Genomic DNA, 57,267 nt, shown 5'->3' with positions numbered 1-57,267 from the left:
TTAACCCGACCGTCGGTAAGATCATCATGGCGTTGATGGTGATGTCATGTTGTGGCTCGTTGTTGGGCTGGCAGTTCACCATCGCCCAGGTGTTCAAGTCCTCTGCCGATGAGGGTTACTTCCCGGGGATCTTCCGTAAGATCACCCAGTCTGGCGCGCCGGTGAAGGGGATGCTGACCATCGTGACGATCCAGACGATCCTGTCGCTGATGACCATCAGCCCATCGTTGAATGCGCAGTTCAACGTGCTGGTCAACTTGGCGGTGGTGACCAATCTGATCCCTTATATCTTGTCGATGGCGGCGTTGATGATCATTCAGCGTATCGCGGGGATCGATCCGGCCAAGGCACGCTTGCCCAACATCTTGGCGCTGGTCGGTGCCTTATATAGCTTCTACGCGCTCTACGCCTCCGGCGAGCAGGCGATGATGTGGGGGGCGATCGCCACCTTCCTCGGTTGGACGCTGTATGGCTTTGTCTCGCCGCGCTTCGAGATGCGTGATAAGCAGGCATAATCGGCGCGATTGGCTCCATCGTACCCTGTGGAGAACGAACAACCGGCGTCACGCACTGTGCGCCGGTTTTTTCATGGTCGAATCTTTGTCATACTGCACCCCATTAACCCGTGACAGGAGCAGAATGATGCAACGCGTAACCCTCTCTCTCGACGACGATCTGATGGCAGAGATCGACGCCATCATCAAGGCGCGTAACTACCAGAATCGCTCTGAGGCGATCCGCGATCTGGCACGCGCCGGGCTACAGAGTATGACGGATGTGCCGACGCAGAGCGCCAATTGCGTGGCGGCGTTGTTCTATGTCTACGATCATGAATCGCGCGAGCTCTCGAAACGCTTAACGCGTACCTTCCATGATCACCACGATCTTTCCCTGGCTAGCCTGCATGTCCATCTGGATCACGGTAGTTGTCTGGAGGTCTCGCTGTTAAAAGGGGCGGGTACCGAGGTCACGCGTTTCGCCGAGCAGGTGATCGCCGAGCGCGGGGTGCGCCACGGCAAACTGGTGGTGGTGCCGGGGGATGAGGGCGAGGGGCATGACCACGCTCACCCTCACCACCACGCGCATGAGTGACGTCGTTTCCTCAGCGGATACGGCGGTAGTTCTTCTGTGTGTTGTTGACCTTGTATAGATAACGGCGCGACTCCGCTGAGGGGTGGCGCTGGGTCAACGCCTCATATACGTCACCGGGCGACATCTGGTTGATGATGTTGACCGCCTGCCCCTTGTCACTGGAGAAGATACGCAGCACGCTGCCCGCCCCGCCGTTGTAGGCGGTGATCACCGCATAGCGACGCGAGGTCGGATTCTGAATGCCGCCCAGGTAGTTATTCTGCAAGATCGCCAGGTAGGCGGTACCGGTGTCGATGTTTTTCTCCGGATCGAACAGGTAGCTGCGACTTGGCGTGCCCCATTTGCCTTTCGAGACGAAGACATCCTTACCGGCGGTATGTTGCATCACCTGCATCAATCCCAGTGCGTCGGAGCGGCTGACGGCGTAGGGGTTGAAGCTAGATTCGGTCTGCATGATCGCCAAGATCAGCGATTCGTCGACGCCATAACGTTCGGAGGCGCGGCGTATCATGCCCAGGTACTTGTGCGCACGTTTATCCAGGTGGTTAGGCACCAGCTGAATGGTCACTGAGTAGATCACATGCAGCCCAGAGCTGCGTTTCATCAGCTTGTTCTGCAGCAGGTAGTTGGCAAAGTTATTGGCCCGCCCAGACCAGCGAATCGGCTGCCCGGTATTGTCCAGCACCTGGCCGTAGAGGAACGGTTCGCGGCTTGGCTTGATGTCGTTCGCATCAGAATAGAGGTCGATGGCGCTAGGATCATCGCCCATCAACAGGGTGGTGACGATGGCCTGGCGCAGGCTTTCCGTTGGATCGAGGGTGGCGATGGTCTCGATGGTGATCTGACCGGTCTCAAAGTTGATGTGGCTACGGGTCAGATACTGATCGCTATACTTCACATAGTCCTTGGGACCGGCGATCAACACCTCGTTAATCCCCCAGATATTCTCGATGTTGTGGGCGAACTGCCCCATCAGAATATCAAACCCGTTGGTATCTTTAATATATTCTTCGGTGTCGCGCTCGGGCTTCTTGCTGGAGCACGAGATCAGCAACGGGGCGATTAACGCCAGCGCAAGGACTTTCTTCATGGTAACAGCCATATCTGAATGACATCAGGGCGCATCTGCGCCCGGTTTTACTGACTCGGCGGCGTATAGCCTTCGATGTGGACGTCGTGGCCTTCGAACAGGAACTTCTCCATTTCCCGCGCCAATAGACTGCGGTCGTCCGGGTTCATCATATTCAATTTTTTCTCATTGATCAGCATGGTCTGTTTGGCCATCCACTGCCCCCACGCCTCCTTGGAGATATGGTCATAGATGCGCTTACCCAGATCGCCGGGATAGCTCTGAAAATCTAGCCCCTCGGCTTCACGATTCAAGAAAGTACAAAACACGGTTCTACTCATGCTTACTCCTCATGCTGCGTATCAGCGTCACGGTCCTTGACCGTCGGCTGTAGCGGTAGTTGCTGTAAAAGGCGCTCGGTAGGTGCCGCCAGCCCTACGGAGGGTGGCTGCGCTAAGTTATACCAGAGTCCCGCACCGTCATCCATGCAGGCCGCTGCCGGAGCATAGTGCGACCATACCGGGATGATATCCAAATGAAAATGGCTAAACGTGTGGCGAAATGCGGTCAGGACTTGCGCCGCCGCGGGGTCCTGCCCTAATTGGCGCAGGTGCGCGTGCAGCGCCGCCGCGTTATCGAACTGGGGAAAGCAGAATAGCCCTCCCCACAGCCCGCTGGCTGGACGCTGCTGTAACCAGACCTGACCTTCGTGTTGCAGCAGCAACAGATAGGCTTGGCGTTCCGGTAGGGTCTGTTTGGGTTTTTTCCCCGGGTAGGCGGCCCAATCGCCGTTGGCGTAGGCTAGACAGCCGCTGCTAAGCGGACACAACTCGCATTTGGGACGGCTACGGGTACAGACCAGGGCGCCCAGATCCATCATCGCCTGGTTAAATTGACTGACACCGTCGGCCGGTGTCACCTGAGCGCTCAGTTGCCATAGGCGCTTTTCGACCTCTTTCTTCCCCGGCCAACCGGCGACGGCATAGCAGCGTGCCAGCACCCGCTTGACGTTGCCGTCCAAGATCGGATGATGCTGGCCGAGCGACAAAGAGAGGATCGCCCCGGCGGTGGAACGACCAATCCCCGGCAGGGCGGCTACCTGATCGAACTCACGAGGAAACTCGCCGCCGTACTGGGCGACAATGGTTTGGGCCGCCTTGTGCAGGTTGCGTGCGCGGGCATAGTAGCCCAGCCCGGTCCACAGGTGTAGCACCTCGTCTAACGGCGCTTCGGCCAAGGCCTGCACGTCGGGGAAGCGTTGAATAAAGCGTTGGAAATAGGGGAGAACCGTTGCGACCTGGGTCTGTTGTAGCATCACCTCGGAGAGCCATACCCGATAGGGCGTCTTAGGATTTTGCCACGGCAGGGTCTTACGCCCGAAGCGTGCATACCAGGCTAGAACGGCCTGGGCGAAGGGTTGCGCCTGCATCATAAACCAGTCATGTCCTCACTCTATTCGGTTGCGCCGCAGCGCGGGACTGGATTGCAGCACAGCCGGAGCAAGCTGTAAACCGGATCTTGGCGAGCGGCCGCACGCGATGGGCGCGTTAGATGAACGAGGCGTATTATAAAATTTTACTATAGATAGCGCGATTTTCCCCGTAGTCTGTGGGTTGCTGGTAAAATCAGCGCTTGTGTAAATGGGGTAACTTTGCATAATGCCCTGACTTTGACTATCCAGGTAGATGAAACACGACATGAATGAAGTGATCACAGCGGAATTTGATGAAAACGGCCGTGCCATACGCCGGATTCGTAGCTTTGTACGCCGTCAGGGGCGCCTGACCAAAGGGCAGCAACTGGCGTTAGAACAGTACTGGCCGCTGATGGGTGTCGAGTTTACGCCCGAAGCGCTGGATCTGCCGACACTGTTCGGCCGTCAGGCGCCGGTGGTGTTGGAGATCGGTTTCGGCATGGGGGCCTCGCTGGTCACCATGGCAGAGCAACACCCGGAGCGCGACTTCCTCGGTATTGAGGTGCATTCGCCGGGCGTGGGCGCCTGCCTGGCGTCGGCGCATGAGGCGGGGGTGAATAACCTGCGCGTGATGTGTCACGATGCCGTCGAGGTGTTAGAGCGGATGATCCCCGACGCCTCGCTGGATATGGTGCAGCTGTTTTTCCCCGATCCGTGGCATAAGGCGCGCCATCATAAGCGCCGTATCGTGCAGCCCGCTTTCGCCGAGCGCATCCGTGGCAAGCTGAAGGTCGGTGGCGTGTTCCACATGGCGACCGACTGGGAAAACTATGCCGAGCATATGCTGGAAGTAATGAATCATGCGCCGGGCTATCGCAACCTGTCCGACGATAATACCTATGTCCCACGTCCTGACTCGCGTCCGGTCACTAAGTTTGAACTGCGCGGTCAGCGTCTGGGGCATGGCAACTGGGACCTGATGTTTGAGAGGGTAGAGTAATGGCGAAAAATCGTAGTCGTCGTCTGCGCAAAAAGCTGCACATTGACGAGTTTCAGGAAGTGGGCTTTAGCGTCAGTTGGCGTTTTGCCGAGGGTACGCCGGTTGAGACGGTCGATGCCGTACTCGATCGCCTGATCGATGAAGTGATCGAACCGCAGGGGTTGGCCTTTGACGGCAGCGGCTACCTGCGCTGGGAAGGGTTGATCTGCCTGCAACAGATCGGTCGATGCAGCGATGAGCAGCGTCAACTGATCAAGGGTTGGCTGGAAGGCCAAGGGATGCTGGACGTGGTAGTCAGCGACCTGTTTGATGTGTGGTGGGAATAACGCCCTCGCACCGGCGCCGCCCATGCGGTGGCGCCCTATCCCTTCTGTATTTCGTTCTCTCTGAGGTTCTCCTGTCGCCCCGCCCCCAACCCTAACCCTGTCGGCCTGGGCGCACACGGCCTCGTCGAGGAGAGCGCGTCTGTAGTAACCTTAAGCGTGATGGCACGGTCTGTGCCCCGTGGAGTCGATAGTCTCGCCATGCAAACTGAATTAAGCGATCAACTCTTAGCCGAGATCTTGGATCAGGTCCGCCCATTACTGGGCCGAGGACGAGTAGCCGATTATATTCCGGCCTTGGCCGAGGTCCCGGCGGATAGGTTGGGGATTGCGGTGTGCACCGTCGATGGGCAACTATTTTCTGCCGGCGATGCCGCCGAGCGTTTCTCCATCCAATCGATCTCCAAGGTATTAAGCCTGACGCTGGCGATGCACCGCTACAGCGAGGCGGAGATCTGGCAACGGGTTGGCAAGGAGCCCTCTGGTCAGCCGTTTAATTCGCTGGTACAGCTGGAGCTGGAGCAGGGTAAGCCGCGTAACCCCTTTATTAACGCCGGAGCGCTGGTGGTGTGTGACATGTTGCAGACCCGTCTTAGCGCGCCGCGTCAGCGCATGTTGGAGGTGGTGCGCGGGCTGAGCGGTAGCGATGATATCTGCTACGACGCGCGAGTCGCCCGATCCGAGTTCGAGCACTCCGATCGTAACGCGGCCATCGCCTACCTGATGAAGTCGTTCGGCAACTTTGATAACGACGTGATCACCGTGCTGCACAATTACTTCCACTACTGTGCTTTAAGAATGAACTGTATGGAACTGGCGCGTACTTTTGTTTATCTTGCCAATCGGGGACGCGCCCTGGGACTCGACACGCCGATGATCGGTGAGCGTCAGGCGCGCCAGATCAATGCGCTGATGGTGACCAGTGGGCTGTATGATGGGGCGGGGGAGTTCGCTTATCGCGTCGGCATGCCCGGTAAGTCGGGGGTCGGTGGCGGCATCATCGCCGTGGTACCGCGCGAGATGAGTATCGCCGTCTGGAGTCCACAGCTGGATGGCTGTGGTAATTCATTGGCCGGAGTCGCAGCGTTGGAGTGTTTAGCCCAGCGCCTTGGCCGTTCAATATTTTAACGAGGTCATGATGGGTAAATGGGGATGTTCCCTGCTGCTGTTGCTGGCGGCGACACAGGCGCAGGCCGCTTGGCAATGCCAGGTCAAACCGCAGGATGACATTATTATCGGTGCACAACAGGTGCAGATCGTCGGCGCCAGCGGCAACCTACAAATTGCTCGCGATGGCGCGGTGACCCGCGATGGTCATCCGTTGGCGTTGAGCGCCGATGCCCGTCGCCAGGCCGAGACGCTCCAGCGTGATATTCGGCGCGACGTGCCGTGGATCGATCAGGGGATTCAGACCCGCCTGGATCGTGCTCGTGGCGCGCTAGATAACATCATCGTCGAGCAGTTGGGCAGCGACAGCCATGTGCGTCAACGCCTGGCGACGCTGGATACCCAGCTCAAGGCACAGATGAACCGGGTGTTGGAGAAACGCAGCGATGGTTACGCCTTCCATCACCAGGCGATAGCGCAAGTGGAGAAAGAGGGGCAGACGTTGGTGAATCAGACACTGGGTGGCGTATTACAAGATAGCATCAATGAGATGGGGGCTAAGGGATTGCTGCAAGCCGGCAAGTCGGATAATCCGTTGCAGGCGGTGTTGGGCAATCTCGGCGGCCTGCAACAGGCCATCCGTAGCGAGTGGGATAAGCAGGATAACGACCTACGAGCCTTCGGTCAGCAGGCTTGTGAGCGTGTGCAGTCGCTGGACAGCCAGCGTAAGGCCTTGCTGAAGGCGTTGCCTGCCTCCTAACGGTGATCCACGCCACAGAATATGACCCGGCCCGTGTGCCGGGTTTTTTTGTGCCATCTTTTGCCCTGCCATCTGTCTTGCTTTGCTGTTTTAATGTTACCCACATCGACCATGGAGGGTAACTATATGAAAATTAAATATAATTCATTGTTTAGATATGGCTTTTTTATGCTTGCGATTGGACTGGCTCTCCCTACAGTTTCATACGCCGCCGTGGTGCCTGCGGGGGAGGCGCTGGCGGTGAATCAGGTATTGACGCGTAATAATGGTAGCGAGCCCGCCTCCCTCGACCCACACAAGTCGGAGAGCGATGTGGAGTTCAACATCATCCGTGACTTCTTCGAGGGGCTGTTGACCCTCGATGGCGAGGGGAAGCTGCGTCCCGGGTTGGCCGAGCGCTGGCAAAGCGAGGATGGGCGGATATGGACCTTCTCGCTACGCCCCGATCTGCAGTGGTCCAACGGTGAGGCGCTGACGGCGCAGGATCTGGTATTTAGTTGGCAGCGGCTGATCGACCCGGCCACCGCCTCGCCCTACGGCACCTACTTGGTCAATATGGGGGTGGAGAACGCTAGTGAGATTCAAGAGGGCAAGCTGCCGCCCAGCGCATTAGGCGTCGCGGCACCGGATGCGCGCACGTTGCGCGTCACCTTGGTGCAGCCGTTGTCCACCTTCCTGCCGATGGTGGTGCATCCGACGCTGGTGCCGCTCAACGCGCGGGTGATCGCCCGTTATGGCGACAAGTGGACCCAGCCAGGCAACTTTGTGGGCAATGGCGCCTATACCCTCGGCGATTGGATCGTTAACGAGCGCGTGAGCGGAGTTCGCAACCCGCGTTACTGGGATGATGCCCACACAGTCATCGATCGGGTCACCTATCTGCCGATCGCCTCGGAGACGGCTGGTTTTAACCGTTATCGCGCCGGGGAACTCGACATTAGCAGCATCCCGAGTCCGCAGTTCGCCGCCCTGCGCAAGGAGTTGGGCGATGAGATCCAGATCTTCCCCAAGCTCGGTACCTACTATTACCACTTCAATACCCGTAAGGCACCCTTCGATGATGCGCGGGTGCGCCTGGCCCTGAATCTGGGGCTGGACAAGGATGTCATCGCGGAGAAGGTGCTCGGCCAAGGGCAGCGCCCCGCCTGGTTGCTCAGCGCCGAGCATATCGGTGGCATGACGTTCCATGGCCCAGATTACGCCAGTTGGCCGCGTGAGAAGCGTTTTGAGCGAGCCAAGGCGTTGCTGGCCGAGGCAGGATTCGGGCCCGCTAATCCGCTGAGTTTCTCGTTGCTGTATAACACCTCCGAGGGACATCAGCGTATCGCCATCGCCGCCGCCTCGATGTGGAAGAAGAATCTGGGGGTCGAGGCTAAGTTGAATAATCAGGAGTGGAAATCCCTGCTGGATACCATGCGCAATGGCGACTTCGAGCTGGTTCGGACCTCTTGGATCGCCGACTATGACGATCCGGCGGCGATGTTGAGTGGTTTTCGTAGCGGTGACAGCAACAATACGCCGAAGTACAGCAATCCCCGTTTCGATGCCTTGTTGACGCAGGCGGTGGCCAGTCAGGATCAGGCGGAGCGCCAGCAGTTGTTCCAACAGGCCGAGGCCATCCTGGCCGAGGATGTTCCCACGATTCCACTCTATCACTACGTCAGCGTACGGTTAGTGAAGCCCTATGTCGGCGGGTTTAATCCCGGCAATATGGACTATATCTACACCAAGGACATGTATATCCGCGCCCATTGAGGCCACGCGGCGCCCTTGCAGTGACGAGGGCGCCGTAGGAGGGCCGGGGTTAGAGGAACAGCTCCAGCAGCGAGTTAAGGAACAGCTTGCCGTGTGGCGTGATCTGCCAGTGGCTGGGGCTTTCACTGATGTAGCCCTGCGCTAGCGCCGCCTCCAACTGCGGGCGGATGGTCGCCTCGTCCACCCCGGTGTAGGCGGTAAAGTCGGCGCGCGGCGCCGGCTCCAGTAGACGGAAGCGATTCATGAAGAACTCGAACGGGCGATCCGCTAACGTTACCTGTTGCTGCTGATCCAGGTAGTTTCCCTGCATATAGCCACGCGGATGGCGCGTCTTGGCGCGCCGCTCAATGCGTCCGTCGACGAAGGTCAGTTTGCCGTGAGCCCCGCAACCGATGCCGAGGTAATCGCCGAAGCGCCAGTAATTGAGGTTATGCTGGCACTGGCGTCCCGCTAAGGCGTAGGCCGACGTTTCGTATTGCTGGTAGCCGTTGGCCCGTAGCAGGCGGTCGCCCTGCTCGAAGATCTCCCACAGGGCATCGTCATCCGGCAGGCGCGGCGGGCGTGAACCGAATAGGGTATTCGGCTCGATGGTGAGCTGATACCACGAGAGATGTGGCGGATTCAGGGCGATGGCTTGGCGTAGATCGTCTAGTGCCTCCTGCTGACTCTGCTGTGGCAGGCCATGCATCAGATCCAGGTTAAAACTCCGTAATCCTAGGCTTGATGCGAGTTGCGCGGCGGCGATGGCCTCTTGGGGGCCATGGATGCGTCCCAGGCGTTGGAGTTTGTCGGCACTGAAGCTTTGCACCCCGATGGAGATGCGGTTGACCCCGGCGCGTTGGTAGGCACTGAAACGCTCGGCCTCTACGGTGCCCGGATTCGCCTCCATGGTGATCTCGGCATCGGCTGCCAACGGCAGGCGAGCACGGACGCCATCCAACAGCCGTTGCAACGCCTCACCGCTGAACAAGCTAGGCGTGCCACCACCGATGAAGAGGGTGCTCAGGGGGCGCCCGGCGACGCGCGGCAACTCCTGATCCAGATCGGCCAGCAGGTGGTCGACATAAGCCTGTTGTGGGATCTCGCCCTTCTGCGCATGGGAGTTGAAGTCACAGTAGGGGCACTTCTGTACGCACCAGGGAATATGGATATACAGGCTGAGCGGCGGCAGCTTAAGCATGGCGCATCAGATCCAATAGCTGTTGCAGTGCCTGGCCTCGGTGTGAAATGGCGCGCTTTTGCTCGCGGCTCAGTTGCGCCGCGGTGCAGCCCAGCGCCGGGATGAAGAAGAGGGGATCGTAGCCGAAGCCGCCTTCGCCACAGGGTGCCGTGGCGATCTCGCCCTGCCAGACGCCGTGGCATACCAGCGGGGTCGGATCGTCGGCGTGGCGCAGATAGACCAGTACACAGTGGAAGCGAGCCTGGCGCTGGCCGGTGGGGACGTCACGCAGGGCATGCAGCAATTTTTCCATGTTGGCCGCATCGTTGGCCTCCTCACCGGCATAACGAGCGGAGTAGATCCCTGGCGCGCCGCCGAGCGCATCGACGGCCAGGCCAGAGTCGTCGGCGATCGCCGGTAATCCGCTCTGGCGAGCGGCATGGCGAGCCTTGAGGATGGCGTTTTCGATAAAGGTCAGCCCGGTCTCTTCGGCACTGTCGATGCCCAATTCGCTCTGGGCAACGATGTCCAGGCCAAAGTCGGCCAGCAGGGAGGCCAGTTCACGGACTTTACCGGCGTTACCGGTGGCGAGTACCACTTGTTGCATGATTCGGATCCTATTGAGGACAACGGCAGGCCGATAGGGCCTGCCGTTGTGTCGTATCAGTGTGCGGCGAGGGTGTTTCCCGCCGTTATTCGAGCGCTGCCGCCACCACGTCGGGGATCTGTTGCGGCTGGTGGATGCGCAGCTGTTTATGGCGCCCCAATTCCCCCTTCTCGATGGTGATTAGGCTCTTGGCGACACGAAACTGTTTGGCGATGAATTTTATCAGGTGAGCGTTAGCCTGACCATCGACCGGCGGTGCGGTGATCGCCACCTTCAACTCTTCACCATGCAGGCCGACGATCTGATCGCGACTGGCCTTGGGCTGAATATACAGCCGCAGGATCCAGTCATCGCCTGCTCGACTGACTGCACTCACAGCAGGAACCACAGCTGGCCGAATAGATCGATGCCCAAATAGTTGAGCAGATAGAGCACCAGAATCACCACCATGGCGGAGAAGTCTAGCCCACCCATCGCCGGGATGATGCGGCGGATCGGCGCCATCATCGGCTCGGTCAGTTGATAGAGTACATAGTCCATCGGGCTGCGCCCCTGGCTTATCCAGCTCATGATGGAGCGGATGATGATCACCCAGAACACCAGATAACCGGCGGACTTGACCACCGAGATCAGGCCAAAGAGTAGGTTATAGGGACTGAGGGAGAGCGAACCGCTCTGGATCAGTAACAGTAGCGGGTATTTGACGGTCATCAGGATGAACGCCAACAGCAGCGAGGCGGAGTCGATCGGCCCCAGCGGCGGCAGGATGCGACGCAGCGGTGCGACCACCGGTTGGGTCAGCTTGACGATAAACTGCGAGAGCGGGTTGTAGAAGTCGCTACGTGCCCACTGCATCCAGATACGCAATAGCAGCACCATGACATACAGATCGAGCAGGGTTTTGACCAGAAACGTCAGTGTTAGCATGAAAAGCCCTTTTTCCATCGATAATAAAGCTTACCCGCCGGTGCGCCGGACGGGGTGATAAAACAGGCTGCCGTCGGCAGCCTGACGTCGCCGTGTGTTAGGCGTGACCGTAGTCGCGTGCGCCGAAAATCGCGGTGCCGATACGCACCAGGGTGCTGCCGGCGGCGATGGCGGCCTCCATGTCGTGGGTCATCCCCAGCGACAGGGTATCCAACTGCGGGTAACGCTGTTGCAGGGTTTGCAGCGCCTGAGCCATACGACGGCAGACGGCCAACTGCCGCGCCGGATCGTCCTCTGGCGCCGGGATGGCCATCAGGCCACGCAGGCGTAGATTGGGTAACTGGCTGATGGCGTCTGCCAGCGCATCGACCTGCTCCAGGGCGATCCCGGACTTGCTCTGTTCGTCGCTGATGTTCACCTGGATCAACACATTGAGCGGCGCTAACGTCGCCGGGCGCTGTTCGTTTAGGCGTTGGGCGATTTTTACACGATCGATAGTATGGATCCAATCGAAATGCTCGGCGACCAGGCGGCTCTTATTGGATTGGAGCGGTCCGATGAAGTGCCAGGTCAATGTCGTCTCACCGGGCTGTTGGCGGTAATGCTGGATCTTGCTAACGCCTTCCTGCACATAGTTTTCGCCGAAGGCACGTTGACCCGCAGCGATGGCGGCGTCGATGTCGGCGATGGGCTTGGTCTTGCTGACCGCCAATAGCGTGATGGCGTGCGGGTCGCGCCCGCACTGTTCGGCCGCGCGGGCGATACGCTGACGGACCGCGTTGAGCTGGTGTTCAATGGTACTGTTCATGATGCCTCGTCCCGGGGAGTGGGAAATCGTGCCGGTCGCACTGAGCGGCGGCAACCCTCGCGTAGTGTAAAGCAAAACGGCGCCGCGCTGCACGCTTCGCGCCAATGCCTGGGGCGGCGTCCCATCGTTCATAGATGGGGGCGTTTTAGCGAGAGTCAATCCATCGCGGCGGTGCGCGGCGGCGGGATGGTCGTTAGCCGGCGTGATTATCGAACCAGCTTTCGAGGATCAGCGCGGCGGAGGCGGCGTCGACGCGTCCCTTCTCCAAGGCACGGTAACCGCCATCGGCGAACAGGTGGGCGCGGGCCTCGACGGTGCTCAGGCGTTCGTCATGCAGGGCAATCTGTACACCGAAGCGGCCATGCAGGCGATTGGCGAACTTGCGCGCGAGTTGCGTCAGCGGTTGTTCACTGCCATCCATGTTCAGCGGCAGGCCGACCACCACCAGATCCGGCTGCCATTCGCGTAGCACCTTTTCTATCTGCTGCCAGTCGGGAATACCCTCGTTGGCCTTAAAGGATTGCAGCGGGCGCGCGCTGCCGGTCAGCTCCTGACCGATGGCGCAGCCGATGCTGCGGGTGCCAAAGTCGAAGGCGAGTAAGGTACGGGAATTCATCAGGCGTGTCCTGCGTTACAAGGCATATTACGGATATCCACCCCCAGCTTTTTCGCCGCGCAGATCCAGCGGTCAGCCAGCGGGGTGTGGAATAGGATCTGACTGTCGGCTTCCACCGTCAACCAGGCGTTGTCGAGCAACTCTTGCTCCAGTTGCCCTTTGCTCCAGCTACAGTAACCCAAGGTGACCAGGATCTCCTCAGGCTGACGATCGGTACCCAGAGTCTCCAACACGTCGCGCGAGGTGGTCAGCATACAGCCGGGGCCGATGTCGGCGCTGGAGCCGAAGGCATCGCTCGGGCTGTGCAGGACGAAGCCGCGATCTTCTGCCAATGGGCCACCGGCTAGCACCGGCTTATCGAGGCGGATGGCGGCGTCGCGTGGCGTCGGCTCGATGTCGAGCTTCTCCAGCAGGGTGGATAAGGTGAGCTGCTCCAGGGGTTTATTAATGATCATGCCCATGGCGCCATCCTCATTGTGCTCGCACACATAGATGACGGTGCGTTTGAAGCGACTGTCCTGCATAGAAGGCATGGCAATCAGAAAATGGTGCGCTAGTTTCATGGTGATATTTTCAACTCGCTGTTTTTGTAGGCATCAGTATGCGAATTTTTGCCGCGCAAGTCACGGGGCGAGCGGCGGGTATTCGATGCAGCGCATGCTATGGCGGCGTAGGCCGACAGCGTGCTGGCGCGGGAGAAGGCGAGGGTGAGACAACGGAAAATACTGGGGCGAGTGTTTTACCCGCCCCGAGCGGTTACCTAGATGGCATCAATCAGCGTGCGGCTAGGCGGGCCTCGATGGCATCCATCAACATCCCGGTGATGGAGACCGGGAAGGCCGCCTCGATCTCGCGAACACAGGTCGGGCTGGTGACGTTGATCTCCGTCAGACGGTCGCCGATGATGTCCAGACCGACGAAGATCAGCCCCTTCTGCTTGAGGATCGGCGCAACCTTACGTGCGATGGCCCAGTCACTCTCGCTCAGGGGACGGGCCTCGCCGCGCCCGCCGGCCGCCAGGTTGCCGCGCGTCTCACCGCTCTTCGGAATACGAGCCAGACAGTAAGGCACCGGCTCGCCATCCACGACCAGGACACGCTTATCACCCTCCTTGATGGCGGGCAGGTAGTTTTGCGCCATGCAGAAACGATGACCGTGTTCGGTGAGGGTTTCGATGATCACCGATACGTTCGCATCATCCTGCTTGATACGGAAGATCGAGGCGCCGCCCATGCCATCCAACGGCTTGAGAATGATATCGCCGTGGCGAGCGTGGAAGTCGCGCAGATGGTCGGCACGGCGCGTGACCAGGGTATCCGGCGTCAGGTCGGCGAACCAGGCGGTAAACAGCTTTTCGTTGCAGTCACGCAGGCTCTGTGGTTTGTTGACGATCAGGGTGCCGTGGGCCTCGGCGCGCTCCAGAATATAAGTGGCGTAGATAAACTCGGTGTCGAACGGCGGATCCTTACGCATCAGGATCACATCGAGATCGGCCAACGCGATATCCTGTTCGCCGTCAAAACGATACCAGCTGGTCTTATCGTCGCTGACGCTGAGCAGACGCGTCTGCGCGCGGGCTTCCCCCTGGTGTAGGTAGAGATCGGCCATCTCCATATAGTGCAGTTGGTAGCCGCGACGCTGTGCCTCCAGCAACATGGCGAAGCTGGTGTCTTTCTTGATGTTAATGGATGCGATGGGATCCATCACAATACCGAGCTTAATCATACTATTCTCCTGTCTCCTTCGCGGATTCTGCCTCAGCCTAAGTCGCCAAAGCGGACCTGAAGTGCGGTAATGGCGGTTAACGCCGTCGTCTCGGTGCGCAGAACGCGCGGCCCCAATAGAATATCAGTAAAGTGGTAGTCGGCGGTCATGGCAATCTCACTCGCCGACAGGCCACCCTCAGGGCCGATCAGCAAGCGTACCCGGCTGAGGGGCTGCGGCAGGGTGTTGATGCTGGCGCTGGCGCGCGGGTGGAGGTTGAGCCGCAGGCCATCGTCCGGCTCGGCGCACCACGCCTCCAGCGTCATCGCCGGGCGGATCAGCGCCAGGCTATTGCGCCCGCACTGCTCACAGGCGGCGATGGCGATCTTTTGCCACTGCTGCTGCTTCTTCGCCAGCCGCTCCGCATCCAGCCGTACACCACAGCGTTCGGAGATCAGTGGGGTAATGACGTTGACGCCCAACTCGATCGACTTCTGGATAGTGAACTCCATCTTTTCGCCGCGTGACATCACCTGCCCCAGATGCAGGTGCAATGGCGACTCACGGTTCTCCTCATGCACCGCCGTCAGGCGTACGCGCACGCTCTTCTTATCGGCACTGACGATCTCGGCGTCGAAGACCCGGTTACTGCCATCGAACAGCTGTAAGGCGTGACCGGGTCCCATTCGTAAGACGCGGCCAACGTGGTTGGCGGCATCGTCGGACAGGTTGACTTCGCCGGGAATGCTCAGGGGCTGTGGGTGGTAAATACGGGGAATGCGCATGCAGGATCCTCAGACAGGGTAAAAAGGGCGTGCCTCGGCACGCCTTCACGACTGTGCGCGATTATATACCCGTCATGCGCCGAGTGGCAGTGATGGCGAAAGCGATCACGGTTTGCTTGCCGCGCAGGCCTGTTGGACGTAAGGGTTCGGGTTGCCCTGTACTTTGGCGATGCGAGCCTCACGCTCACACTCCCAGGCGGTGACGGGGTATTGACGGTTCCACACCTCAAACAGGCGGGTCTGCTGCGCAGAGAGGCGGATGTGGTAGCGATCGCGCATATAGAAGTAGGTGCGCGCGATGGCCCCACGTGCGCGTTCCGGCGGCTCTGCCTGCTTGTTTTTAAAGTCCACCTTCATCGTACACTGGCCGTATTGCCCCTCGCCGCCACGCCACTGACTGAAGGCGAAGTTGCTGCGATCGCCATTCACCTCGCCGATGGCCGGTTGCAGGTTATGCAGGTCGGTTTCGATGCGCACATAGTTTGGGTTCTTGGCGCAGTTTTTCCGTCCCCCTTCCTGCCAGCACTGGAGTTGATGGCCAAACTGCCAGGCCGGCATCACGTGCTCCCATTCGATGCGCTCGGCACGACGGGCATTCTTCCGTACCTGGTAACCGCAACTGGCGAGATCGGGGGTACCTTTTTTCCCCTGCCATTCAATGCGGCAGCCACAGTAAAAGGTACCGGGTGCATCATGGTTGATCTTGACGGCGACGGCCTTGGCCTGGGTGAAGTTGTGGATCTTATCTGCCTGTGCCTGGGCACTCAACGGCAGTAGCATGGCGCCCAACAGGGCGGCGAGAGAGAGTAGGGTTTTGCCTGACATCTTCTAAAATCTTGTCACAGTGAGAAAGCCAGCAGGGTAGACAATACAATGCGCTCGGGCAACCCTTTGCGGCTATCGCGCGAGAGTTTGGGAAATGAATGGGAAAGTTTTGCGTGCGATTTAGCGTGTGGCGGACTCGGGACTCCAGCACAGGGTGTCTCCGCACTGGCGGCATTGGTAACGCGATTCGCCGCGTTGGACGCGATTGTGGCGGCGTAGCGTCAGCTGATGCAACTGGCAACGGCAACGGTAGGGGAAGGTCGCCCCACGCACCGAGTCGACGGTAAAACGATGCGTACGACGAGGCTCGCTGTCGAGGATGTCGCGCATCATCCAGCGCCACTCAGTGCCATGGGGGGCGACACGGCCAAACTGGCGATACACCAGCAGATGGGCGAGCTCGTGTGGGATCACTTCGGTGATGAAGGGTTGGCCATTCTCCAGCAACAATATCGGGTTGAGGCGGATCTCCCACTGCTGGGGCCAGGCCGTTCCGGCGATGGTGCCACGTTGGCGGTAGTGCAGTGTGGGGAGGGGGAACGTGGCGTCTAGCCGTTGTTCGGCGAGAGCCAACTTGCTGCGCAGGGTATGCATGACCGACTGCTGTAGGGCGATGGGAATACGTGCTGTGTTCATGGTGGCCAGCATAGCGGTAGTGACGGGGCGCTTCAAGCCTGGCGTATGGCTGAGCGTTGGAGGCGAATAGATTAATTAAATTAAACGATTCGTTACCCTCGATCTTATTTCCCCTCACTAATATTAATCTTACAGAAATATAGTGTGGGGCCTGGGCGATGAAGGGAATATTATCTCAATGATTATAAAGTATATTTATTCCCACAAAATTCCAATGGTTATCGATAAATGTAACAGTATGAATTTTAAATAAAAAAATGCAGGTAAATTTATTGTTTCTAACGGGAAAAGATTACTTCCTTTTCTATAATTATCAGCGGAGCCTGACGGTTTGCTGACGCGCGCTCCAGTGGGCCAATGTCATGTATGGCCAATCATCATCACAGGGGAGCGCAGACTATGGCTTCTGCAAAAAAAATCGGGCTTATCGCCTGTACCGGGGTGGTTGCCGGCAACATGATGGGCAGCGGCATTGCGTTGTTGCCCGCCAACCTGGCAAGTCTCGGGTCAATCGCAGTATGGGGCTGGTTGATCGCGCTGGTGGGCGCAGTCTCGCTGGCTTATGTCTATGCCCGTTTGGCGACCAAGAACCCGCAGGAGGGGGGCCCGGTGGCCTACGCCGGCGAGGTCGGTGCGGCATTCGGGTTCCAGACCGGGGTGCTGTATTACCACGCCAACTGGATCGGTAACTTGGCGATCGGCATCACCGCCGTCTCCTATCTCTCGACCTTCTTTCCCGTGTTGAACCAGCCGATCCCGGCGGGGATTGCCTGTATCGCGATCGTCTGGATCTTTACCTTCGTCAATATGCTGGGTGGTGCTTGGGTCAGTCGCTTGACCACCCTGGGCTTGGTGTTGGTACTGATCCCGGTTATCGCTACCGGGATCGCCGGTTGGTACTGGTTCGAGCCGAGCATCTACATGGCAAACTGGAATACCTCCGGTGGTACCGACTACCATGCGATTATCAAGAGTATCCTGTTGTGTCTGTGGGCGTTTATCGGGGTTGAGTCCGCGTCCGTCAGTACGGGTATGGTCAAGGATCCGCAGCGCAACGTCCCGCTGGCTACCATGATGGGGACCTTCCTGGCCGGGGTGGTCTACATCGCCGCGACCCAGGCGATCGCCGGGATGTATCCGGCACATGAGATGGCCGCGTCTGGTGCCCCCTTCGCGATCAGCGCCTCTACCATGGTGGGCAGCTGGGCCGGGCCGGTGGTCTCCGCCTTTACCGCCTTTGCCTGCCTGACGTCGCTCGGTTCTTGGATGATGCTGGTCGGCCAGGCTGGTGCGCGCGCCGCTCACGATGGTAACTTCCCTAAGATCTATGGTGAATTGGATAAGAATGGCTTGCCGAAGAAAGGGTTATTCCTGGCCGCGATCAAGATGACCGTGCTGATGGTGTTGATCACCGTGATGAACGCCAGCGGTGGTAAGGCGTCCGATCTGTTCGGTGAGTTGACCGGTATCGCGGTGCTGTTGACCATGCTGCCCTACTTCTACTCCTGTATCGACCTGATCCGTTTCGATGGCGCCAACATCAAGAACGTTCTCAGCCTGTTGGCCTCGATTCTCGGTTGTGTGTTCTGTTTTATCGCCCTGATGGGGGCCAACTCGATTGAGCTGTCCGGTACCTTTATCGTCAGCCTGATCATCCTGATGTTCTACTCACGCAAGCTGGGCTCCGCGCAGGAGAAGGATACCGCCCCGCGTAGCTAGTCGTGACCGTTGTTAACCGACCGGCGGTGAGGATACCGCCGGTACAGCCAGTCTATTGGCCAGGAGAGTTCACATGAATATCATCGCCATAATGAATGACATGAGCGTGTATTTTAAGGAAGAGCCGCTGCGTGAGTTGCAATTGGAGCTGGAGAAGGCGGGATTTCGCATCGCCTATCCGCACGATCGTAACGATCTACTCAAACTGATCGAGAATAACGCTCGCTTATGCGGGGTGATCTTCGACTGGGATAAGTACAACCTGGCGCTGTGCGAGGAGATCAGCGCGTTGAATAAGATGCTGCCGATCTACGCCTTTGCCAATACCTATTCGACGCTGGACGTGAGCATGAGCGACTTGCGTCTGAACGTGCGTTTCTTCGAGTACACCCTGGGCAGTGCACAGGATATCGCGTTGAAGATCCGCCAGAGTACCGATCAGTACATCGATGCCATTATGCCGCCGTTGACCAAGGCGTTGTTTAAGTATGTCCACGAGGAGAAGTATACCTTCTGTACTCCGGGCCACATGGGCGGCACCGCCTTTGAAAAAAGCCCGGTGGGCACCCTGTTCTACGACTTCTACGGTGAGAATACCCTGCGTTCCGACATCTCTATCTCGGTGGCCGAGCTCGGCTCGCTGTTGGATCACAGCGGCCCGCATCGCGAGGCCGAGGAGTATATCGCCCGGACCTTTAACGCCGATCGTAGCTATATTGTGACCAACGGCACCTCGACGGCCAACAAGATCGTCGGGATGTACGCCTCGCCGGCCGGCGCCTCGATCCTGATCGACCGTAACTGCCATAAGTCACTGACTCACCTGATGATGATGAGTAATGTGGTGCCGCTGTACCTGCGCCCGACGCGTAATGCCTACGGTATCTTGGGCGGGATCCCGCGCCAGGAGTTTACCCGCGAGGCCATCGAAGAGAAGGTGCGTAACACGCCGAACGCCAGTTGGCCGGTGCATGCGGTGGTCACCAACTCCACCTATGACGGTTTGTTCTATAACACCGACTATATCAAGCAGACACTGGATGTGAAGTCGATCCACTTCGACTCCGCTTGGGTTCCCTACACCAACTTCCATCCCATCTATCAGGGCAAGGCAGGGATGAGTGGTGAGCGGGTGCCGGGTAAGGTGATCTATGAAACCCAGTCCACTCATAAGCTATTGGCCGCATTCTCTCAGGCCTCAATGATCCATGTGAAGGGGATCATCAACGAGGAGACCTTTAACGAGGCCTACATGATGCACACCTCCACCTCGCCGCACTACGGTATCGTGGCCTCGGCCGAGATGTCGGCAGCGATGATGAAGGGCAATACCGGTAAGCGCCTGATCGCCAACTCTATCGAGCGCGCCATTCGCTTCCGTAAGGAAATTAAGAGACTACGTAGCGAGTCCGAGGGGTGGTTCTTCGACGTGTGGCAACCTGACAACATCGATGACGTCGCTTGCTGGCCGCTGAATGCGCGCAACGACTGGCATGGTTTCAAGAATATCGATGATGACCACATGTTCCTGGGCCCGATCAAGGTAACGCTGTTGACCCCGGGGATGAAGGCGGACGGCACCATGGATAGCTGGGGGATCCCGGCATCGATCGTCTCCAAGTACTTAGATGAGCATGGCATCATCGTCGAGAAGACCGGGCCATATAACCTGTTGTTCCTGTTTAGCATTGGTATCGATAAGACCAAGGCCCTCAGCCTGCTGCGTGCCTTGACCGACTTCAAGCGCGTCTACGATCTCAACCTACGGGTGAAGAACGTGTTGCCGTCGCTGTATCAGGAGGCGCCGGAGTTCTATGAGAACATGCGCATTCAGGAACTGGCCCAAGGGATCCACACGCTGACCAGCGAGTCTCGCCTGCCGGATCTGATGTACAGCGCCTTCGACGTGCTGCCGACGCTGGTATTGACGCCGCACGATGCCTTCCAGGAGGAGGTCCGCGGCAATATTGAAAGCTGTCCGTTACAGCAGATGATCGGTCGGGTCAGCGCCAACATGATCCTGCCGTATCCTCCCGGTGTGCCGTTGATTATGCCGGGGGAGATGATCACCGAGGCCAGTAAACCGGTCTTGGACTTCCTGCAACTGTTGTGCGACATCGGTGCCCACTATCCCGGCTTCGAGACCGATATTCACGGGGTACAGTGCAACGGTAAGGGAGAGTATGAAGTGGTGGTACTGAAGAACCACGGTGACAAGGCGTAAACACTGGCCAACACCAGAGTAAGCGAAGACACCGCCCGAGGGCGGTGTCTTTTTATTGTCAGCTTTAAACCACCTCCTCGGGAGGTGGTGATTGTCCCTGTGAGGCTATAGCCTGAAGGAAGCCCATGCCAGAAAATTCCAGCTTACTCACCACAAGTAAGAAGGAAATCACTGACATGAGCAGTTATAGAAGTTCAGCACATGTATTCTGGCGTTGCAAATATCACTTGGTGTGGACGCCAAAGTATCGCTACAAGGTTTTAACAGGGACGGTAGGTAAAGAGCTTTATCGCTCAGTTTATATACTTTGCAATATGAAAGATTGTGAGGTACTTGAATTGAATGTTCAGACAGACCATGTTCATCTTGTCGTGATGATCCCACCGAAACTCTCGATCTCAACGCTGATGGGCGTCCTGAAAGGGCGCACAGCTATTCGTCTCTACAACAAGTTTCCGCATATACGAAAGAAGCTGTGGGGTAATCATTTTTGGGCGAGGGGATACTTTGCAGACACAGTTGGAGTGAACGAAGAAATTATCAGACGCTACGTGAGGCATCAGGATAAGAAAGATCAAGAATACGAGCAGCAAATGGCGTTATTACAGGATTAAAACGAACAAGGCCCCCTTTTAGGGGGCCCCATTTAAAGCCACCTCTTCAAGAGGTGGATTTTTACTATTGCGCCGTTCTTCACAAGGCGGGCAGCCTTGACGCCAGCGTAGCGCGCTGGCTATCCCTGGGTCAGGCTCCGGTGCAGGCGCGTTAATCCAGGATGATATGTGGATAGTAGCGCGACAGATCCTGGGTGATACGACTGCGATCTTCACGCAGGCCAATCCCCGCTGGGCTGTCGTTGACCAGCCAACTGCCGATCAGGGTGTAGCTGTCGCCAAACTTGGGTAGCGGGTGATACTGCTGCACAATCATGCCCTCTTCCCCATAGGGGCCATCGACACGCTCGATCTCCTGGCCATTCTCGACGATGCGAATATTGGCCCCCTCGCGTGAGAATAGCGGCTTAATCACATACTTCTCCAGCGGCGGCTGCTGACCATCGGCAAAGTAAGCTGGCAGCAGGTTGGGATGGTTGGGGAACATCTCCCACAACATCGGCAACAGCGCCTTGTTGGAGAGAATGCTCTTCCACGCCGGCTCCAACCAGCGCACCCCGGCATCCTCCAGCTTGGTGGAGAACATCTCGCGCAGCATAAACTCCCAGGGATAGAGCTTGAACAGGTTGCTGATCACCTGGTCTTGGGCATCGGTAAACTGCCCCTTCTCCCCGAGGCCGATCTCGTCCATATACAGGAACTCGGTGGCCAGACCGGCCTCCGCCGCGCAATCCTGTAGGTACTGCACCGTGCCACGATCCTCTTCGCTATCCTGGCAGCAGGCCATGTGCAGCAGTTGGAAGCCATAGTGACTTTTCAGCTCGGCGAAGCGGGCGATCAACTGCTCTTGCAGACTGTTGAATTGGTCGGCGTTGGCGGGAAGCTTACCGGCGCGGATTTGATCTTCCAGCCAGATCCACTGGAAGAAGGCGGACTCATACAGCGAGGTCGGCGTGTCGGCGTTGTTCTCCAGCAGTTTGGCTGGCCCTTGGCCGTCATAGGCCAGATCGAGGCGCGAATAGAGCGACGGTTGGCCGGAGCGCCAGGAGGCGCGCACGAAGTCCCAGGTGTGTTTGGGGATCTGGAAGCGGGTCAGCAGCGCCTCGCTGTCGACCACGCGCTCCACGACCTGGAGACACATCTGATGCAACTCGGCGGTGGTCTCCTCTAGCGTTTCGATCTGCGCCAGGGTGAATTGATAGTAGGCATCTTCGCACCAGTAGGGCTCGCCATACATAGTGTGGAACTGAAAACCGAATTCGCTGGCTTTGGCGCGCCAGTCTGGGCGCTCGCTGATGGCAATGCGTTTCATCGCTTAACCACCCATGCTGCGAGAGCCGGTGCTGCTGGCACTGCTGCGTTGCAGGCTGTTCTGCTTGGCGACGGTTTCACCGAAGCCGCCACGGGTGACGGTGGTGGTGGTGGCGGGTTTCGGCGCCATGGCGGTCTTCGGCACCGTCATGGTGCGCCCGCCGGCGGTCGCGGGACCATAGCTCTTGCCACTGGCGTCGACGAACTGGCCATTAGCCGGGCTGGCGGCGCCGCGCGGCGTGAACAGCGGCTGTTGGTTGAAGCCACCGCCCATCAGGCGGCCCATCATATAGCCCGCCATCAGAGGCATCCAGAAGCTGCCGCTGCTCTGTGCCGCTTCGGCATTGTTGCCATTACCCGTCGGTACCATGCCTGCCTGTGCTGGCGTCTGAGTGCATTGTCCCTCGCCGAATTCGGCGATGCAATCCTCACGGCTGGCATATTTCGGCGCGGTCTTCGCCGCCTCTTTCAGCGCGTTGTCGTAGGACTCCTTGCACTGCGCGCTCATCGAAGGATTGGCCTTGCTACAGTCGTCGGCGTTTTGATACAGCGATACCGTCTCATCGCTCTTCTCGCAGCCGGCCAGTAGGACGACTGCGCTGACGGCTAGCGCCAGCGGCGCCATGCGCCAGTGTTTGCGGAAGGCGCCGCGGTTGATGTGTTTGGTCCGTTTCATTATGTGGTTCTCCGTTGCGGGCCAAGCAAAAGCCATGCCCGTATTACCCAGATTGCCGATAGCATAGGTGAAAGCTGGTTATATTTAAAGCGCGCGGCGGCGCGCTGGCGGGGATTTACATACTCTGAAGCGAGAATGTGCCGTAGCTCGCTCTTTACGTTGGCGCCATGTTGGCGTCGTGGGCGATCGCCTCTCCTCACTCAGCCGTGGCCGGGGGATTCAGAGGTTCGCATCATCAGCCACGAGTTCCGCATCCTGCGTATCGGAGATCACCTGTGCGACCTCGTCCAGCGTGCCGATCTGGATCTCGCCAGCGCGGTCGAACTTGCTCTTATCGATCAGCAGTAGTGACTGGGCGGCACGCTTGAGCAGTAATGCCTTAAAGTCGGCGTTATAGGCGTTGGACTCCCACAACCCGCCGCGCCCGTCGATCCCCTCGCAAGAGAAGATAAACAGATCGATCTCCAATGACTTGAGCTGAGAGAGGATCGCCGGGTTGACGTAGCAGGCATACTTGCGTTGTAACAGGCCGCCGGAGCTGATCAGTTGGATATGTTGACGCTTGGCCAACTCCTGGCAGATACGCAGGCTGTTGGTAAACACGGTGATGTCGATATCGGGTAATTGACGGGCCAGGTAGTAGCAGGTCGAGCTGGCGTCGAGGGCTAGGGTCATCCCTTCATCGATCCACTCCAGCGCCTGGCGGGCGATTTCGGCCTTACCCGAGAGGTGGCTCTTCAGCCGAGCGTTGAACGGATCGCCGCTATCCTGGGTCTCCCCTCCCAAACCGGTGGCGCGTCCGTGGCGGCGCACGATCTTGCCCTGTTTCTGCAGGGTATTCAGGTCGCGGCGAATGGTTTCGCGGCTCACGTCCAGCCGTTGGGCCAGTGCCTCGGTACTCAGCGTGCCGTATTGAGCCACCAGTTGGATGATGGCCTGATGACGATCGTGTTTCATCTTCGACTCCCGGATGAGGCCGCCCCGACGATCCGAGGCGGCGACGGGGAGAGATTACGGGGTCACGCCCTTTTTTAACAGGATATTGCCGTACTTGGCACGCTCTCCTGTGATAACGATCGCAAACGCTTGCTGTGCGCGCTGATAGAAGGCGAAGCGATCGATGCGAGTCACCGGTTGTGCCGGGAGGTCGCCGAACAGAGCCGTCAGGTAGCGCGCTTCAACGGCCGGATCGAGCGAGTCACCCTCGACCGCCGCCATCATCACTAACGGTGGGGCATAGCTATCCAACTCGAATAGCGGGATGATCGCCGCCAACAGATCGCTGACGCTCAGCCCGTCGGCACGGATCACCTGCGGCCCCATGGCGTGGGCCGGAAAGTGGGCGTCGGTGAAGATGATCTCGTCGCCGTGGCCCATCTCGGCCAGGGTTTTTAGCAGTTGCGGCGAGATCAGCGGAGAGATGTTCTTCAGCATGCGTGACTCCTGATGGACGAGGGCGCGCACTGCGACTGATAGTACGCGCGCTGTTCGCCCGGAATGTAATCGTGATAGGTAAAGGTAACGGCGTCGCGCGCCTGCTCCGCCGAGGCGTAGTAGCCTGCGCCGCTCCAGGCAAATAGGGCGGCGCCGAGGACCGTGGTCTCGGCGTTGGCCAGCACGCGCACCGGGATGTCGAGGATGTCGGCCTTGATCTGGTTCCACAGGGCGTTACGGCTGCCGCCGCCGACCAGCAGTAGGCTCTGCGCGTGGAAGCCTCCCAGCGTCTGCAGGGTGTGCAGGTTGTGACGCAGTTGCCAGCCGAGGCTTTCTAGCGCGGCACGGTAGAAGTGGCCGCGCCCGCTATGCAGACTCACGCCCTGCCAGCCGGCCTGACCGTCGGCTTGGAGTAGTTGGCTGTTCATGCGTAGCCCGTCGCAACCAGGGGCGACGGCGGCGGCCTCGGCAATCATCCGGGCATAGGCCTCTTGGCGTGGTACGTCATGCCAGTAGAGCTGGCGGATCCACTCCAATACCCCCGATGCCAACCATTGCAGGCCGGGATTGAATAGGCCTGGGCAGCTATCCAGCTCACAGGTGGAGCCCGCGTGGCGCGGCAGCAGGGCAGTGTTGACCTGGGGAGTGCGCACCATCAAGATTTCCCAGGTGCCGGAGGAGAGCACCGGTTGTTCCTGTCCGGCGCCAGAGCCAAACAGGGCGAACTGGGTATCGTGTCCGGCGGCGATCACCGGGATGCCCGCCGGTAGGCCGAGTCGTTGCGCCATGCTCGGCAGTAGTTGGCCGATGCGTTCGCCAGCGGCGACCATGCGTGGGAACAGATCGGTGCGTAGCCCGGTGCTGCGCAGGATGGTATCGCTGAACACCTCCTGGCGTACATCCAGTAGCTGGCTGGTCCCGGCCATGGTGCGGTCGGTGGTGAATTCACCGGTCAGGCGCTGGTTGATCAGTGATGAGATAAACAGCCAGGCGTGCGCCTTTTCCAGTAGCTCTGGGTGGTGATGCTTGAACCACAGCAGCTTGTACAGCGTATTGAAACTGAACTGACCGATACCGGAGAGGGTTTGCAGTGCCTCTGGCGAGATGTAGCGATCGATGCCAGCCATCTCCTCGGCGGTGCGCGGGCACTTCCAACTGATCACCGGGTAGAGTAGTTCGCCGTGACGATCGACTAAGGCGCCGTCGACCCCGAAGGTGGTGACGGTTAGCGCGTGGATGCGCGTCTGGGCCAGTTGGGGCGCGATCTGGCGGCAGCAGTCGGCGAAGCGTTGCAGAATGGCCTCTAACGACCAGACATGCCAGCGTGCGTCCTCATCACCGGCCTGACTGGCGTTAGCCTGTGAAGCCTGGGCGACCACGTTGCCGTGGGGATCGACGGCGATGGCGCGCACGTTGGTGGCGCCGCAGTCCAGGACCAAAACAACATCATGAGTCATACCGCCTCCTTGGCAAAAGGTGGGCGGCATGACGCCGCCCGGTTACATCAGGCACGCTTGTACAGCGGGCCGTAGTTCTGGCAGGCGCGGTAGTCCTGGCCTTCACTGTCCATACCGTGGGCTGCCCAGGCGGAGGGACGATAGATGGCGTCGTCGGCGACGTTATGCATGCATACTGGGATACGCAGCATCGACGCCAGGGTGATCAGGTCGGCGCCGACGTGACCGATGGTCAGTACCCCATGGTTGGCACCCCAGTTGGCCATCACCGAGTAGACGTCTTTGAACGGGCCTTCGCCGGTCAGGCGCGGCACGAACCAGGTGGTGGGCCAGGTGGCGTTGGTACGGTTATCCAGGATGTCATGCATCTCCTCGGGCAGCTCGACACTCCAGCCTTCGGCGATCTGCAATACCGGGCCGACACCTTTGATCAGGTTGACGCGGCTCATGGTGAACGGCACGCCGCCACGGGTGAGGAAGCGCGAGGAGAAGCCGCCACCACGGAAGTATTCGTGGATGGCTGGGCACCATTCGGTGGCCGCCAGGCAGGCGTCGGCTTCCTGTTGGCTGATCTGCCAGTGCGGCTTGATGGTCGGCTGTCCTGCGGCATCCTGCTGACGGCAGGTGCCGTCGAGGGCGGCGGAGCCGGAGTTGATCAGGTGGATGATGCCGTGCTCGGCCAGCCCCTGTAGCGGTTGACCGGTGACGCGTTCGACCGCCTGCGGTGACCAGTAGGTGCGTACATCGGCGAAGACTTGGGCGGTACCGGTCAGCATGTGGCCGAACAGCATGGCCACCCCGTTGAGGCTGTCGTTTTCGGTGGCCACCACCAGCGGACGACGCACACCATTCCAGTCGAAGGCGCTGTTGAGCAACGCCTCGGCGGTATCGCCGTTGGGGTATTGATCGGTCCAGTGACGCTGGCCCTGGAAGCCAGCCGCCACGGCGTTATAGCCCAGCGCCTCCTCCTGCCAGCCCAGCTCGGCCAGCTTCGGGTTGCCCTGCATCATGTCGCGGATGCAGATGGCCATCAGCAGACTTTCACGCAGTACGCGGCGGCTATCCTCGGGGGAGCGGCGATACTGCTCGGCGTTGAGATCCGGGCCATAGCGGAAGTGGTGGTCGGCCCAGTCGAGCGCCAGCGCCAGCTCCTCCGGGTCATAGATCTGTTGATCGATACGGCGACGCAGTTCCGTCATGTCGACGGCCTGTACCTTCATGCCCAGCCAGGATTCGAAGAAGTCGTGGTCGACGATCGAGCCGGCGATGCCCATCGATACGCCGCCCAGCGACAGGTAACTCTTGCCCTTGATCCCGGCGACGGCCAGCCCGGCGCGGGCGAAGCGCAACAATTTCTCCTGTACGTCGGCCGGGATGCCTTCGTCGTCGCTGTCCTGCACGTCATGACCATAGATGGAGAAGGCGGGGATCCCTTTCTGGCTGTGAGCGGCCAAGGCGGCCGCCAGATAGACGGCGCCCGGGCGCTCGGTACCATTGAAGCCCCAGATGGCCTTCGGACGCATCGGATCCATATCGATGGTCTCGCTACCATAGCACCAGCAGGGGGTGACGGTGATGGTCAGACCGACGTTATGGCGGCTGAACTTATCTTCACAGGCGGCCGCCTCGGCCATGCCGGCGATACAGCTATCGGCGATGACGCACTCGACCTCGGCACCGCACGGGTGGCGGAGCTGCTCACTGATCAGGCGTGCGGTGGCCTGTGCCATCGCCATGGTCTGCGCCTCGAGAGACTCACGGACGCCCATACGGCGGCCATCGATGGCCGGACGGATACCAATCTTGGGCAGATTATGTTGCTTGTTCATGCAGTTACCTCGTAGTAATCGGTTAGTGCTTAATATTGGGCCGGCATCGCCTTGGGGATGCCGGGCGAATCGGTACGCCGGGCTTAAGCCTTATGGCCTTTGAAGCCAAAGTGGATCAGGTAGATGAAGCCCAGCAGCGGGATGAGGAAGGCCATACGGATGCCTGCCATATCGGAGATCTGGCCCATCAGGGCGGTCAGTACCGCGCCGCCGAGAATCGCCATGATCAGGCAGCTGCCGCCGAATTGGGTGTCTTTACCCAGACCATGAACCGACAGGCCGAAGATGGTCGGGAACATTAGCGACATGCAAGCGGAGACCGCCACCAGGCCATAGACCCCGGCGATACCGCCGACGAACATCACTAACATCAGGCTGACAGAGGCCAGGCTGGCCAGCAGGCCGAGCAGGATGGCCGGTGAGACGAACTTCATCATGGCGGTACAGACGAAACGGAAGGCGGAGAATAAGACGATGGAGAGCAACAGGTAGCTGGAGGCCTCGGCTTCGTTGCCGCCGACTTCGGCCATCACATAACGAATGGTGTAGGACCAGCAACCAATCTGGGCGCCAACATAGAAGAACTGGCCGATCACGCCGCGGACGAAGTAGCCCTTACTGAGCAGGCGGCTAAAGCTCTCCTTCAATGAGCCATCGCTGGCGCTGCTGTCGTGGGCGACGGGCATGCGGGTAAAGGCGATGGCCAGCCAGACCATGATGATCACCAGGGCGACCACCACATAGGGGCCCATCACGGCGGAGAGTTCGGCGGACTGGATAGAGGCCAGGGCATCGGGATCCATGATGGCACGTTCGGCGTCGCTGGCCGGGTTGAGTTGCGCCAGGATGTAGAACTTGCCGATCAACACGCCGGTGATGGAGCCGATGGGGTTAAAGGATTGTGCCAAGTTGAGGCGGCGTGTGGCCGTCTCTTGCGGCCCCATCGCGATGATGTAAGGGTTGGCGCTGGTCTCCAGGATGGACAGCCCGCCCGCCAGGATGAACAGGGCCATCAAGAAGGGGCCATAGGCCATAATCTGGCTGGCCGGGTAGAACAGCAGCGCACCGCTACAGAATAAACCGAGGCCCAGCAACACGCCCGCCTTGTAGCTGAAACGTTTGATGAAGAGGGCGGCGGGCAGCGCCAGGCAGAAGTAGGCGCCGTAGAACGCGGTCTGTACCAGGCCAGACTGCATATCGGTGAGGGTAAAGACCTTACGGAACTGCGCGATCAGCACATCCGTCATATTATTGGCCAGTCCCCATAACGCAAAGCAGCTGGTTAATAGGATAAAAGGAAATAAGATCGTCTTTGGCACGACGGCAATACGGCTAGCCGCCGAGGCAATGTTTGTTGCGCTAGTGCTCTTGGTCGTAATATCGGACATGACTAACACTCCACATTTGTATCGGATAAGGGCGTTCTAATTATTAGGCGGCGATGAGGTTAATCGTCCGCTGTGGTGTAATCGGTATGGTTGCGCCGCGCCGGTTCCAGATGGACGGTATTGGTTAAGCCACGCTTATCTATGGCGCCGTGAATTGGCGAAATAGTGAGGCGAGACATGACCATAGTTTGAAGAGAGAGGGATTTTATACAAAATAGACTCCTGAGCGTTCGGAATATATTTAATAAATTAAAGTGAGCGATAGAGTAGACAATATTATTTCTCTGTTGATCCCGAGCGAAAGTGCCAAGGTTAGAGAATGGAGAAATAATACGTGCGCTTATTAGTGGCGAATTATGGCATAACACATGCGTGGCCGAAGTAGGCGATGTCAATGCGTTAGCATTATAACTCACTGATAATAAATCACATATACTCATGTCACCCTCGTCTCTTCTGGTGGGGGAGCGTATTCTCCTCGACCATCTGCATCGTTCATGGGTAGGCGGCATCCCTCCGCTAACAAATGCGCCCACATCATGCCCTGTTGCCGTAACGCAATGCTATTCTCAAAATAAAAAAGGTCTGAAAATATGAAACCAATCACATTTAATTCTTGTGGCTAGGGAAGTGTGAAGCGAGTCACCCTCTCGCTATTAAATAGATGACCGTTTGCGACAAGATTTAATTTAAATACACAGGAGGGATGACCGAATAGGCATTTTTTATTTAAAACGGGCAATTGTTAATAAATCAATGGGATTGCCCGTTTAGTCAGTGAATCGCTGAAACGGACATTTTTTCATGGCTTATTTATCGTGAATTTCGCTGCGAGAGGGAAATAGTCTTGAAGGCGGTCACAAAATAATGCCTAGCGGTTTCCTGCGACGATATTCAGGAGAAATATGAGTGGCAGACATCGAGAGAAATTAGCGCGACGGTCGCTGTAGCCCCCGTATCGAGCGGGCAGGCATGGGCAGCAGACGTGTTCGCCATCACCCTGAGAGAGGTTAACCATGGAAAGAGAAACACTGGCGCGTGCCATTATCGATACCTGCCTGGAGATGACGCGTCTTGGGCTGAATCAGGGCACGGCGGGTAACGTCAGCGTGCGTTACCGCGATGGCATGCTGATCACCCCGACCGGTATTCCTTATGAGCAACTGCGTAGCGAGCAGATCGTCTATGTCGATGGCGCGGGACACCATGAAGAGGGCAAGCTGCCCTCCAGCGAATGGCGCTTCCACTTGGCCGCCTATCAGGCACGTCCAGACGCCGATGCGGTGGTACACAACCACGCCATTCACTGCACCGCCGTCTCGATCCTGAACCGTCCGATCCCGGCGATCCACTACATGATTGCCGCCGCCGGAGGAAACACCATCCCCTGTGCCCCTTATGCCACCTTTGGTACTCAGGCTCTGTCGGAGTATGTCACCGAGGCGTTGAAGTATCGCAAGGCGACGCTGCTACAGCATCATGGCTTGATCGCCTGTGGCGAAAACCTGCAAAAGGCGTTGTGGCTGGCCCATGAGGTCGAGGTACTGGCTCAGTTGTATCTCACCACCCTGGCGATCGCCGATCCGGTACCGGTCCTGTCCGATGAGGAGATCGCGATAGTCTTGGAGAAATTTAAAACTTACGGCTTACGCATCGAAGAGTGAGGGGGAGAACATGGCACATCGTATGATCCTGAATGAGACCGCGTGGTTTGGCCGTGGCGCCATCGCCGAGTTACCGGGAGAGATCCAACGCCGTGGCTACCGTAAGGCGTTGATCGTCACCGATCGTACTCTGGTCGCTTGCGGCGCTGTCGCTCGCGTTACCGATCATCTGGATCGCGCCGGGTTGCCTTATGCCCTGTTCGACGGCGTGGTGCCCAACCCGACCATCCGGGTGGTGCAGCAGGGGCTGACGGTGTTTCGTGAGTGTGGCGCCGACTATCTGATCGCCATCGGTGGCGGATCGCCGCAGGATACCTGCAAGGCGATCGGCATCATCAGCAATAATCCCGCCTTTGAGGATGTGCGTAGCTTGGAAGGGCTATCGCCGACTACGCGTCCGAGCGTGCCGATCCTGGCCATACCGACTACCGCCGGCACCGCCGCCGAGGTGACCATCAACTACGTCATCACCGATGAGGAGCAACGACGTAAGTTTGTCTGTGTCGATCCTCATGATATTCCACAGGCGGCGTTTATCGATGCCGATATGATGGACGGCATGCCGCCCGCGTTGAAGGCGGCGACCGGGGTCGATGCCCTGACTCATGCCATCGAGGGCTATCTCACCCGCGGGGCCTGGGCGTTGACCGATGCCTTGCATCTCAAGGCGATCGAGCTGATCGGCGGTGCCTTACGTGATTCGGTGCGTGGCGATGCTGAGGCCGGAGCGACGATGGCCCTGGGACAGTATGTGGCGGGTATGGGCTTCTCCAACGTCGGTCTGGGACTGGTACATGGCATGGCGCATCCGTTGGGGGCGTTCTATAACACGCCGCATGGCGTGGCTAACGCGATCCTGCTGCCGCATGTCATGCGCTATAACGCCGCCGCCTGTGGCGAGAAGTTCCGCGATATCGCCCGGGCATTGGGCGTTGCCTGTGATGGCCTGAGTCTGGAGCAGGCGCAGATGGCGGCGGTCGATGCGGTCGAGGCACTGAATCGCGAGGTGGGCATTCCCCCCGCATTGCGCGAGGTCGGGGTGCGTGAGGAGGATATCGCGCAGTTGGCCGCGGCGGCACTGGCCGACGTGTGCACCGGCGGTAATCCGCGTAGTGTGACGCTGCAGGATATCGAGCAACTCTATCGTCAGGCTTACTAATCTTAAGCTAGACGTGCAATAAAACGGGGCGCCCTAGGGCGCCCCGTGGTTAGGCTTTTCACGCGTTAACGCGCCTTCAGCATCTGGGCGACCTGGAACAGACTGAAGGAGCTGAACAACATCTCAATGCCGACGATCATGGTCACCAGCAGGATGGAGTCTTGCGGTCCGGCGCTGATCAGCATCCAGGCGATGATCAGATCCAGCAGACCGATGACGACCTGTAGCCAACCGCCGCTGACGCCTTTGAGTTTAAAGCCCGCCACCAGGCGAGCGATCCCTCCCAGGGCAAACAGGGTGGCGACCAGGACGGCGACGGTGAATAGGCCGATCTGCGGGCTACGGATAAAGATGAAGCCCATCACCAAATAGGCGATACCCATCAAGACACCGCCGACCATCGGCCAGAAGTTATTGGTACGGTTGGCGATCATGCCGATGATCAGGCCGATACCACTCAACATCATGAGGATACCCAGCATGGCGCTGAGGGCATCGCCGGAGGAGAGTGGACGAAACAGGCAGAACATGCCGCCGAGCAGCAACAGCAGCGAGAGGATCACTAAGGCGATGCGTTGTTGTTTGAGAAAGCGTGGATCCAGTTGCAATAGACGGTTGCGATCGAAGTAAATCATGGTGACTCCCTAACCCGCCTAACGGGCGTTGCTAAGCACAGGGCCGCGGCGCCCCGCGTAATTGACCCGGCATCGTCCCAGCGACGACGGCAGGGTGACTCGATTTCCGTTCTCCGGAGTGCGGCGGCGAGCACCGACGCACCGCGAGACTCTACCTAGTAATAATCTATGATCGGGGCGGCTGCAAAAAATGGCCGTGATTAGTGACGCCCGGCTTCGTAACGATAGCTGAGCGTTGCGCTCTGCGCTCTGCGCAGGAGGATCGTCGAGGCGCGGGTGACTGGAACGTGTACTTTCCAGCGGGAGATGGCCGATAAAACGCCGCTTTTCTCCTATTTTACCGGCAGATGACGCTTTTTTACCCGAGCGGGGAGGCGAGACGTGGCTAACGGTTGCTGCCGTGACGATCACAGGCGTACACTGGCGCGCCGCCGCCCCGTACCGCGCAGGGACGACGACCGTAGGGATGTTCCCCCGTCATGTGCGCGGTGTCGTTTTTCCGAGTAATTCAGTATGATCGTTAGACCCCCGCAACACTGGTTCCGGCGCTTGTTCGTCTGGCACGGTTCGGTGTTGCCGAATATTCTTTTCCGACTCAGTCTTAATTTCATGGTCTCTTGTCTGGCGGTGTTGTGCTACCACTGGCATGAGGATTTCAATGTCAATCTGACCCTGGGGCCCTTCAGCCTGCTGGGGGTGGCGATCGCCATCTTCCTGGGTTTTCGCAACAACGCCAGTTACGCCCGCTTCATTGAGGCGCGGGTATTGTGGGGATCGTTGCTGATCACCACCCGCTCGTTGATGCGTCAGGCTATCAGCCTGATGCCGCATCCCGGGGGAGAGCACCGCCGCTTTGCCATGTTGCTGACCGCCTTTACCTATGCGTTGAAGCACCATCTCCGCCACGAACCGATGGCGATGGAGCTGACCCGGCTGCTACCCGCGCAAGACAAGGCGGCGGTCCTGGCGAGCTACTCCCCCTGCAACCGGCTGTTGCAACTGATGGGGCAGTGGCTGGGCGAGCAGCGTCGGCGCGGTTATTTGAGTGATATCGACTTCCAGACCATCGATACCAACCTCAACCAGCTGTCGGTGATTTTGGGGGGCTGTGAGCGTATCTCGAATACGCCGATCCCCTTCGCCTATAGCCTGATTGTCCATCGTACCGTCTATGTCTTCTGTGCCCTGCTGCCTTTCGCACTGGTTACCGATCTGCACTATATGACGCCGTTGGTCTCGGTATTTATCTCCTACACCTTCATCGCCCTGGATGCCCTGGCTGAAGAGCTGGAGGACCCGTTCGGTATCGAGGCCAATGATCTGCCGTTAAACGCCATGGCCCATACGGTAGAGTCTAACCTGCGCGATATGATCAACGATCATACCCACCTGGCGCGCGTCTGCCCCGATAGCCACTGTCGTCTCGACTAAAGGAAGAGCATCCTCCCTTAGCATCACGCTAGGGGAGGATGGCATCGTGGGGCGTGGACGCCGCTAGCGCTGAGTTCACCCTGAGAGCGTCGGCAGGAAGCGGGTTATCTTTAGCGTGGCGATGCGGTGTGAATAAAAAAAACGGGCAGAGTCGTCTGCCCGAAATGGTTTTTCTGATTATTTTTATAATGGTATCACCGGTGTGGCTTACTCGTTTCTCTCCTCGCCTACGTTCACCTCGGCGGCATCGAGCCGTACCAGCGCCAACAGCAATTGGCTGAGCGCGGCATAGAAGCCAAAGGGATCGTGTTGGCGACACAGCTCATCGAACTTGGGCAACCAAGCGAGCAGCAGCGTTAGCGTGCGCCGCCGCAACGATTCACCGTTATCTGATGACGTCGCCATCGACTCAAGGCTAGCGAAATGCAGATGACTGAGCAGCTCCAGGAAGATGGCCAGGTGATCCTCGGGCTCGGGGAAGTCGGCGCTGAGCTGCATTCCCGCTTGGCTCAACAGGTTATGCATTTCGTCACAAGCCGACTGGCAGAAACGCGCCGTCTCACCTTGATAGCAGGAGGCGTAGGGTAACGCCGCCCGCTTCTGCGAGAGGAGAAACAACCCGGCGAAGTCCGCCGCCAGTTCGAGGCGGGCATCGGGGCGAGTGGCCAACGCGTTTAGTGCCTGCTCCAGTGCGCTCACCGCCGGCGCGAGTGTCGGCTGTTGCGCCAACATATCGAGCCAGTCGTGGATCTCGGACGATTGAAGGCGCGCCAGCTGCGCCTCATCCTGTTCACGGGCGAACAGCCCAGCCAGCCAGGCGTATAAACAGGCGTAGTGCTGAGCCGTCAGCGGGCCGACGCTATTCATGCCTGAGCCTCCGCCTGCATCGGTACATAGTGGCATTGCGCGACCATCTCCTGCGGGCCATTAAAGGCGCTGACCGGCTCCAGCGGGCCTCGGTACTTCTCGATTTCGACGATAGCGGTATGGGCGCTGGTGGCTTGCGCCAGGCGCGATGAACCGATATCCAGCGTCAGCACGTTGGGATTGCCATACTTACACAATGCCCCGGCCACGCCGCCGCGATCCGGATCGTACCAGGCGCCTTCGTGGATGCGGATCACGCCTGGGACATAGCGGTCGGAGACCACGGCACCGGCCAGGACTTGACCGCGATCGTTGAATACCCGCACGACATCGCCGTTACGGATCCCACGCGCCTGGGCGTCCTGTGGGCTGATGAATACCGGTTCGCGTCCCGCCACGCTGTAGTGCGCCCGCAGCGTTTCCGACTCGCACAACTGGGAGTGTAGGCGGAAGTCGGGGTGTACCGATTGCAGGTGTAACGGGAAACGTGCCGATCCGGGGCCGCCGTGGGAGCGTTCCACTTTTTCGAACCACATCGGATGGCCCTGACAGTCACGGTAGTGCATGTCGGCGATACTTTTGGAGTAGATCTCGATCAGCCCACTCGGGGTGCCGAGCGGCTCCAGATCCGGATCTTCGCGGAATGCCTGATGGCGTACGAACATCTGCGGATCGCCGAACTCCACGTAACCGCTCTCGTTCCAGAAGGTGTCGAATGGCGGCAGGTGAATACCGCGCCCTTTCCCCTGTTGCGCCCCTTCCTGATAGATGCGCTTGATCCAGCCCATCTCATCCAGTCCTTCGCTGAATGCCTGCTCACGGTTAAAGCGCCGGCAGAGATCGCGGAAGATGTCGAAGTCATTGCGCGCTTCGAACTGTGGCGGAACCAGCTGCTTCATCGCCAGGATGCCGCGGTTAGAGTGGTTGCCGTACTGATCCAGGTCGTTACGTTCGAACTGGGTCGTCGCGGGTAATACGATGTCGGCGAAGCGGCAGGTGGAGGTCCATTGGTTATCAATGGCTACCACCGTTTCCAGCGTCTGCCAACCGGCGATCATCCGGTTGATCTGCTGATGACGATGGAACGGGTTGGTGCCGGCAAACACACACATCTTCAACGGCGGTAGTTTGACCTGCTTGCCGTTCCAGTCGATGGTCTTGCCCGGCTCCAGCATCGCGTCGATAAAGCGCGCGATAGGAATGGTGCTGCTGTAGCCACGGTAGTCGCTGTTATTGTGCAGCGGCGGCGTGTTGGTGGCGCCCGAGAAGCCGCTGAGGATGACCCCTTTGCGGCTCGGGGTACCGGCGCCGTTATAGTGCCAACCGAAGCCGAAGCCACCACCAGGCAGGCCGATCTGGCCCAGCATGGCGGCCAATACCACGATCATCCAGGCCCATTGCTCGCCGTGCTGCATGCGTTGGACGCACCAGCCCGCGATAATCTGAGTCCGGCCAGCGGCCATCTGGCGTGCCAGAGCACGGATGGTTTCGGCATCGATCCCGGTCAGCTTGGCCGCCCATTCGGCATCCTTCGGCTGGCCATCCTGCGTCCCCAGCAAGTAGGGCAGGAACTGGTCGAAGCCGACGGTGTAGTTGTCGAGGAAGTGGGCGTCGTACAGCCTCTCGCTATAGAGGGTATGGGCCAGCGCCAACTGCAACGGTACGTCGGTCTGGGGGTTGACGGCGAGGTGTTGCACCTTGTCGCGTCCCAGATAGTCGTGGGTCGAAGAGACCACCGTATCGATGCTGATCACGCGGATGGCGCCGCTGGCGACCTTCTCTTTCAACTGGGCATAGTATTGATAGACGTCGTGATCCGGGCACCACCAGTTGGCCTGTTGGTTTTTCACCAGATCCGAGCCCCACAACACGATGGTCTGGCTATTCTCCAGCACCAACGGCCAGGAGGTTTGCTGTTCGTAAACCTCCATCGAGCCGACGACGCGCGGCAGGATCACCTGCGCCGCCCCGGTGGAATAATCGCCGCCGGTGCCGACGTAGTTGCCGTGCAGCGCCAGCGCGCGGCCCATCATCCCGGCGGCGTTATGGAACATGCCGGTGGATTGCCAGCCGCTGCCGCTCAGCAGGGCGCTGGGGCCGTAAGTGGTCTGGATACGCTCCAACTCTTGGTAGAACAGATCCAGCGCCTCATCCCAGCTGACGCGTACGAAGCGGTTGTCGCCGCGCTGGCGGGTATCGCTGTTATGGCGTTTACGCATCCAGTCTATGCGTACCATTGGGTAGCGAATACGAGCGGTGTTATGCACGTGGTCTGGCAGTCCCGCGACCATCTTGGAGGGGTACTTATCCAGCTCGAACGGCTTGGCGGCGACGAAGCGCCCATCCACCACCGTGGCGCGGATGGCGCCCCAGTGGGAGCCGGTTAGGATCCCCTCCTGGGTGCCGGAGGCGGCGGTCGCCGTGGTTGCCCGCGCGTCGCGGGCAACCAGCAGGGAGGGGCCTAACAGGCCGAGGGCAGTCAGGCCGCCCAGCTGCGACAGAAAACGGCGGCGCGATACGCTGACACTTTCATTCTTGTTCATCGAGTCTCTCCCTTAGTGTTTCTGAGCGGCGCCGCCAGTATCTGAGGCGTTCATTTGCAGATATTTGAGCAGGGTGCGTTCTTCACGTTTATCCAGGCTGGTGAAGCCGATCATGCCGTTGAGGGTCCCGATCCAGCCGTTGGCGTCGAAGTGCGACTTATCCGGTGCGCCATGGCATTGGTTACAGGTGCCGTTGTACAGCGCGTCGGCATAGGCCCAGATCGGCTTGATGTTATTGACCAGGTCGCCCTTCTGTACCCAGGCGGTGGTCTGTAGCTTGCTCCACTCCACGCCGGTGGCGGCGACGGTGGTTTTCTCCAGCGTCTTGGCGTGTTGTTGTACCTGGTCGCGGATGGAGGAGACGAAGATGCGCTTGCCCGGCAGTAGCGACAGAACACGTTGGCGGCCGTTGGTTTCGGTCCAACCCTCGATCTGCACCTGGAGCCAATCGCCGTCACGCTTCAGTACGGTGACTTCGGAGGCGGGCAGCAGAGAGCCGGCCGGCTCTTTGTCGCCTTTGGCGGCATAGATCGGCTTCATATCCAGGGTGTACAGGGTGTTGCCTTCATCGCTGGCATTCTGGCGCAGCTCGGCGAACTGTTTACGGAAGCCACTGCTCATATCCGGCAGCTGGTGGGCGATGCCCTTGTGGCAATCGATGCAGGACTGGTTATCCTTGGCGGCGATGGCCATCTGCTTGGCGGCTTCCGGGTGCTGTTTGGCGTGATCCATCGCGTCATAGTTATGACAGGAGCGGCAGGTCGCCGAGTTGTTCTCTTTCATGCGCTTCCATTCGCGCTCCGCCAGCTCGGCCCGCTTGGCCTCAAACTTCTCCGGCGTATCGATCGAATGGGCGATAAAGGTTTGGTAGATATCGTTGCTGGCTTCTAGCTTACGCTTCACCATCCCGGGGATGTCGGGGGGAATGTGGCAATCGTGGCATTCGGCCCGTACGCCGGAGGCGTTCTTGAAGTGGACTGACTGCTTATATTCCTGATAGACCGGCTGCATGCTATGGCAGCTGACGCAGAATTCGGTCGTGCTGGTCATCTTGATGCCGACGTGCGGCAGGATGATCAACGCCAGGCCGATGACGATGCCCAGTACCAGCAACGCCAGTACCGACCAGCGCGTACTGGGGCGGTTCAGCCTGTTCCAAAGTTTTTTCATCGCAATATCCTGTCATGATGAGGAAGAGAGGGTCATGCGCGATCTTATTGATTAAATATGAACAGGGTCACTGGTCAGCATGAACGCGATACGTCAGAATATGAACAGATATGAACAGAAGACGATGAGCCGTGGCGATGACACACCACATTGTGATTGTTGAAGATGAACCGGTGACCCAGGCGCGTTTGCGCGATTACTTCGTCCAGGAGGGGTATCAGGTTTCGGTGACCGCCAGTGGCGCGGGGTTACGCGAGTTGATGCTGCTGCAGCCAGTGGATGTGATCCTGCTGGATATTAACCTGCCCGATGAGAATGGCCTGATGCTGACACGCGCGCTGCGCGAACGCTCGACGGTGGGCATCATCCTGGTGACTGGGCGTTGTGATCAGATCGATCGTATTGTCGGCCTGGAGATGGGGGCGGACGATTACGTCACTAAGCCGCTGGAATTGCGTGAGTTGGTGGTGCGGGTGAAGAACCTACTGTGGCGTATCGATCTGGCGCGCCAGGCGCAACCGGCGGCGGATAATTGCTACCTGTTTGCCGACTATTGCCTGAATGTATCGCGTCATACGCTGGAGCGCGATGGCGAGCCGATCCGCCTGACGCGCGCGGAGTACGAGATGCTGCTGGCTTTCGTCACCAATCCCGGCACGATCTTAAGCCGCGAGCGCCTGCTGCGCACTCTCTCGTCGCATCGCGTCGACAATCCCGATCTCCGCACGGTGGATGTGTTGATCCGCCGACTGCGCGCCAAACTCAGCCCCGAACTATTCGTGACACAGCATGGTGAGGGTTACTTTCTCGCGGCTGAGGTGAGCTAGCGCGTCGCCATCAACTGACCGGCTGGGGTGAGGGCTGGTATAGATAGACCGGTCGGAAGCCTAGCGGCGAGAGGGAGCGGCGCACGAGCTGACGACTGACGTTATGTTGGGTGAGCAGAAGAATCGGTGGGCTGATGTTATCTGGCACCGTTTGCCCTCGTAAGACACGCAGCGCCTGTTCGACGGCCAGCTCACCTTGCCATACCATCTGGTCGCTGGCGGCGGCCAGGATACGGCCCCGCTTCAAGCCGCGATAGACCTGGTGTGACAGATAGAACGAGACGATGGTCAGTGGGGTCGCGCGATTGCGCCCCTCTCCCATCGCCACTTCGGCGGCGATGGCGGTGCCGGCGACCACATTGATGTCGGGGTGGCGCGCTAGCATATCTTGCAGCAGGTTGCGTTGTACCTCGATATCATTGTCACCGTAGGCGACATCCACAATCTCCAGTCGGCTGCCCGCGAGGGCGGCACGAAAACCGGTGCTCATTTCACGGCTACCACCGGCATCGCGGGGGCCGGGCATCAGCAGCACTTTCAGTGGGCGTTGCCCCAGTTGCTGCACGAGGTAGCGTCCCGGTTGATAGCCCATCTGGAACCAGGGTACGCCGACTCGGGTACGAATGGCGGGATCGTGCAGGGCGTTGACCACCTCGATCAGCGGTGTGCCTCCCGCGAGGGCGGCCAAATCGGGGAATCGGTCGACGCTGCTGCCCAGTAGGATGGCATCGGCTCCCCATTCACGGCATAACGCGATCTGCTCACGCTGCGCCGCGAGCTGGCGGTAGCCGCTGGCTTCGAACACCTTCAGGGTGATGCCGAGCCGTGCCGCCGCACGCGCCATGCCGTCGTTGATCGATAACCAATAGGCATCCTTCAGGCTCGGGTAGAGCGCGCAGAGTTTGCGTGCTGTCGGCGCAGGCGTGGCGGGTAGCGCCGATAGTCGGGTCGTATCGGCCTGACGCTCGTTGCGCCAGTGGCGTAGGGTGTCCTCTGCCTGCGCGTTGGCGAGGGGCAGGCAGAGTAGTGCGAGGATCAGGGATCGCCGTAGGGACATAATGGCCTCATGCTGGGTAAGCCTTTATGCTAGAGCCATCTCGGTGATGAACTCAATGTTTTTACGATGTGGAAGCGCGATGGGCAATCCTTCTCTTACCCGCCGGCTATGGCTGGCCTTTGCGTTAATGGCGGCGCTGACGCTGGGCAGCGGGCTGGTCGGCTGGTTCAGCCTGCGTTATGTCGGCCAGGTCGAACGGGCGAACACCCAGGCGCTGTTACCGACCATGAACATGGCGCGCCAACTGAGCGAGGCTGGTGCCTATGAACTGTTCTCCGCGCAGAATCTAGGTAATGCGGATAGCGAGAGTGAGTGGTTGGCGCAAGGGCGGATGCTCACGGCGCAGAGCCTGAAGATTAGCGGGCTGTTGGATCAGTTGCGCGCGCAGGGATTCGACACCAGTGCCATCGCTCAGCAGGAGATGGCGATCACGCAGTCGTTGGGCGAGCAGGGGGAGTTAGTTGGGCAGCGTCTGCAATTACGGGCGCGTCAGCGTCAGCTCAGTGCTCAGATCGCCGCCGCCGCCGGGCAGATCGCCGACTTGGCCAAGGGGCAGGCGAGTAACGCCGCCACGGCGGCGGGAGCGACCCAGGCCGGTATTTACGACTTGATCGAGCAGCATCGCCAAGCGGCGGCGGAGCGAGCACTGGACCGGTTGATCGACATCGATCTGGAATATCTTAACCAGATGAGCGAGTTACGCCTGAGCGCGCTGCGGGTGCAGCAGATGATTATGGTGCTAGAGGGGGAGAGTGGCCGCTTGGCCTTGACGGCGCAGGAGGATCGTCTGGCGCAGGCGCTGCGGATTTTGCAACGCCGCCAGCAGCGCGTCGAGGATCCGCGTATTCGGGCACAGATCGCGCAGGCGTTGACCCAGGTTGCGGATTATCCCACCTTGGTTGGGTTATATCGTCAAGAGAATGATATCCAGGCCCGACTCCAGGCCTTGTCGCAGAACAATCTGGATCTGTTTACTCATTTCAGTGCGGAGATTGGCCGCCAGGTGAGTGACATCGAACAGCGCAACGCCGACGCGTTGGCCCAACTCCAACAGGCTCGTCGTCTGGGGTTGACCTGGTTGACGTTGCTGGGGGGGGCGGCGTTGTTGACGCTGTGCCTGATTCTGTGGCGTGTCGTCTATCGGTCGGTCTCGCGCCCATTGGCGCGCCAGACGGCGGCCTTGCAGCGTCTGTTAGACGGAGACGTCGACTCCCCTTTCCCCAATCGTACCGGTGTGCGTGAGCTGGATACCATCGGGCGCTTGATGGAGGCGTTTCGTACCAGTGTGCAGGCGTTACGTCATCAGCGTCAGCATCTGGCCGATCAGGTTCAGAGGCGAACCGCCGAGTTGCAGGCGCTGGTGGTTGAGCACCGCCAGGCACGAGCTGCCGCGGAGAAGGCCGATAATGCCAAGTCGGCGTTTCTGGCGGCGATGAGCCATGAGATCCGCACGCCGCTGCATGGCATTCTCGGCACTGCCCAATTGCTGGCCGGGCAGCCTCTCTCCCCGCGCTGCCGGGATTATGTACAGGCGATCAATGACTCGGGTGAGTCGCTGTTGGCGGTGTTGAACGATGTCCTGGATTATTCGGCGATCGAGGCGGGTAGTCACAGTGTGGCGTTGAATGATGAGCCTTTTGCACCACGCCAGTTGCTGGATAGTGTGCTGCGCTTAGCGGAAGGACGGCTACAACAGCGGCCATTACGCCTGGAACATGACTACGCTGCTGCGTTACCGGCATGGTTGCAGGGTGATCCACGCCGTATTCGCCAGATCGTCATGAACCTACTGAATAATGCTCTGCGTTTTACTGAGCGAGGGGTGATCGTACTGCAGAGTGGCTGTGACCAGACACAGTGGTGGATCGCGGTACAGGATAGCGGCTGTGGCATCGATCCGGCACAGCAGGCGGCCATCTTCCAACCCTTTGTTCAACTGAGCGCCCGGCGTGGTGGTACCGGCCTGGGTCTGGCGATCTGCCGTGGTTTGGCTCAGGCGATGGCGGGCAGCTTGACGGTGAGTAGTCTCCCCGGTGAGGGGAGTCGCTTCTGTCTCACTTTACCTCTGCGTCAAGCGAGCCACCCGCCGCAGAGCGATGAGGCGCGTTCGTGGTCGTTGAGTGGGCGACGCATATTACTGATCGAGGATAATCCGCTGAGTCAACGCATTAGTGCCGAGATGTTACAGAGCGTCGATATTCAGGTCGAAGTTGCCGCCAGCGCGGGCGAGGCATTGGCGATCTTGGCACAAGATGCCCGCTTCGATGCGGCGTTGGTGGACTTCGATCTACCCGATAGTGATGGTCCGACCCTGGCGCAACAGATGGTGGCTCTCTATCCTCAGTTAAAGCGCATCGGGTTTAGTGCTCATGTGTTGGATGAGGCCCAGCGGCGGCGGATCCTGCCGCTGTTCTGTGGCCTGATCCAGAAACCGGTGCCATGCGCCGAGTTATGTCGTCTGTTGGCGCACTACTTAGCGGGGGATGATACGGCGGCGCCGGATGACGCGATGCGTGAGTCTGACCAGTCCGGTGCGCCGGAGCTGGACCTGGCGCAGTTGGATCAGGATCTGGCGACGTTTGGCCGAGCGCGTCTAGGCGAGTGGCAGCGGCTGTTTCGTGAACACTCGCTACCTTTGCTGGCGCAGATTATCGCTGCGCGTGAGCGCGAGGATGAGGCGCTCGTCGCCCGTCTGGCCCATCGTCTGAAGGGGAGTTGCGCCAGCCTGGGAATGTGTCGCGCCGCCGAGGCCTGTCTGGCGCTGGAGCGGGATCCATTGACGGCGGCGCGGCCCGATCCGGCGGTATATCACGGTTTAGCCGTGTTGGAGGCATGGTTAAGCGAAATATCAGAGCTAGATGGCAGTAATTCGACATAATCAGGCATATTCTTAACGCCCAATAGTATTGAATCAGACATCATTACTGCCTATCACGGAGTGGCGTCGTCAAGGAATGACGGTGAGCGATAGGTAGATAACAGGAAAGGGAGCCGTGATGTTACAGGCAAAAGTGTGGGACGTCGCCTCGACGACGAGACGGCCTCGACTCAAGTTAGGATGGGTAATTTTTTCCTTACTCCTACTCGGCGGTACGGCATTGGCCGCTATGCTGCTATTGATCGGGCAGGCGCTGTAGCGGCGCAGGAACGTTAGGCCGGCGGAGACGTCGGCCTATTTCGTCTGGGGGGATCGCCTCGTTATCGGCGATACGCTCGATCACGGCATCGTCGCGTGGCGATCGTTGACACGGCATTTAATCCGCGTGGTACAGCGATGCCATGGCTTGGTGCATCTTCTCGGCCAACGGGGAGGCAACGTACTCTCCGGTGATCACCTCGATATAGGCTGCGCTATCACAGTGTTCGGCATGGCGGATCGCCTCATCCAACGCCTCACAGGTCGAAACCCGTGCGCAGAACCATCCTTGGCACCCCAGTGCCGGGGGCAGCTGGGCGTACTGCCACTGTGCCAGATCGTTGTAACTGGCCTCACCATCCTGGCATAGCAAGCGCTCGATCAGATAGCCGTCGTTGTTCAAGATGAAGATGAGTGGCTTCAAGCCGTGGCGGGCGAACTGGCTGATCTCTTGTACCGTCAACTGATGCGAACCTTCGCCGCTGATCAGAATAGTGCGCTGCGTCGGTGCGGCGATGGCGGTGCCGAGGGCCGCCGGCGTCGCCCAACCGATGGCACCCCATAGCGTCTGGTTATGGAAGCTCGCCCCACGTGGGAGCAGCGCAAAGCTAAGCCCCATGGAGACGGTTCCCGTCTCCGCTACCAGGATGTCATCGGGGCGGAGCATTTGTTGCCAGCGGGCATAGAGATAGGGCGCAGTAATCGCGCCGCTGGCGTTGACGGGCGCCAGTGGCTGGGGGCGCGGTGCGTTGGCTGGGCGGGGCAATGGACTGATCTGTTGGGCGACGGCATTGAGTACATCTTTCAGCAGGACCTGGCTGTACTCGGTTGTCCCGATGCGTACCGACTCCGGTAAGAGCGTGATGCAATGCGATGGATCGAGGCGAGCGGTGAAGCCCCCGGTGTTGAAGTCGGACAGCAAGGTGCCCATCAGTAAGACACAGTCGCAACGCTCTACAAAGTCGCGTACTTCAGGGTTGAGTAAGTGGCCGTTATACATGCCAATATAGTTGGGATGTGACTCATCCAGCACGCTCTTGTCCATGACCATCGTCGCGAAGCAGAGATCCGCTGCCTCGATCAGCGCCTGAGCCTCTTGGCGTACCTGATGGCGGGTGAGGTAGATCCCGGGTAATGCGCAAGCCTGCTGACTTTGCTGGAGGCGCTCGACGATCTGGGCACTCACCTCGGCCAGTGTCTGAGGGTCGCTACGGAGCGGCGTGCTAGGCGTGGCGGTGGCGCTAAACGGCATAACGGCATAGTCGCTAGGGATCCCGATGTAGACGGGTTTGCGGTAGCGGAGTGCCGCGTCGATCAGGCGCTGCATCTCTGCGACGCAGTTCTCCGGCGTCAGGATGGTGTGGGCACAGACGACTGCCGCGCTGGCTTGTGCGAAATGGGTAAAGTTTCCGTCGCCGAGCGTATGGTGTACTAATTTACCGGCGGCCTGTACCCCGCTGGCTGGCATACCGACCAAGTGAAACAGGGGGAGTGATTCGGCGTAGGCCCCCGCGATGCCATTGAGGGCGCTGAGCTCCCCCACGCCAAAGGTTGTACTCAGAGCTGCCAGACCATGGAGGCGGGCATAGCCATCCGCCGCATAGGCGGCGTTCAATTCGTTGCAGTTACCGATCCAACGCAGGCGGGGATCGGCACAGACGGCATCCTCAATCGGGAAGGCATAGTCGCCGGGGACGCCAAAAATATCTCGAATGCCTAAGTCGTATAACCGGGAGAGCACATATTCAATAACGCTTGTCATGATCCTGTCCTGTAGCGGATAAACTCTATAGTGAGTGTAGTCATAGTATTTGGCGAGCTACGGCGTAATCGCAATCGCTATACCGCCTATGGACGCGTTCTGTTACGTTATGCGTCGTAGCATTTACAACAGCAAAATAATCTACAAATAGAGTCTGGCTATCTTCGTCAGGATATTACCGGCAGGGGAGCGAACGGACCGCGTGTGTTTATTACGGTCACTCTCTCCTTTATCTATTTTCTAGTCGATTCAGGCTATTTCACATAATACCTCGGTCGCCCCCATCAATTTCGTGCATCGTTGGTCGGTGAATACGCTATGTAACGCCGGCGCTGGATAGGTATCGGGCTGAGGCTGGATCACGAGAACGGGGGGAGAAGTTGACGATAATTGATCCCATCAATCTACACGCGATGACGATGCATAAGAGTGGGACGGCACGCTGAAATGATAAGCGGCATGGGGCTTATCGAGCAGAGAAGAGAAAGAGTAGCTTAACGTATAAAAGCAAAAGCCCCGCCATAAGGCAGGGTTTTCTGAATAAGTGGTGCCCGGACTCGGAATCGAACCAAGGACACGGGGATTTTCAATCCCCTGCTCTACCGACTGAGCTATCCGGGCAACGAGGCGCATTAAACCGTATTGCGTCCGGCGCGTCAACGATTTTATCGACCATGCGGTTCGGGTGGAGAGAAAAGCACCAGCGGCGCGTCCTGAGCATGGCCGGAGCGGGTTGATGGCGGTGACGGGATGGTGTTAGGTACTGAGATTAGGACATGTGTGCCGTCGCGCGGTTATTAACCTTGGGCAGGATGATGTGCGCCATGCCGGAGGCTAGAGATGGCTGAGAATGGTATCTCGTTAAATCTAGAAATAAATAACCAATTTAAAAATAATGGGTTAGCAGTCAATGTAATGAAGATTAAATTTCACCGCGACCTTGTCAGCCCAACAAAACGGAGAGTGTGGCGTTTTTTTGCCGTTTAGCGCTGCCGTTGGCAGTGGAATTGACATGATCCCTCTGGGGCCTATAACTAAATGGGTCAGCGGGAGGAAAGCGTTGGACATCCTCCGCTGTAACGAACGATTTAACCAGTATGGGATAAACGGGCCAAGATTATGAAACGTATTTTGACAGCAACAGCACTTTCTCTGGCGATGTTTTCAACCTTTACCTGGGCGGCCGATGCCGCACCCGCCGCACCGGCGAGCGCTACCTCGGCGGCAGCAGGTCTGTCCGCCCAGCAGGTGCAGGATGTGGCGAAAGTGGCACAACAGGGCTTCACGGCGATGCGTGACATGCAGTATGCACGTGTGGCGTTGTTCCGTGGTTACCCGGATGTGGCGACCAAGCTGACCAATCAAGCTGCGGGTCTATTGGCCGATGACAGCACCGATTGGAAATCCTTTATTAAGAGTGATAAGAAGGCGCCGTTAGCCGGTGATAATTATGTGATTATCAATGCCTCCATCGCGTTGTCTGAAGACTTCGTGGCGACACCGGAGAAACAGAAAGCGATCGCGAAGGCTAACGAGAAGCTGAGTAAGGGGGATCGTAAAGGGGCGTTGGAAGCGCTACGTCTAGCCGGGGTCGGCATTACCGAGACCCAGTATCTGATGCCGTTGAAACAGACTCGTCAGGCCGTTACTCATGCACAAGCGCTGCTGAAGGCGGGTAAATACTATGAGGCTAACTTGGCGCTGAAGGGTGCCGAAGAGGGGATTGTGACCGATAGCGTTACGCTGGTGAACGCTAACTGATCCTCATCGTACCTCAATCGCGTGTTGTGTAGGCCACCTCCCCTGGGAGGTGGCTTTTTTATGCGTCGTTAACCGAGCGCATCGTGCCGGCGGCAGTGGGCGATGTGTAGGATGTCCTGCGCTAGCTGGCGGGCGATGTCGATATCCTGTCGTTGGCGGCTGAGCAGCAGTCGGCTCAGGCAACCCTCCTGCACCAATTCGATTTGTTGGGCGACCAAGGTGGCATCGTCGATATCATTCTCCCGTAATAGCTGCAGGGTAAAGTCGAACGAGGCCTGTTTTTGCCAGGTGGCCAGTTGATGGATAGGATGATCACGGTGTGGATAATGGATACAGGCGGCGATAAATAGGCAGCCAGGGAAACGGCCCTGTTCGGCATGCTCCGCCAGCACGGGATAACGTGCCAGGATCTTGTCATCATTGCTAAGCTGTTCATCCAAGGCGATCTGTCGCCGCCAGGCATCGATCTGCTGGCCGTGAAAACGCAGGCAGTCGTACAGCAGCGCCTCATCATCGGGCCAGTAACGCCGGGCCTGCTCTCGGGAGAGCGTCGCCTGATCGATTAGATTCGCTAACTTGGCGTCTGCCAGCCCCCGCTGCTCCAAGCGGTGTAGCACCTGCGTCAAGATCATTTCCCGTTGCATCATCACCTCCATTATTGCGCCGCGTCCGAGTCTGACTGTGCGTGCGGCAATTGCTGCAAGTGGCTGAGGAAGCGTGCGGCGTCCATAAAGCCGGTCACGCGAGCCTGATCCAGCGGTTGTCCATCGGCGGCAAAAAATAGGATCGAGGGCAGCCCTAACACATTGAGCTGTTGTAACAGCGCATTGTGCTGCGCCGTGTTAGCGGTCACATTCGCCTGCAATAATAGGGTACCGGCGAGTTGCTTACGTACCGCATCATCGCTGAAAGTGTACTTTTCGAACTCTTTACACGCGCTACACCAGTCAGCATAGAAGTCCAGCATTACCGGTTGTCCCTTCGCCTTGGCGTGAGCCAGGGCGGTCGCCAGCTGTTCCGGGCTATCGATGGCTTGAAACGTCAAGGCTGGCGAGGCCGCGTCCACATTCTGTTGCGGGGTGGCGAAGGCCCACTCTTGTAAGGGCCGGGCTGCGATCAGGGCGGCGCCAAGCAGGAGGATTTGTCCTAGGCGAGTCCCTCGTCGCTGACTGTGTAACGTCAGGGTGAAGCCCCACAGCAAGAAGGCGACGCCGAGCAAGCTCCATAGCCGAACTCCCCAGGCATCGCCCAACACGCGCTCCAGCAGGAAGACGGGCAAGGCCAAGATGACGAAGCCAAATCCCTCTTTGACATGTTGCATCCATGGTCCGCTACGCGGCAGTAGACGGTTGCCAAACAGGGTAAGCGCGATGAGCGGGATCCCCATGCCCAAGGCATACAGATAGAGTGTGCCTCCGCCGACCCAGAGGTTACCGCTCTGAGCGATGTACAGCAGGATCGCGCTGAGCGGTGCGGTGGTGCAGGGAGAGCAGATTAGCCCAGCTAAGGCGCCCATGACGAAGACACCGAACAGCGAGCCGGCGCGTTGGCGGTTACTCCAGAGCGTCAGGCGTGTCTGTATGGCCGAAGGCAGTTGCAGGGTGAAAGCACCGAACATCGAGAGGGCCAGCACAATGAACAGGAGTGACAAGCCAACCAGTACATAGGGGTGCTGGAAGGCGGCTTGGAACTGGAGCCCCGCCGCCGCGACGATCATCCCGAGTAGGGTATAGGTGATGGCCATACCCTGCACATACACCAGTGCCAGCAGGGCGGTGTGTCCCCAACTGTGACGCTGTTTCTGCCCGAGGATCAGCGCCGAGATTAGCGGGTACATCGGTAACACACAGGGGGTGAAGGCGATGCCGATGCCGATTAGCAGTGCCCACAGCGCCGGGAAAGGTAATGTCGGTACTCTCGGGGTCGCCGCCGCCTCCTGACCCGTGGTGGCGGCTGCCGTATCCGACGCCGCGGAGGCGTGAGTGGCGTTTATCGCGCTGAGTGGGATGCGCCGTGTCTCTGGTGGGTAACAGAAGCCAGCGGCGGCGCACCCTTGGTAAGTGACGCTGATCTCGGCACCGGATGTGGCGCTCAGCAGCGGCACGGTGAGATCGAGGCGATCGCGGAAGATGGCGGTCTCCCCCTGAAACTCGTCGTGATGCGGGGTACCGGCGGGTAATTGCCAGGCACCCAGTTGGGCCTGATGGGGCGTAATGTGGATCTGTTGACGGTAGAGGTAATAGCCGGGCTGAATCTGCCAATGCAGGATCAGGCGCGCGCCCTGTTGTTGAAAATCAAAGGCGAAGGCTTGATCCACCGGAACAAAGCGTGGTTGCCCGCCAAATAGAGATGCTTGGGCAGGCAGTAGGGTCGTGATAAACAGCGCGATCAGCGCAAGGATGCGTTGAGCCATAATAGATAGTCTTGGTCTCCCGCCAATACCGGGATGACCAGCAGCTCCGGCGTTTGGTAGGGGTGATGGTGTTTCAGAAAGGCGAGCAAGGCTTGCTGGTGACGCCGTTCGCTCTTGATGATCATCTGTACCTCGTACTCCTGTTCGAGCTTTCCCTCCCAGTGGTACATCGAGGTGGCGCCGGGCAGGATAGTGACACAGGCAGCTAACTTCTCCCCAAGGAGATTAGCGGCTAACTCCTGAGCGCAGGCTTCATCCGGCGCGGTGCTGAGTAGCACGATAGCATCGCTATGCTCAGCGGGAACCACCGCCGAGGCGGTAAGGGGAGTTACGGTCTGGGACATAACGAACCTCGTGGCATTGCCGGTGTTGATGACGATTTCGACACTATACCGTGAGGGGGGCGGGCTTGTCAGGGGCTAAAATGACAACGGGGCGCAGCGCGCCCCGTTAACGTGATGTAGCGAGTAATTACAGCATCACGCTGCCCAGCAGGAAGCCGAAGCAGACTGACAGGGCAACACCCAGGGTGCCCGGGATAAAGAACGGGTGGTTGAAGACCAGTTTACCGATGCGAGTGGTACCGGTGTCATCCATCTGCACGGCAGCGACCAGAGTCGGGTAGGTCGGCAGGATGAACAGGCCGGATACGGCGGCGAAAGAGGCAACGGCGGTCAGCGGAGAGACGTTCAGTGCCAGAGCCATCGGCATCAACGCCTTGGCGGTAGCAGCCTGAGAGTACAGCAGCGCGGAGGCAAAGAAGAAGATCACCGCCAGCAACCACGGGTGGTTCTGGATAACGGTACCAGCAGTCTCTTTGATCCAATCGATGTTGGCGGAAACGAAGGTATCGCCCAGCCAAGCCACACCCAGGATACAGATACAGGCGCTCATACCGGCCTTGAAGGTGCTGGAGTTCAGTACGTTATCGGTATCGACGCGGCAGATGATGGTGGTCAGGGTTGCCACGCTCAGCATGATGATCAGGATGGCGTTGGTGGTGTTCATCAGCGGTTTTTCCACCAGACCCAGGCTTGGGCTGTTGACGATGGCATAAATCACCACGGCGATAACACCCAGCAGGAACATCCAGACAGAAGCCTGAGCCCCTTTCTTGATCTCAACCTGCTTGTCGCCACGCAGCGTGATCAGACCTTCTTCCAGACGCTTGCGGTAGATCGGGTCGTTAGACAGTTTGGAGTCGAAGCACCAAGAGATGATCAGGGACATCACCAGCACGGCCAGGAAGGTGGACGGCAGAACGACCATCAGCAGATGCAGGTAGCTAACGCCATGCCCTTCCATTACGGAAGACATATACACCACGGCGGCGGAGATCGGTGAAGCGGTAATGGCGATCTGAGCGGATACCACAGCGGTAGACAGCGGGCGGCACGGTTTGATGCCTTGCTCTTTGGCCACTTCGGCGATAACCGGCAGGGCAGACAGAGAGATGTTACCAGTACCGGCGAAGATGGTCAGCAGGTAGGTAACGATCGGCGCCAGGATGGTGATGTGTTTCGGGTTCTTACGCAGAACTTTTTCGGTCTGATGGACCAGGTAGTCCATACCACCGGCCACTTGCATGGCGGAGATGGCGGCGATAACGGCCATGATGATGGAAATAACGTCGAACGGAATTTTACCCGGGGCAACGCCGATGGCGGCGAGTACTAATACCCCGAGACCGCCGGCGAAGCCGATCCCGATCCCGCCCAGTCTGGCCCCCAAGAAAATCGCCAGCAGAACAATCACCAGTTCTAGGACTAGCATAGTGTTTCTCCTTAAAGTGTAATGATAATAATTCTTATTTTTTCTCTACAATAACAATAAAAAGGCACGACTGACCAGGGGACCAGACGTGCCTACAATAAGCGATGCGTTAATTATTTTTCGCTTTCGTCGGTGTAGCGCTTAGCTTTGTATGCCGGGTGCATCAGGTTCTCAACAGAGAAGATGTCGTCCAGCTGCGCTTCGGTCAGCAGGCCGCGTTCCAGCACGACTTCGCGTACGCTCTTACCGGTTTCGGCACAGATCTTACCAACGATGTCGCCGTTGTGGTGACCGATGAACGGGTTCAGGTAGGTAACGATACCGATAGAGTTGAAGACGAATTTTTCGCAAGTTTCTTTGTTGGCAGTGATGCCGTCGATGCATTTCTCACGCAGGTTGTAGCAACCGTTGGTCAGCAGAGAGATGGATTCGAACATCGCCTGGCCGATAACCGGCTCCATAACGTTCAGCTGCAGCTGACCGGCTTCAGCGGCCATGGTAACACAGGTATCGTTACCGATGACTTTGAAGCACAGCTGGTTAACGACTTCCGGCACAACCGGGTTAACTTTAGCCGGCATGATGGAAGAGCCAGCCTGCAGTTCCGGCAGGTTGATTTCGTTCAGGCCAGCGCGCGGACCAGAGGAGAGCAGACGCAGGTCGTTACAGATCTTAGACAGTTTGACCGCGGTACGCTTCAGCGCGCCGTGAACCATGACGTAAGAACCACAGTCAGAGGTGGCTTCGATCAGGTCTTCGGCCGGTACACATGCCAGACCGCTCACTTCAGCCAGTTTCTGTACAGCCAGTTTCTGGTAGCCTTCCGGGGTGTTCAGACCGGTACCGATCGCGGTAGCGCCCAGGTTGATTTCCAGCAGCAGCTCAGCGGTACGATGCAGGTTTTTCACTTCTTCGTTCAGCAGTACGCTGAATGCGTGGAATTCCTGGCCCAGGGTCATCGGCACAGCGTCTTGCAGCTGAGTACGGCCCATTTTCAGGATGTTTTTGAACTCTTCAGCCTTACGGTCAACACCTTCGCGCAGGTTAGTGATCGCATCGATCAGCTTCATGATGGAAGCGTAAACGGCGATACGGAAACCGGTCGGGTAAGCGTCGTTGGTGGACTGGCACTTGTTCAGATGGTCGTTCGGGTTCAGGTACTGGTATTCACCTTTCTTGTGACCCATCAGCTCCAGGCCGATGTTAGCCAGTACTTCGTTGGTGTTCATGTTGACAGAGGTACCGGCGCCGCCCTGGAAAACGTCTACCGGGAACTGATCCATGCACTTGCCATTATTCAGGACTTCATCGCAGGCCAGGATGATGGTGTCAGCAATTTTACGCGGAATGGTTTGCAGTTCACGGTTAGCCATGGCCGCCGCTTTTTTAACCATTACCATGCCACGAACAAATTCAGGAATATCGCTGATTTTGTTGTTGCTGATATAGAAGTTTTCCATCGCACGCAGGGTGTGGACGCCATAATAAGCGTCAGCAGGAACTTCACGGGTGCCTAATAGATCTTCTTCAATACGGATGTTATTTGACATGAGAACCTTCTTTCATTGATGCCGAATAGTAAATTAGCTAATAAATTAATTTTCTTTAAGGAACAACAGAGAGAATTCACCGTTCTCTCTTTTATGGACACGATCATATGCTGCCGGGAGGGAAAAGTATGAACCTAGATCACTATATGGTGTATCTTATCCCTTTGATTATCATATCTGTGATAATACTCACAGTTAATGTAAATAACCCGCACGAGGTAGGGGTTATCTGGTGATGAAAATAACATCATACAAATTATATTGACGCTTTTTTTGACGCCAATATAATTTTATTTTTAAAGTAGTCGTTTTTTATTTACATTCGTGTAGATAGTGAAACAGTCGTTTAATTAGGAGACATCCTTTGTGCTGGTTGCCTTTCATCCTGATATTTTTATATGTCTATATAGAAATATCGATCTTCATCAAAGTCGCGGCTGTTTTAGGGGTCGCGTTGACGCTTTTGTTGGTGATCCTGACTTCATGTCTCGGTGCCTCGTTGGTGCGAAATCAAGGTATGAAAACCCTGATACAGATCCAGCAGAAGCTGGCGCAGGGTGAGAGTCCTGCCGCCGAGATGATCAAGAGTGTGTCGCTGGTGATGGCGGGCCTGCTATTGATCGTCCCTGGGTTCTTTACCGACTTCCTCGGTCTACTGTTGATGTTGCCACCAGTGCAGAAGCATCTGGCATTGAAACTGCTTCCTTATTTCCGCTTCTACCGTGGTGGTGGCCCGGGCGAGGGGGGCGGCGGTTTTGGTGGCGGTGGTGGGGGGCAGACCTTCGACGGTGAGTTCGAGCGCAAGGATGACGATCATCGCCATCTGGATCATAAGTAACCCGCGGCAGGCATACTCGTTAGCTTCTCGCTCTTCTCTTTTTCTATGGCCTGTCGTCGAGGCAGGCCACTATCACGTCCCGGTTGCATCTTTGACCTTTGCAGGTTAAAAAAAAGCGAATTTTTTTGTCGTGGCCCCCTTGAAGGTGGAAAACGGCGCCCCAATCTAGCAAGACATGAGTCCGGAACACGGTGTAAATACCCGTGCCCGGCTTTCAACCCTAAAACGATATGGACTTTCTCAAAGGAGAGCTATCAATGAAAATTCGTCCATTGCACGACCGTGTGATCGTCAAGCGTAAAGAAGTCGAATCTAAGTCAGCTGGCGGTATTGTCCTGACCGGTTCCGCAGCGGGCAAATCCACGCGCGGTGAAGTGATCGCCGTGGGCCATGGTCGCATTCTCGAGAATGGCGATGTGAAGCCACTGGACGTGAAGGTCGGTGATACCGTGATTTTCAACGATGGTTATGGCGTGAAGGCCGAGAAGATCGACAATGAAGAAGTGTTGATCATGTCCGAAAGTGACATTCTGGCCATCGTCGAGGCGTAATCGCCGCATTGGCAAGCGCTCGCAATATCCAATTTGAACGAATTTAAGGGACAAAGATAATGGCAGCTAAAGACGTAAAATTTGGTAACGACGCCCGCGTAAAAATGCTGCGTGGCGTAAACGTACTGGCAGACGCAGTGAAGGTCACCCTGGGGCCGAAAGGTCGTAACGTGGTTCTGGACAAGTCCTTCGGCTCTCCGACCATCACCAAAGACGGCGTATCCGTTGCGCGTGAGATCGAGCTGGAAGACAAGTTCGAGAACATGGGTGCCCAGATGGTGAAAGAAGTTGCCTCCAAGGCTAACGACGCCGCCGGTGACGGCACCACCACCGCAACCGTATTGGCACAAGCCATCGTTAACGAAGGTCTGAAGGCTGTTGCCGCCGGTATGAACCCGATGGATCTGAAGCGCGGTATCGACAAAGCGGTTACCGCTGCCGTTGAAGAGCTGAAAGCGCTGTCTGTACCGTGCTCCGACTCTAAAGCTATCGCTCAGGTTGGCACCATCTCCGCTAACGCCGATGATACCGTTGGCCAGCTGATCGCTGAAGCGATGGAAAAAGTTGGTAAAGAAGGCGTTATCACCGTTGAAGAAGGCACCGGTCTGCAAGACGAGCTGGATGTGGTTGAAGGTATGCAGTTCGATCGCGGCTACCTCTCTCCGTACTTCATCAACAAGCCGGAAACTGGCGCCGTAGAACTGGAAAGCCCGTTCATCCTGCTGGCTGATAAGAAGATCTCCAACATCCGCGAAATGCTGCCAGTGCTGGAAGCCGTCGCGAAAGCCGGTAAGCCGCTGCTGATCATCGCCGAAGACGTAGAAGGCGAAGCGCTGGCGACCCTGGTGGTCAACAACATGCGTGGTATCGTGAAAGTGGCTGCGGTGAAAGCACCGGGCTTCGGCGATCGTCGTAAGGCGATGCTGCAGGATATCGCTACCCTGACCGCCGGTACCGTGATCTCTGAAGAGATCGGTATGGAGCTGGAAAAAGCGACCCTGGAAGATCTGGGTCAGGCTAAACGTATCGTGATCAACAAAGACACCACCACCATCATCGATGGCGTGGGCGAAGAGGCTGCTATCCAGGGCCGTGTCGCTCAGATCCGTCAGCAGATCGAAGAAGCAACCTCTGATTACGATCGTGAAAAACTGCAGGAGCGTGTGGCTAAACTGGCTGGCGGTGTTGCCGTCATCAAGGTTGGCGCAGCAACTGAAGTTGAAATGAAAGAGAAGAAAGCCCGCGTAGAAGATGCCCTGCACGCAACCCGTGCTGCGGTGGAAGAAGGCGTGGTAGCTGGCGGCGGTGTTGCCCTGGTACGTGTAGCCGCTAAACTGGTTGATCTGAAAGGCATCAACGAAGAGCAAAACGTCGGTATCAAGGTTGCGCTGCGCGCGATGGAAGCTCCGCTGCGTCAGATCGTGGCTAACGCCGGTGAAGAACCGTCCGTGGTTACCAACAACGTGAAAGCCGGCGAAGGTAACTACGGTTACAACGCGGCGACCGAACAGTATGGCGACATGATCGAGATGGGTATCCTGGATCCGACCAAGGTAACCCGTTCTGCGCTGCAGTACGCTTCTTCCGTTGCGGGTCTGATGATCACCACCGAGTGCATGGTGACCGATCTGCCGAAGGAAGAGAAGGCTGATCTGGGCGCTGCCGGCATGGGTGGCATGGGCGGCATGGGCGGTATGATGTAATCCCCCTAACCGACTCCGTCGACCGAAGACCCCCGCTTTGCGGGGGTTTTTTTCTATCTGGCGTATGATATGACACGAAATTTTGTCATATCATTGTGGCTTAAGCGCGTGGGAATACTCTACTATGCAAAAGCATACCGGGATCCCTAGGGGTGTCTTAAGCCCACCAGCGTAGCCGCGCAACACATTCATTAAGTGTTGGCAATGGATTCTGGTATTATTCGGATAACATTTACACATCAAATGGGGAATAAGATGCGGATTAAAGGGTTACTGGGTCTGGCAGCCGTCATGCTGCTGGCTGGGTGCAGTTCCATGACTCAGCTGTCTTCCGCCGGCCAGCAGGTGAAATTTACTGATACTAAGCCGGGAGCCGAATGCCAACTGCTGGGCGAGGCCACGGGGACGCAGAGTAACTGGTTGTCCGGTCAGGGTGGCGAAACGAGCTCCATGCGTGCCGCCGCTAACGATCTGCGTAACAAAGCCGCCGCGATGGGCGGGAATGTCGTCTACGGCGCCGTTAGCCCGAGCGAAGGTTTTTGGTCCAGCTTCGCACCGCTGGATAGCAAGATGAGCGGTCAAGTTTATAAGTGCCCGAACTGAGTGACCGAGTAGAACGAATGGTTTAAGCCGCAGCCCCGAGGGCTGCGGCTTTTTTTATGGGAGGTATAACGCCCTGCGGGCGGGGGCGTCATGCCATGGCCCCATGGCTGAGAGGCGGCTAGCAGTCGTCGATGATCAGGTAGGCGGCATGGATGGGTCCATGTACGCCGACCACCTTAATCAGCTCGATATCGGCGGTGGAGCTAGGGCCACCGATTAGGTTGATACACGACGGCATGCGCTCTCCGCGTAGCGCCTGTTGGTGTAACTGGCTAGCCAGCTGCGCGACGCGTGGCAGGATGGTGCTCTGACGTAGAACGAAGATCGAGGATTCCGGTAGCAGGCTAAGGGCGCGTCCACGTTGGGCGGAGGAGAACAGCACGACACCACCCGACTCGGCCAGGCCGTATTCGGCGAAGACGACGCCGACTTTGGCCTGCTCCGCCAGATGGAGATTCGCCTCCCCGTTGCTCGGGTCCCAGAGCGTCGCGGGGCACTCGCGCACCAGCAGCTCGCTGATCCCCAACTGAGCCAGGCGCTCATCGCCGCTGACGATAGTCGGCGAGCGGCCATAACGTTCACAGA

At 58.3% G+C, this 57,267-nt stretch carries 53 protein-coding genes and 1 tRNA gene (2 of these 54 running past the window's edge); 20 read left to right on the top strand and 34 right to left on the bottom strand.

Features of this window, described 5'->3' with window-relative positions; translation table 11 throughout:
• Positions 1-515 carry the end of a putrescine-ornithine antiporter gene (gene potE, locus DCL27_RS15235; protein ID WP_005296088.1) on the top strand. 805 nt of this gene lie to the left of the window's left edge, so 515 of the gene's 1,320 nt are visible here — the last part of the coding sequence; the start codon falls outside the window, past its left edge; the stop codon is at positions 513-515.
• Positions 516-642: 127 nt separating this feature from the next.
• Complete coding sequence (gene nikR, locus DCL27_RS15230) at positions 643-1,092, top strand: nickel-responsive transcriptional regulator NikR (RefSeq protein ID WP_035596153.1); 450 nt, start codon at positions 643-645, stop codon at positions 1,090-1,092.
• A gap of 10 nt (positions 1,093-1,102) precedes the next feature.
• Here nikR and mltC read toward each other — a convergent pair whose 3' ends face one another.
• From mltC to mutY, 3 genes are read right to left on the bottom strand one after another with little or no spacing between them, the layout of a single operon-like run.
• Positions 1,103-2,182 carry a membrane-bound lytic murein transglycosylase MltC gene (gene mltC / locus DCL27_RS15225; protein ID WP_035594126.1) on the bottom strand — a complete coding sequence of 360 codons (1,080 nt, stop codon included), beginning with the start codon at positions 2,180-2,182 and terminating at the stop codon, positions 1,103-1,105.
• Between the two features lie 47 nt (positions 2,183-2,229).
• Positions 2,230-2,502 (bottom strand): oxidative damage protection protein, encoded by a 273-nt coding sequence (locus DCL27_RS15220; RefSeq protein WP_005280942.1) that lies wholly within the window; start codon positions 2,500-2,502, stop codon positions 2,230-2,232.
• Between the two features lie 2 nt (positions 2,503-2,504).
• A complete protein-coding gene (gene mutY, locus DCL27_RS15215) occupies positions 2,505-3,593 on the bottom strand; it encodes an A/G-specific adenine glycosylase (protein ID WP_005280944.1) in 1,089 nt (362 codons plus the stop codon).
• 265 nt (positions 3,594-3,858) lie between these two features.
• Between mutY and trmB the strand changes: the two genes are divergently transcribed.
• The 5 genes from trmB (at position 3,859) to DCL27_RS15190 (ending at position 8,520) form a co-directional block, all read left to right on the top strand.
• Positions 3,859-4,575 carry a tRNA (guanosine(46)-N7)-methyltransferase TrmB gene (gene trmB / locus DCL27_RS15210; RefSeq protein WP_035594129.1) on the top strand — a complete coding sequence of 239 codons (717 nt, stop codon included), beginning with the start codon at positions 3,859-3,861 and terminating at the stop codon, positions 4,573-4,575.
• A complete protein-coding gene (locus DCL27_RS15205) occupies positions 4,575-4,901 on the top strand; it encodes a YggL family protein (protein WP_005280949.1) in 327 nt (108 codons plus the stop codon). Before trmB ends, DCL27_RS15205 begins: the two co-directional genes overlap by 1 nt.
• A gap of 198 nt (positions 4,902-5,099) precedes the next feature.
• Positions 5,100-6,026 (top strand): glutaminase B, encoded by a 927-nt coding sequence (glsB, locus tag DCL27_RS15200; protein ID WP_005280952.1) that lies wholly within the window; start codon positions 5,100-5,102, stop codon positions 6,024-6,026.
• Between the two features lie 10 nt (positions 6,027-6,036).
• Complete coding sequence (locus DCL27_RS15195) at positions 6,037-6,765, top strand: DUF2884 family protein (protein ID WP_005296078.1); 729 nt, start codon at positions 6,037-6,039, stop codon at positions 6,763-6,765.
• Positions 6,766-6,891: 126 nt separating this feature from the next.
• Entirely contained in the window at positions 6,892-8,520 is a 1,629-nt protein-coding gene (locus DCL27_RS15190; RefSeq protein ID WP_050979553.1) for an ABC transporter substrate-binding protein, read from the top strand.
• A 49-nt stretch (positions 8,521-8,569) separates the two neighbouring features.
• Here DCL27_RS15190 and hemW read toward each other — a convergent pair whose 3' ends face one another.
• The 11 genes from hemW to DCL27_RS15135 all read right to left on the bottom strand — a co-directional run bounded on the left by hemW (position 8,570) and on the right by DCL27_RS15135 (position 16,587).
• Positions 8,570-9,700: a radical SAM family heme chaperone HemW gene (hemW, locus tag DCL27_RS15185; RefSeq protein ID WP_035596151.1), complete on the bottom strand. Its 1,131-nt coding sequence runs from the start codon at positions 9,698-9,700 to the stop codon at positions 8,570-8,572.
• Positions 9,693-10,286 (bottom strand): XTP/dITP diphosphatase, encoded by a 594-nt coding sequence (locus DCL27_RS15180; RefSeq protein ID WP_035596148.1) that lies wholly within the window; start codon positions 10,284-10,286, stop codon positions 9,693-9,695. Before DCL27_RS15180 ends, hemW begins: the two co-directional genes overlap by 8 nt.
• Positions 10,287-10,371: 85 nt before the next feature.
• The gene (yggU, locus tag DCL27_RS15175) at positions 10,372-10,662 is read right to left on the bottom strand and encodes a DUF167 family protein YggU (protein WP_005280969.1); all 291 of its coding nucleotides are present in this window, start codon (positions 10,660-10,662) and stop codon (positions 10,372-10,374) included.
• Positions 10,659-11,213, bottom strand: coding sequence for a YggT family protein (locus DCL27_RS15170; RefSeq protein WP_005296070.1), 555 nt, complete (start codon positions 11,211-11,213; stop codon positions 10,659-10,661). The genes yggU and DCL27_RS15170 overlap by 4 nt, the downstream gene beginning before the upstream one ends.
• A 97-nt stretch (positions 11,214-11,310) precedes the next feature.
• Entirely contained in the window at positions 11,311-12,021 is a 711-nt protein-coding gene (locus tag DCL27_RS15165) for a YggS family pyridoxal phosphate-dependent enzyme (RefSeq protein WP_035596145.1), read from the bottom strand.
• A gap of 193 nt (positions 12,022-12,214) precedes the next feature.
• The gene (gene ruvX, locus DCL27_RS15160) at positions 12,215-12,637 is read right to left on the bottom strand and encodes a Holliday junction resolvase RuvX (RefSeq protein WP_005280975.1); all 423 of its coding nucleotides are present in this window, start codon (positions 12,635-12,637) and stop codon (positions 12,215-12,217) included.
• Positions 12,637-13,200, bottom strand: coding sequence for a YqgE/AlgH family protein (locus DCL27_RS15155; protein WP_005280978.1), 564 nt, complete (start codon positions 13,198-13,200; stop codon positions 12,637-12,639). Before DCL27_RS15155 ends, ruvX begins: the two co-directional genes overlap by 1 nt.
• A 211-nt stretch (positions 13,201-13,411) precedes the next feature.
• Positions 13,412-14,362, bottom strand: coding sequence for a glutathione synthase (gene gshB, locus DCL27_RS15150; RefSeq protein WP_005280985.1), 951 nt, complete (start codon positions 14,360-14,362; stop codon positions 13,412-13,414).
• A gap of 32 nt (positions 14,363-14,394) precedes the next feature.
• Positions 14,395-15,126, bottom strand: a complete 732-nt coding sequence (rsmE, locus tag DCL27_RS15145) for a 16S rRNA (uracil(1498)-N(3))-methyltransferase (protein WP_005280988.1) — start codon at positions 15,124-15,126, stop codon at positions 14,395-14,397.
• A gap of 105 nt (positions 15,127-15,231) precedes the next feature.
• Positions 15,232-15,951, bottom strand: a complete 720-nt coding sequence (gene endA / locus DCL27_RS15140; protein WP_005280990.1) for a deoxyribonuclease I — start codon at positions 15,949-15,951, stop codon at positions 15,232-15,234.
• A 120-nt stretch (positions 15,952-16,071) separates the two neighbouring features.
• Entirely contained in the window at positions 16,072-16,587 is a 516-nt protein-coding gene (locus tag DCL27_RS15135) for a SprT family zinc-dependent metalloprotease (RefSeq protein WP_035594186.1), read from the bottom strand.
• Positions 16,588-16,986: 399 nt separating this feature from the next.
• Between DCL27_RS15135 and cadB the strand changes: the two genes are divergently transcribed.
• The 3 genes from cadB (at position 16,987) to tnpA (ending at position 21,144) form a co-directional block, all read left to right on the top strand.
• On the top strand, positions 16,987-18,306 hold the full coding sequence (cadB, locus tag DCL27_RS15130) for a cadaverine/lysine antiporter (RefSeq protein WP_005296062.1): 1,320 nt from the start codon (positions 16,987-16,989) through the stop codon (positions 18,304-18,306).
• A 73-nt stretch (positions 18,307-18,379) separates the two neighbouring features.
• Positions 18,380-20,530 carry a lysine decarboxylase CadA gene (locus DCL27_RS15125; protein WP_228594442.1) on the top strand — a complete coding sequence of 717 codons (2,151 nt, stop codon included), beginning with the start codon at positions 18,380-18,382 and terminating at the stop codon, positions 20,528-20,530.
• 176 nt (positions 20,531-20,706) lie between these two features.
• Positions 20,707-21,144 (top strand): IS200/IS605 family transposase, encoded by a 438-nt coding sequence (gene tnpA, locus DCL27_RS15120; protein ID WP_109610406.1) that lies wholly within the window; start codon positions 20,707-20,709, stop codon positions 21,142-21,144.
• A 151-nt stretch (positions 21,145-21,295) separates the two neighbouring features.
• Here the strand turns inward: tnpA and DCL27_RS15115 are convergent, their stop codons facing one another.
• The 7 genes from DCL27_RS15115 to fucP all read right to left on the bottom strand — a co-directional run bounded on the left by DCL27_RS15115 (position 21,296) and on the right by fucP (position 29,239).
• Positions 21,296-22,456 carry a glutathionylspermidine synthase family protein gene (locus DCL27_RS15115; protein ID WP_035598757.1) on the bottom strand — a complete coding sequence of 387 codons (1,161 nt, stop codon included), beginning with the start codon at positions 22,454-22,456 and terminating at the stop codon, positions 21,296-21,298.
• 3 nt (positions 22,457-22,459) lie between these two features.
• Positions 22,460-23,131 carry a DUF1190 family protein gene (locus tag DCL27_RS15110; protein ID WP_035598754.1) on the bottom strand — a complete coding sequence of 224 codons (672 nt, stop codon included), beginning with the start codon at positions 23,129-23,131 and terminating at the stop codon, positions 22,460-22,462.
• A 219-nt stretch (positions 23,132-23,350) separates the two neighbouring features.
• On the bottom strand, positions 23,351-24,088 hold the full coding sequence (fucR, locus tag DCL27_RS15105; RefSeq protein ID WP_005281009.1) for an L-fucose operon activator: 738 nt from the start codon (positions 24,086-24,088) through the stop codon (positions 23,351-23,353).
• 54 nt (positions 24,089-24,142) lie between these two features.
• Positions 24,143-24,565 carry an L-fucose mutarotase gene (gene fucU, locus DCL27_RS15100; protein WP_035598752.1) on the bottom strand — a complete coding sequence of 141 codons (423 nt, stop codon included), beginning with the start codon at positions 24,563-24,565 and terminating at the stop codon, positions 24,143-24,145.
• Positions 24,559-26,022, bottom strand: a complete 1,464-nt coding sequence (gene fucK, locus DCL27_RS15095; RefSeq protein WP_035598750.1) for an L-fuculokinase — start codon at positions 26,020-26,022, stop codon at positions 24,559-24,561. Before fucK ends, fucU begins: the two co-directional genes overlap by 7 nt.
• A 47-nt stretch (positions 26,023-26,069) precedes the next feature.
• Positions 26,070-27,851, bottom strand: coding sequence for an L-fucose isomerase (gene fucI, locus DCL27_RS15090; protein ID WP_035598748.1), 1,782 nt, complete (start codon positions 27,849-27,851; stop codon positions 26,070-26,072).
• Between the two features lie 83 nt (positions 27,852-27,934).
• Entirely contained in the window at positions 27,935-29,239 is a 1,305-nt protein-coding gene (gene fucP, locus DCL27_RS15085; RefSeq protein WP_005281019.1) for an L-fucose:H+ symporter permease, read from the bottom strand.
• Positions 29,240-30,255: 1,016 nt separating this feature from the next.
• Here fucP and fucA point away from each other — a divergent pair.
• Positions 30,256-30,903: an L-fuculose-phosphate aldolase gene (gene fucA, locus DCL27_RS15080; protein WP_005281031.1), complete on the top strand. Its 648-nt coding sequence runs from the start codon at positions 30,256-30,258 to the stop codon at positions 30,901-30,903.
• 10 nt (positions 30,904-30,913) lie between these two features.
• Entirely contained in the window at positions 30,914-32,062 is a 1,149-nt protein-coding gene (gene fucO / locus DCL27_RS15075) for a lactaldehyde reductase (protein ID WP_035598745.1), read from the top strand.
• A gap of 65 nt (positions 32,063-32,127) precedes the next feature.
• Here fucO and DCL27_RS15070 read toward each other — a convergent pair whose 3' ends face one another.
• Entirely contained in the window at positions 32,128-32,697 is a 570-nt protein-coding gene (locus DCL27_RS15070; RefSeq protein WP_005281035.1) for an HdeD family acid-resistance protein, read from the bottom strand.
• A 513-nt stretch (positions 32,698-33,210) separates the two neighbouring features.
• On the opposite strand from DCL27_RS15070, the gene DCL27_RS15065 reads away from it, so the two are divergent.
• The gene (locus DCL27_RS15065; protein ID WP_005281041.1) at positions 33,211-34,128 is read left to right on the top strand and encodes a bestrophin family protein; all 918 of its coding nucleotides are present in this window, start codon (positions 33,211-33,213) and stop codon (positions 34,126-34,128) included.
• Between the two features lie 207 nt (positions 34,129-34,335).
• Here DCL27_RS15065 and torD read toward each other — a convergent pair whose 3' ends face one another.
• Genes torD through torC form a run of 3 tightly spaced genes read right to left on the bottom strand, consistent with a single transcriptional unit; the run spans position 34,336 to position 38,708 of the window.
• Positions 34,336-34,995 (bottom strand): molecular chaperone TorD, encoded by a 660-nt coding sequence (torD, locus tag DCL27_RS15060; protein WP_035598742.1) that lies wholly within the window; start codon positions 34,993-34,995, stop codon positions 34,336-34,338.
• Positions 34,992-37,538 (bottom strand): trimethylamine-N-oxide reductase TorA, encoded by a 2,547-nt coding sequence (gene torA / locus DCL27_RS15055; RefSeq protein ID WP_035598739.1) that lies wholly within the window; start codon positions 37,536-37,538, stop codon positions 34,992-34,994. The genes torD and torA overlap by 4 nt, the downstream gene beginning before the upstream one ends.
• Positions 37,539-37,550: 12 nt before the next feature.
• A complete protein-coding gene (torC, locus tag DCL27_RS15050; RefSeq protein WP_005296045.1) occupies positions 37,551-38,708 on the bottom strand; it encodes a pentaheme c-type cytochrome TorC in 1,158 nt (385 codons plus the stop codon).
• Between the two features lie 137 nt (positions 38,709-38,845).
• Here torC and torR point away from each other — a divergent pair, with 137 nt between their 5' ends.
• Positions 38,846-39,535, top strand: coding sequence for a two-component system response regulator TorR (gene torR / locus DCL27_RS15045; protein ID WP_035598736.1), 690 nt, complete (start codon positions 38,846-38,848; stop codon positions 39,533-39,535).
• 10 nt (positions 39,536-39,545) lie between these two features.
• Here the strand turns inward: torR and torT are convergent, their stop codons facing one another.
• A complete protein-coding gene (gene torT, locus DCL27_RS15040) occupies positions 39,546-40,592 on the bottom strand; it encodes a TMAO reductase system periplasmic protein TorT (protein ID WP_035598731.1) in 1,047 nt (348 codons plus the stop codon).
• 79 nt (positions 40,593-40,671) lie between these two features.
• Here torT and torS point away from each other — a divergent pair, with 79 nt between their 5' ends.
• Positions 40,672-43,470: a TMAO reductase system sensor histidine kinase/response regulator TorS gene (gene torS, locus DCL27_RS15035; protein WP_035598728.1), complete on the top strand. Its 2,799-nt coding sequence runs from the start codon at positions 40,672-40,674 to the stop codon at positions 43,468-43,470.
• 376 nt (positions 43,471-43,846) lie between these two features.
• On the opposite strand, the gene DCL27_RS15030 is transcribed toward torS, so the two are convergent.
• Both DCL27_RS15030 and DCL27_RS15025 read right to left on the bottom strand, forming a co-directional pair.
• Complete coding sequence (locus DCL27_RS15030; protein WP_035598725.1) at positions 43,847-45,490, bottom strand: alpha-keto acid decarboxylase family protein; 1,644 nt, start codon at positions 45,488-45,490, stop codon at positions 43,847-43,849.
• Between the two features lie 545 nt (positions 45,491-46,035).
• Positions 46,036-46,111: transfer RNA gene (locus DCL27_RS15025), tRNA-Phe, on the bottom strand.
• Between the two features lie 498 nt (positions 46,112-46,609).
• Here DCL27_RS15025 and DCL27_RS15020 point away from each other — a divergent pair.
• A complete protein-coding gene (locus tag DCL27_RS15020; protein ID WP_035600106.1) occupies positions 46,610-47,251 on the top strand; it encodes a YfdX family protein in 642 nt (213 codons plus the stop codon).
• 68 nt (positions 47,252-47,319) lie between these two features.
• Here DCL27_RS15020 and dicD read toward each other — a convergent pair whose 3' ends face one another.
• From dicD to aspA, 5 genes are all read right to left on the bottom strand, one after another.
• Positions 47,320-47,895, bottom strand: coding sequence for a division control transcriptional repressor DicD (dicD, locus tag DCL27_RS15015; RefSeq protein WP_035600112.1), 576 nt, complete (start codon positions 47,893-47,895; stop codon positions 47,320-47,322).
• Between the two features lie 11 nt (positions 47,896-47,906).
• On the bottom strand, positions 47,907-49,664 hold the full coding sequence (locus tag DCL27_RS15010) for a protein-disulfide reductase DsbD (RefSeq protein WP_035600104.1): 1,758 nt from the start codon (positions 49,662-49,664) through the stop codon (positions 47,907-47,909).
• Entirely contained in the window at positions 49,640-50,008 is a 369-nt protein-coding gene (gene cutA, locus DCL27_RS15005) for a divalent cation tolerance protein CutA (RefSeq protein WP_005281083.1), read from the bottom strand. Before cutA ends, DCL27_RS15010 begins: the two co-directional genes overlap by 25 nt.
• A 127-nt stretch (positions 50,009-50,135) precedes the next feature.
• A complete protein-coding gene (locus tag DCL27_RS15000) occupies positions 50,136-51,437 on the bottom strand; it encodes an anaerobic C4-dicarboxylate transporter (RefSeq protein ID WP_005281085.1) in 1,302 nt (433 codons plus the stop codon).
• Between the two features lie 113 nt (positions 51,438-51,550).
• Positions 51,551-52,987, bottom strand: a complete 1,437-nt coding sequence (gene aspA / locus DCL27_RS14995) for an aspartate ammonia-lyase (RefSeq protein ID WP_005281088.1) — start codon at positions 52,985-52,987, stop codon at positions 51,551-51,553.
• A 364-nt stretch (positions 52,988-53,351) separates the two neighbouring features.
• Here aspA and DCL27_RS14990 point away from each other — a divergent pair, with 364 nt between their 5' ends.
• From DCL27_RS14990 to DCL27_RS14975, 4 genes are all read left to right on the top strand, one after another.
• Entirely contained in the window at positions 53,352-53,825 is a 474-nt protein-coding gene (locus DCL27_RS14990) for an FxsA family protein (RefSeq protein ID WP_035600102.1), read from the top strand.
• Positions 53,826-54,082: 257 nt separating this feature from the next.
• The gene (locus DCL27_RS14985) at positions 54,083-54,376 is read left to right on the top strand and encodes a co-chaperone GroES (RefSeq protein WP_005296032.1); all 294 of its coding nucleotides are present in this window, start codon (positions 54,083-54,085) and stop codon (positions 54,374-54,376) included.
• A gap of 59 nt (positions 54,377-54,435) precedes the next feature.
• A complete protein-coding gene (groL, locus tag DCL27_RS14980) occupies positions 54,436-56,079 on the top strand; it encodes a chaperonin GroEL (RefSeq protein ID WP_035600100.1) in 1,644 nt (547 codons plus the stop codon).
• A gap of 255 nt (positions 56,080-56,334) precedes the next feature.
• Positions 56,335-56,682 carry a DUF4156 domain-containing protein gene (locus tag DCL27_RS14975; protein ID WP_005296029.1) on the top strand — a complete coding sequence of 116 codons (348 nt, stop codon included), beginning with the start codon at positions 56,335-56,337 and terminating at the stop codon, positions 56,680-56,682.
• Positions 56,683-56,800: 118 nt separating this feature from the next.
• Here DCL27_RS14975 and DCL27_RS14970 read toward each other — a convergent pair whose 3' ends face one another.
• Positions 56,801-57,267, bottom strand: the 3' portion of a protein-coding gene (locus DCL27_RS14970) for a LutC/YkgG family protein (RefSeq protein WP_035600109.1). The gene runs 229 nt beyond the window's last position; only the last 467 of its 696 coding nucleotides appear in the window; its start codon lies off the right edge, out of view; its stop codon occupies positions 56,801-56,803.

The sequence above is a fragment of the Edwardsiella tarda ATCC 15947 = NBRC 105688 genome (assembly GCF_003113495.2).
Taxonomy (GTDB): Bacteria; Pseudomonadota; Gammaproteobacteria; order Enterobacterales; family Enterobacteriaceae; genus Edwardsiella; species Edwardsiella tarda.
This window is presented reverse-complemented; position numbering and strand designations above follow the sequence as displayed.

Bases quoted from the DNA above. Each gene is read 5' to 3' on its own strand.
- DCL27_RS15070 (WP_005281035.1), bottom strand. From the start codon at position 32,697: ATGATTTACTTCGATCGCAACCGTCTATTGCAACTGGATCCACGCTTT.
- cadB (WP_005296062.1), top strand. From the start codon at position 16,987: ATGGCTTCTGCAAAAAAAATCGGGCTTATCGCCTGTACCGGGGTGGTT.
- aspA (WP_005281088.1), bottom strand. From the start codon at position 52,987: ATGTCAAATAACATCCGTATTGAAGAAGATCTATTAGGCACCCGTGAA.
- DCL27_RS15165 (WP_035596145.1), bottom strand. From the start codon at position 12,021: ATGAACAGTACCATTGAACACCAGCTCAACGCGGTCCGTCAGCGTATC.
- DCL27_RS15065 (WP_005281041.1), top strand. From the start codon at position 33,211: ATGATCGTTAGACCCCCGCAACACTGGTTCCGGCGCTTGTTCGTCTGG.
- fucI (WP_035598748.1), bottom strand. From the start codon at position 27,851: ATGAACAAGCAACATAATCTGCCCAAGATTGGTATCCGTCCGGCCATC.
- ruvX (WP_005280975.1), bottom strand. From the start codon at position 12,637: ATGAATTCCCGTACCTTACTCGCCTTCGACTTTGGCACCCGCAGCATC.
- DCL27_RS15195 (WP_005296078.1), top strand. From the start codon at position 6,037: ATGGGTAAATGGGGATGTTCCCTGCTGCTGTTGCTGGCGGCGACACAG.
- fucK (WP_035598750.1), bottom strand. From the start codon at position 26,022: ATGACTCATGATGTTGTTTTGGTCCTGGACTGCGGCGCCACCAACGTG.
- DCL27_RS15170 (WP_005296070.1), bottom strand. From the start codon at position 11,213: ATGCTAACACTGACGTTTCTGGTCAAAACCCTGCTCGATCTGTATGTC.
- DCL27_RS15220 (WP_005280942.1), bottom strand. From the start codon at position 2,502: ATGAGTAGAACCGTGTTTTGTACTTTCTTGAATCGTGAAGCCGAGGGG.
- torD (WP_035598742.1), bottom strand. From the start codon at position 34,995: ATGAATAGCGTCGGCCCGCTGACGGCTCAGCACTACGCCTGTTTATAC.
- fucR (WP_005281009.1), bottom strand. From the start codon at position 24,088: ATGAAACACGATCGTCATCAGGCCATCATCCAACTGGTGGCTCAATAC.
- DCL27_RS14985 (WP_005296032.1), top strand. From the start codon at position 54,083: ATGAAAATTCGTCCATTGCACGACCGTGTGATCGTCAAGCGTAAAGAA.
- cutA (WP_005281083.1), bottom strand. From the start codon at position 50,008: ATGTCCCAGACCGTAACTCCCCTTACCGCCTCGGCGGTGGTTCCCGCT.
- DCL27_RS14975 (WP_005296029.1), top strand. From the start codon at position 56,335: ATGCGGATTAAAGGGTTACTGGGTCTGGCAGCCGTCATGCTGCTGGCT.
- DCL27_RS15020 (WP_035600106.1), top strand. From the start codon at position 46,610: ATGAAACGTATTTTGACAGCAACAGCACTTTCTCTGGCGATGTTTTCA.
- glsB (WP_005280952.1), top strand. From the start codon at position 5,100: ATGCAAACTGAATTAAGCGATCAACTCTTAGCCGAGATCTTGGATCAG.
- fucO (WP_035598745.1), top strand. From the start codon at position 30,914: ATGGCACATCGTATGATCCTGAATGAGACCGCGTGGTTTGGCCGTGGC.
- gshB (WP_005280985.1), bottom strand. From the start codon at position 14,362: ATGATTAAGCTCGGTATTGTGATGGATCCCATCGCATCCATTAACATC.
- DCL27_RS15115 (WP_035598757.1), bottom strand. From the start codon at position 22,456: ATGAAACGCATTGCCATCAGCGAGCGCCCAGACTGGCGCGCCAAAGCC.
- torA (WP_035598739.1), bottom strand. From the start codon at position 37,538: ATGAACAAGAATGAAAGTGTCAGCGTATCGCGCCGCCGTTTTCTGTCG.
- DCL27_RS15110 (WP_035598754.1), bottom strand. From the start codon at position 23,131: ATGAAACGGACCAAACACATCAACCGCGGCGCCTTCCGCAAACACTGG.
- endA (WP_005280990.1), bottom strand. From the start codon at position 15,951: ATGTCAGGCAAAACCCTACTCTCTCTCGCCGCCCTGTTGGGCGCCATG.
- torT (WP_035598731.1), bottom strand. From the start codon at position 40,592: ATGTCCCTACGGCGATCCCTGATCCTCGCACTACTCTGCCTGCCCCTC.
- torR (WP_035598736.1), top strand. From the start codon at position 38,846: ATGACACACCACATTGTGATTGTTGAAGATGAACCGGTGACCCAGGCG.
- torC (WP_005296045.1), bottom strand. From the start codon at position 38,708: ATGAAAAAACTTTGGAACAGGCTGAACCGCCCCAGTACGCGCTGGTCG.
- trmB (WP_035594129.1), top strand. From the start codon at position 3,859: ATGAATGAAGTGATCACAGCGGAATTTGATGAAAACGGCCGTGCCATA.
- groL (WP_035600100.1), top strand. From the start codon at position 54,436: ATGGCAGCTAAAGACGTAAAATTTGGTAACGACGCCCGCGTAAAAATG.
- DCL27_RS15000 (WP_005281085.1), bottom strand. From the start codon at position 51,437: ATGCTAGTCCTAGAACTGGTGATTGTTCTGCTGGCGATTTTCTTGGGG.
- DCL27_RS15010 (WP_035600104.1), bottom strand. From the start codon at position 49,664: ATGGCTCAACGCATCCTTGCGCTGATCGCGCTGTTTATCACGACCCTA.
- hemW (WP_035596151.1), bottom strand. From the start codon at position 9,700: ATGCTTAAGCTGCCGCCGCTCAGCCTGTATATCCATATTCCCTGGTGC.
- torS (WP_035598728.1), top strand. From the start codon at position 40,672: ATGGGCAATCCTTCTCTTACCCGCCGGCTATGGCTGGCCTTTGCGTTA.
- DCL27_RS15135 (WP_035594186.1), bottom strand. From the start codon at position 16,587: ATGAACACAGCACGTATTCCCATCGCCCTACAGCAGTCGGTCATGCAT.
- nikR (WP_035596153.1), top strand. From the start codon at position 643: ATGCAACGCGTAACCCTCTCTCTCGACGACGATCTGATGGCAGAGATC.
- dicD (WP_035600112.1), bottom strand. From the start codon at position 47,895: ATGCAACGGGAAATGATCTTGACGCAGGTGCTACACCGCTTGGAGCAG.
- fucP (WP_005281019.1), bottom strand. From the start codon at position 29,239: ATGTCCGATATTACGACCAAGAGCACTAGCGCAACAAACATTGCCTCG.
- DCL27_RS15155 (WP_005280978.1), bottom strand. From the start codon at position 13,200: ATGAAACTAGCGCACCATTTTCTGATTGCCATGCCTTCTATGCAGGAC.
- mltC (WP_035594126.1), bottom strand. From the start codon at position 2,182: ATGAAGAAAGTCCTTGCGCTGGCGTTAATCGCCCCGTTGCTGATCTCG.
- rsmE (WP_005280988.1), bottom strand. From the start codon at position 15,126: ATGCGCATTCCCCGTATTTACCACCCACAGCCCCTGAGCATTCCCGGC.
- tnpA (WP_109610406.1), top strand. From the start codon at position 20,707: ATGAGCAGTTATAGAAGTTCAGCACATGTATTCTGGCGTTGCAAATAT.
- DCL27_RS15180 (WP_035596148.1), bottom strand. From the start codon at position 10,286: ATGCAACAAGTGGTACTCGCCACCGGTAACGCCGGTAAAGTCCGTGAA.
- mutY (WP_005280944.1), bottom strand. From the start codon at position 3,593: ATGATGCAGGCGCAACCCTTCGCCCAGGCCGTTCTAGCCTGGTATGCA.
- DCL27_RS15125 (WP_228594442.1), top strand. From the start codon at position 18,380: ATGAATATCATCGCCATAATGAATGACATGAGCGTGTATTTTAAGGAA.
- DCL27_RS15190 (WP_050979553.1), top strand. From the start codon at position 6,892: ATGAAAATTAAATATAATTCATTGTTTAGATATGGCTTTTTTATGCTT.
- DCL27_RS15205 (WP_005280949.1), top strand. From the start codon at position 4,575: ATGGCGAAAAATCGTAGTCGTCGTCTGCGCAAAAAGCTGCACATTGAC.
- fucU (WP_035598752.1), bottom strand. From the start codon at position 24,565: ATGCTGAAGAACATCTCTCCGCTGATCTCGCCGCAACTGCTAAAAACC.
- DCL27_RS15030 (WP_035598725.1), bottom strand. From the start codon at position 45,490: ATGACAAGCGTTATTGAATATGTGCTCTCCCGGTTATACGACTTAGGC.
- fucA (WP_005281031.1), top strand. From the start codon at position 30,256: ATGGAAAGAGAAACACTGGCGCGTGCCATTATCGATACCTGCCTGGAG.